The 56,995-nt window shown below is 61.5% G+C and carries 51 protein-coding genes and 1 tRNA gene (2 of these 52 cut by a window edge); 22 read left to right on the top strand and 30 right to left on the bottom strand.

Annotation, left to right across the window (positions count from 1 at the left end):
* Positions 1–3,972: the 3' portion of a hypothetical protein gene (locus B2J77_RS01145; protein ID WP_078477822.1), read on the top strand. The gene continues 1,512 nt to the left of window position 1, outside the view; the window shows 3,972 of its 5,484 coding nt (coding positions 1,513–5,484); its start codon lies beyond the left edge, outside the window; the stop codon is at positions 3,970–3,972.
* A gap of 48 nt (positions 3,973–4,020) precedes the next feature.
* Here the strand turns inward: B2J77_RS01145 and B2J77_RS01140 are convergent, their stop codons facing one another.
* From B2J77_RS01140 to B2J77_RS01105, 8 genes are all read right to left on the bottom strand, one after another.
* Complete coding sequence (locus tag B2J77_RS01140) at positions 4,021–4,236, bottom strand: TOBE domain-containing protein (RefSeq protein WP_003255829.1); 216 nt, start codon at positions 4,234–4,236, stop codon at positions 4,021–4,023.
* A 31-nt stretch (positions 4,237–4,267) separates the two neighbouring features.
* Entirely contained in the window at positions 4,268–5,080 is an 813-nt protein-coding gene (ssuB, locus tag B2J77_RS01135) for an aliphatic sulfonates ABC transporter ATP-binding protein (protein WP_078477821.1), read from the bottom strand.
* Positions 5,077–5,874: an aliphatic sulfonate ABC transporter permease SsuC gene (gene ssuC, locus B2J77_RS01130; RefSeq protein ID WP_058637073.1), complete on the bottom strand. Its 798-nt coding sequence runs from the start codon at positions 5,872–5,874 to the stop codon at positions 5,077–5,079. Before ssuC ends, ssuB begins: the two co-directional genes overlap by 4 nt.
* A 10-nt stretch (positions 5,875–5,884) precedes the next feature.
* Positions 5,885–7,033: an FMNH2-dependent alkanesulfonate monooxygenase gene (ssuD, locus tag B2J77_RS01125; RefSeq protein WP_078477820.1), complete on the bottom strand. Its 1,149-nt coding sequence runs from the start codon at positions 7,031–7,033 to the stop codon at positions 5,885–5,887.
* Positions 7,034–7,090: 57 nt separating this feature from the next.
* Positions 7,091–8,056 (bottom strand): sulfonate ABC transporter substrate-binding protein, encoded by a 966-nt coding sequence (locus B2J77_RS01120; RefSeq protein ID WP_058637071.1) that lies wholly within the window; start codon positions 8,054–8,056, stop codon positions 7,091–7,093.
* Positions 8,057–8,140: 84 nt separating this feature from the next.
* Positions 8,141–8,734 carry an NADPH-dependent FMN reductase gene (gene ssuE, locus B2J77_RS01115; protein ID WP_058637070.1) on the bottom strand — a complete coding sequence of 198 codons (594 nt, stop codon included), beginning with the start codon at positions 8,732–8,734 and terminating at the stop codon, positions 8,141–8,143.
* A gap of 179 nt (positions 8,735–8,913) precedes the next feature.
* Complete coding sequence (locus B2J77_RS01110) at positions 8,914–9,555, bottom strand: peroxiredoxin (RefSeq protein WP_078477819.1); 642 nt, start codon at positions 9,553–9,555, stop codon at positions 8,914–8,916.
* Positions 9,556–9,715: 160 nt separating this feature from the next.
* Positions 9,716–11,050, bottom strand: coding sequence for an OprD family porin (locus B2J77_RS01105; RefSeq protein ID WP_058604713.1), 1,335 nt, complete (start codon positions 11,048–11,050; stop codon positions 9,716–9,718).
* Positions 11,051–11,541: 491 nt separating this feature from the next.
* On the opposite strand from B2J77_RS01105, the gene tauA reads away from it, so the two are divergent.
* The 4 genes from tauA to tauD are packed head-to-tail and all read left to right on the top strand — an operon-like array spanning position 11,542 to position 15,044.
* A complete protein-coding gene (gene tauA, locus B2J77_RS01100; RefSeq protein ID WP_078477818.1) occupies positions 11,542–12,513 on the top strand; it encodes a taurine ABC transporter substrate-binding protein in 972 nt (323 codons plus the stop codon).
* A gap of 27 nt (positions 12,514–12,540) precedes the next feature.
* Complete coding sequence (gene tauB / locus B2J77_RS01095; RefSeq protein ID WP_078477817.1) at positions 12,541–13,326, top strand: taurine ABC transporter ATP-binding subunit; 786 nt, start codon at positions 12,541–12,543, stop codon at positions 13,324–13,326.
* Positions 13,323–14,162, top strand: a complete 840-nt coding sequence (tauC, locus tag B2J77_RS01090) for a taurine ABC transporter permease TauC (RefSeq protein WP_078477816.1) — start codon at positions 13,323–13,325, stop codon at positions 14,160–14,162. Before tauB ends, tauC begins: the two co-directional genes overlap by 4 nt.
* Positions 14,163–14,210: 48 nt before the next feature.
* Positions 14,211–15,044, top strand: a complete 834-nt coding sequence (gene tauD, locus B2J77_RS01085; protein WP_058604709.1) for a taurine dioxygenase — start codon at positions 14,211–14,213, stop codon at positions 15,042–15,044.
* A gap of 80 nt (positions 15,045–15,124) precedes the next feature.
* On the opposite strand, the gene betT is transcribed toward tauD, so the two are convergent.
* Both betT and epsC read right to left on the bottom strand, forming a co-directional pair.
* Positions 15,125–17,086, bottom strand: coding sequence for a choline transporter BetT (gene betT, locus B2J77_RS01080; RefSeq protein WP_178091243.1), 1,962 nt, complete (start codon positions 17,084–17,086; stop codon positions 15,125–15,127).
* 305 nt (positions 17,087–17,391) lie between these two features.
* Entirely contained in the window at positions 17,392–18,324 is a 933-nt protein-coding gene (gene epsC, locus B2J77_RS01075) for a serine O-acetyltransferase EpsC (protein WP_058637063.1), read from the bottom strand.
* 275 nt (positions 18,325–18,599) lie between these two features.
* Between epsC and tcyJ the strand changes: the two genes are divergently transcribed.
* The 9 genes from tcyJ to B2J77_RS01030 all read left to right on the top strand — a co-directional run bounded on the left by tcyJ (position 18,600) and on the right by B2J77_RS01030 (position 27,508).
* On the top strand, positions 18,600–19,394 hold the full coding sequence (tcyJ, locus tag B2J77_RS01070; RefSeq protein ID WP_058604706.1) for a cystine ABC transporter substrate-binding protein: 795 nt from the start codon (positions 18,600–18,602) through the stop codon (positions 19,392–19,394).
* Complete coding sequence (tcyL, locus tag B2J77_RS01065; RefSeq protein WP_023535780.1) at positions 19,391–20,059, top strand: cystine ABC transporter permease; 669 nt, start codon at positions 19,391–19,393, stop codon at positions 20,057–20,059. The genes tcyJ and tcyL overlap by 4 nt, the downstream gene beginning before the upstream one ends.
* A 2-nt stretch (positions 20,060–20,061) precedes the next feature.
* Complete coding sequence (tcyN, locus tag B2J77_RS01060; RefSeq protein WP_058637062.1) at positions 20,062–20,820, top strand: L-cystine ABC transporter ATP-binding protein TcyN; 759 nt, start codon at positions 20,062–20,064, stop codon at positions 20,818–20,820.
* A 285-nt stretch (positions 20,821–21,105) separates the two neighbouring features.
* Positions 21,106–22,347, top strand: a complete 1,242-nt coding sequence (locus B2J77_RS01055; RefSeq protein ID WP_058637061.1) for an SfnB family sulfur acquisition oxidoreductase — start codon at positions 21,106–21,108, stop codon at positions 22,345–22,347.
* 49 nt (positions 22,348–22,396) lie between these two features.
* Positions 22,397–23,578: an SfnB family sulfur acquisition oxidoreductase gene (locus B2J77_RS01050; protein ID WP_078477815.1), complete on the top strand. Its 1,182-nt coding sequence runs from the start codon at positions 22,397–22,399 to the stop codon at positions 23,576–23,578.
* Positions 23,578–24,969: an LLM class flavin-dependent oxidoreductase gene (locus B2J77_RS01045; protein WP_078477814.1), complete on the top strand. Its 1,392-nt coding sequence runs from the start codon at positions 23,578–23,580 to the stop codon at positions 24,967–24,969. The genes B2J77_RS01050 and B2J77_RS01045 overlap by 1 nt, the downstream gene beginning before the upstream one ends.
* The gene (locus B2J77_RS01040) at positions 24,962–25,759 is read left to right on the top strand and encodes a MetQ/NlpA family ABC transporter substrate-binding protein (protein ID WP_078477813.1); all 798 of its coding nucleotides are present in this window, start codon (positions 24,962–24,964) and stop codon (positions 25,757–25,759) included. Before B2J77_RS01045 ends, B2J77_RS01040 begins: the two co-directional genes overlap by 8 nt.
* Positions 25,760–25,764: 5 nt before the next feature.
* On the top strand, positions 25,765–26,874 hold the full coding sequence (locus B2J77_RS01035) for a methionine ABC transporter ATP-binding protein (protein WP_058637057.1): 1,110 nt from the start codon (positions 25,765–25,767) through the stop codon (positions 26,872–26,874).
* Positions 26,864–27,508, top strand: a complete 645-nt coding sequence (locus tag B2J77_RS01030; protein WP_058604699.1) for a methionine ABC transporter permease — start codon at positions 26,864–26,866, stop codon at positions 27,506–27,508. Before B2J77_RS01035 ends, B2J77_RS01030 begins: the two co-directional genes overlap by 11 nt.
* Before the next feature lie 38 nt (positions 27,509–27,546).
* Here the strand turns inward: B2J77_RS01030 and dibA are convergent, their stop codons facing one another.
* Positions 27,547–29,442: a phosphodiesterase DibA gene (gene dibA, locus B2J77_RS01025; protein ID WP_078477812.1), complete on the bottom strand. Its 1,896-nt coding sequence runs from the start codon at positions 29,440–29,442 to the stop codon at positions 27,547–27,549.
* A 208-nt stretch (positions 29,443–29,650) separates the two neighbouring features.
* Here dibA and desA point away from each other — a divergent pair, with 208 nt between their 5' ends.
* Both desA and B2J77_RS01015 read left to right on the top strand, forming a co-directional pair.
* Positions 29,651–30,835: a delta-9 fatty acid desaturase DesA gene (desA, locus tag B2J77_RS01020; protein WP_058637055.1), complete on the top strand. Its 1,185-nt coding sequence runs from the start codon at positions 29,651–29,653 to the stop codon at positions 30,833–30,835.
* Positions 30,836–30,963: 128 nt separating this feature from the next.
* A complete protein-coding gene (locus B2J77_RS01015) occupies positions 30,964–31,950 on the top strand; it encodes a sensor domain-containing diguanylate cyclase (protein ID WP_078479379.1) in 987 nt (328 codons plus the stop codon).
* 78 nt (positions 31,951–32,028) lie between these two features.
* Here B2J77_RS01015 and gabT read toward each other — a convergent pair whose 3' ends face one another.
* Together gabT and gabD are read right to left on the bottom strand one after the other, a co-directional pair.
* The gene (gabT, locus tag B2J77_RS01010) at positions 32,029–33,306 is read right to left on the bottom strand and encodes a 4-aminobutyrate--2-oxoglutarate transaminase (protein WP_078477811.1); all 1,278 of its coding nucleotides are present in this window, start codon (positions 33,304–33,306) and stop codon (positions 32,029–32,031) included.
* 182 nt (positions 33,307–33,488) lie between these two features.
* Positions 33,489–34,931: an NADP-dependent succinate-semialdehyde dehydrogenase gene (gene gabD, locus B2J77_RS01005; RefSeq protein WP_023535744.1), complete on the bottom strand. Its 1,443-nt coding sequence runs from the start codon at positions 34,929–34,931 to the stop codon at positions 33,489–33,491.
* 310 nt (positions 34,932–35,241) lie between these two features.
* Here gabD and B2J77_RS01000 point away from each other — a divergent pair.
* A tRNA-Arg gene (locus B2J77_RS01000) sits at positions 35,242–35,318 on the top strand.
* A gap of 155 nt (positions 35,319–35,473) precedes the next feature.
* Positions 35,474–37,204 carry a dipeptidase gene (locus B2J77_RS00995; RefSeq protein ID WP_078477810.1) on the top strand — a complete coding sequence of 577 codons (1,731 nt, stop codon included), beginning with the start codon at positions 35,474–35,476 and terminating at the stop codon, positions 37,202–37,204.
* A 79-nt stretch (positions 37,205–37,283) separates the two neighbouring features.
* Here the strand turns inward: B2J77_RS00995 and B2J77_RS00990 are convergent, their stop codons facing one another.
* The 8 genes from B2J77_RS00990 to B2J77_RS00955 all read right to left on the bottom strand — a co-directional run bounded on the left by B2J77_RS00990 (position 37,284) and on the right by B2J77_RS00955 (position 45,996).
* Entirely contained in the window at positions 37,284–38,627 is a 1,344-nt protein-coding gene (locus tag B2J77_RS00990) for an aminotransferase class V-fold PLP-dependent enzyme (protein WP_228385160.1), read from the bottom strand.
* A 17-nt stretch (positions 38,628–38,644) separates the two neighbouring features.
* Positions 38,645–39,541 (bottom strand): EamA family transporter, encoded by an 897-nt coding sequence (locus B2J77_RS00985; protein WP_058637053.1) that lies wholly within the window; start codon positions 39,539–39,541, stop codon positions 38,645–38,647.
* Positions 39,542–39,565: 24 nt separating this feature from the next.
* On the bottom strand, positions 39,566–40,792 hold the full coding sequence (locus tag B2J77_RS00980) for an ATP-grasp domain-containing protein (protein WP_058637052.1): 1,227 nt from the start codon (positions 40,790–40,792) through the stop codon (positions 39,566–39,568).
* Positions 40,793–40,823: 31 nt separating this feature from the next.
* A complete protein-coding gene (locus B2J77_RS00975; RefSeq protein ID WP_078477809.1) occupies positions 40,824–42,155 on the bottom strand; it encodes an ATP-grasp domain-containing protein in 1,332 nt (443 codons plus the stop codon).
* Positions 42,156–42,183: 28 nt separating this feature from the next.
* Positions 42,184–43,524: an ATP-grasp domain-containing protein gene (locus B2J77_RS00970; RefSeq protein ID WP_058637089.1), complete on the bottom strand. Its 1,341-nt coding sequence runs from the start codon at positions 43,522–43,524 to the stop codon at positions 42,184–42,186.
* Positions 43,525–43,539: 15 nt separating this feature from the next.
* Positions 43,540–44,292, bottom strand: coding sequence for a hypothetical protein (locus tag B2J77_RS00965; protein WP_058637051.1), 753 nt, complete (start codon positions 44,290–44,292; stop codon positions 43,540–43,542).
* A gap of 69 nt (positions 44,293–44,361) precedes the next feature.
* Positions 44,362–44,658, bottom strand: coding sequence for a 2Fe-2S iron-sulfur cluster-binding protein (locus B2J77_RS00960; RefSeq protein ID WP_058637050.1), 297 nt, complete (start codon positions 44,656–44,658; stop codon positions 44,362–44,364).
* 93 nt (positions 44,659–44,751) lie between these two features.
* A complete protein-coding gene (locus B2J77_RS00955; protein WP_058637049.1) occupies positions 44,752–45,996 on the bottom strand; it encodes an MFS transporter in 1,245 nt (414 codons plus the stop codon).
* A 139-nt stretch (positions 45,997–46,135) separates the two neighbouring features.
* Between B2J77_RS00955 and B2J77_RS00950 the strand changes: the two genes are divergently transcribed.
* Together B2J77_RS00950 and B2J77_RS00945 are read left to right on the top strand one after the other, a co-directional pair.
* Positions 46,136–46,591, top strand: a complete 456-nt coding sequence (locus B2J77_RS00950; protein ID WP_058637048.1) for a winged helix-turn-helix transcriptional regulator — start codon at positions 46,136–46,138, stop codon at positions 46,589–46,591.
* Positions 46,592–46,723: 132 nt separating this feature from the next.
* Positions 46,724–47,161, top strand: coding sequence for a CBS domain-containing protein (locus B2J77_RS00945; protein WP_023535729.1), 438 nt, complete (start codon positions 46,724–46,726; stop codon positions 47,159–47,161).
* Positions 47,162–47,313: 152 nt separating this feature from the next.
* Here the strand turns inward: B2J77_RS00945 and B2J77_RS00940 are convergent, their stop codons facing one another.
* The 3 genes from B2J77_RS00940 to B2J77_RS00930 form a co-directional block, all read right to left on the bottom strand.
* Complete coding sequence (locus B2J77_RS00940) at positions 47,314–47,556, bottom strand: DUF2789 domain-containing protein (protein WP_058637047.1); 243 nt, start codon at positions 47,554–47,556, stop codon at positions 47,314–47,316.
* Positions 47,557–47,770: 214 nt separating this feature from the next.
* A complete protein-coding gene (locus B2J77_RS00935; RefSeq protein WP_058604691.1) occupies positions 47,771–48,403 on the bottom strand; it encodes a LysE family transporter in 633 nt (210 codons plus the stop codon).
* Positions 48,404–48,533: 130 nt separating this feature from the next.
* The gene (locus B2J77_RS00930) at positions 48,534–50,444 is read right to left on the bottom strand and encodes an ATP-binding cassette domain-containing protein (RefSeq protein ID WP_058637046.1); all 1,911 of its coding nucleotides are present in this window, start codon (positions 50,442–50,444) and stop codon (positions 48,534–48,536) included.
* Between the two features lie 50 nt (positions 50,445–50,494).
* Here B2J77_RS00930 and B2J77_RS00925 point away from each other — a divergent pair, with 50 nt between their 5' ends.
* Positions 50,495–50,977 (top strand): TIGR02444 family protein, encoded by a 483-nt coding sequence (locus tag B2J77_RS00925; RefSeq protein ID WP_058637045.1) that lies wholly within the window; start codon positions 50,495–50,497, stop codon positions 50,975–50,977.
* On the opposite strand, the gene B2J77_RS00920 is transcribed toward B2J77_RS00925, so the two are convergent.
* Positions 50,953–51,891, bottom strand: a complete 939-nt coding sequence (locus B2J77_RS00920; RefSeq protein WP_078477808.1) for an AlgP family protein — start codon at positions 51,889–51,891, stop codon at positions 50,953–50,955. The genes B2J77_RS00925 and B2J77_RS00920 overlap by 25 nt on opposite strands.
* Positions 51,892–52,148: 257 nt before the next feature.
* Here B2J77_RS00920 and B2J77_RS00915 point away from each other — a divergent pair, with 257 nt between their 5' ends.
* Entirely contained in the window at positions 52,149–52,787 is a 639-nt protein-coding gene (locus B2J77_RS00915) for an FKBP-type peptidyl-prolyl cis-trans isomerase (RefSeq protein WP_078477807.1), read from the top strand.
* A 7-nt stretch (positions 52,788–52,794) separates the two neighbouring features.
* On the opposite strand, the gene B2J77_RS00910 is transcribed toward B2J77_RS00915, so the two are convergent.
* The 5 genes from B2J77_RS00910 to B2J77_RS00890 form a co-directional block, all read right to left on the bottom strand.
* Positions 52,795–53,265, bottom strand: a complete 471-nt coding sequence (locus B2J77_RS00910) for an Rsd/AlgQ family anti-sigma factor (protein WP_058637042.1) — start codon at positions 53,263–53,265, stop codon at positions 52,795–52,797.
* 211 nt (positions 53,266–53,476) lie between these two features.
* Positions 53,477–53,998: a disulfide bond formation protein B gene (locus B2J77_RS00905; protein WP_058637041.1), complete on the bottom strand. Its 522-nt coding sequence runs from the start codon at positions 53,996–53,998 to the stop codon at positions 53,477–53,479.
* 222 nt (positions 53,999–54,220) lie between these two features.
* On the bottom strand, positions 54,221–55,459 hold the full coding sequence (locus B2J77_RS00900; protein ID WP_058637040.1) for a heme biosynthesis HemY N-terminal domain-containing protein: 1,239 nt from the start codon (positions 55,457–55,459) through the stop codon (positions 54,221–54,223).
* Entirely contained in the window at positions 55,456–56,556 is a 1,101-nt protein-coding gene (locus B2J77_RS00895; RefSeq protein WP_058637039.1) for a uroporphyrinogen-III C-methyltransferase, read from the bottom strand. Before B2J77_RS00895 ends, B2J77_RS00900 begins: the two co-directional genes overlap by 4 nt.
* 31 nt (positions 56,557–56,587) lie before the next feature.
* Positions 56,588–56,995, bottom strand: the 3' portion of a protein-coding gene (locus B2J77_RS00890) for a uroporphyrinogen-III synthase (RefSeq protein WP_058637038.1). Its footprint extends 375 nt past the window's final position; only the last 408 of its 783 coding nucleotides appear in the window; its start codon lies off the right edge, out of view; its stop codon occupies positions 56,588–56,590.

The following is a 56,995-nucleotide window of genomic DNA, read 5'->3' as shown; positions in this document are numbered from 1 at the left end:
AGCGGTTACATAACAGTGCGTGAGCTGCCGGCCGAGACAGGCCAAGCGCATGACCCAAGCCTGTTGCTGTACCGCCCAGGCCAACGTGGCGGGCTGCTGATGTTCGCGGACGAACCGGCACTTGAACGCAGCCTGCTGGCTACCCTCGACGGTGCATGGCCTGATGCACTGCTGGAGGCGGCCCACGCCAGCGATGGCGTGCCGCTGCACGCTAGGCTGAGCAAGACGCCCACCTTTGCATTCGAGCATCCGCCCGTCGATGGGCACTTCATGTTGCACTGCGTTGACGCCATCGCTGCGGCTCTGCCAGCCGACACGTCATGCGAACAAGCGCGTCAGCGGCTGTGCATCAGTGAACATCTCGCCAGGTTGACAGCCTTTGCGCGATTCGCCGAGAAAAACCGCAGCAGCCATTTTCAACAAAACCTGCCCCGATTGAGCCATCTCGATGCACAACAGATCGCCGCAGTGGCTGCCCAGATCGAAACACTGCAAGCGTCACTGCACACATCTGCAAGCCTTCTCGCTTTAAGTCTGCAGCCGCGCGACCAATTTGCCCGCCAACTGCTCAAGGACTACTTGCAAACCGAATTCGGTGTGCAGGATGCCGGGCAGATCACCCTCGACATCGCTGACAGTGTCACCATCAGCAAAGTGGTCACGGGCCAATCGGCCGCCGGTGGTGCCGGAGCGCGGGATGTGCCCATATTCAGCACGGCCCGCAGCGATGTGCCCCTTGAAACATTCATCATGGTGGCGCTCGATGAACATCGCCGCTTGCGCCTGGGCAATGCCACCGTCAAGTTCGAACCTGCCAACCCTTACCTGGCCGCGCGGCTTACGCCGGCGCGCATTGCCGCACTGGTCACCGAACTGGATGCCGCGGGCCGCTTCGAGACACACATCGTTCAAGCCTACCTGGGCTTGGAGCACGAAACGCCCTGGCAGGTCGCTTGGCGTCAGGAAACCCTGCGTGCGCCTTACGAACATCGCTTGAAGCTTCTGCTGCTAAGCCGCCCTGCCAGCCTGGATGCCAGCGGCCAACGCATGCTTGAAACGTTTTACAACGAACAGGTGGCTGCAGGCGCAGCCAGGACCCTTGCCTACCACTCGCTGGAGTTGAAGCCAGGAGTAGCAGCAGATGGTTCGAGCGACAACGTCGCTCTGTCCGGCATCGCGCTGGTGCAGGGCCAGACAAGCCCTGTGTTGCTCTATATGCCGGATGCGCCCAATGGCAAGGTCGTCAGCCAGTACTCAGACAGCGATGCGGCATGCCAAGCGCTGCAAAGCATGGCCTTGGACAAAGCCATGGCCCGCTACCTGGCTGAGCAAACCTTGAGCGGTGATCCGGATGAGCATGAGCGATACATCGACGCCGCACTGAAGTCAGGATTTCACGGGTTTATCGGCATAGGCATTGCGCGTCCCGAATCCTTGCCTACCTATGAAGCTCGTCAAGGCATGGGGGCGCTCATTCGCATCCATCGTAACACCTCTCGCAGCCAGGCCGATGTGGCCCTCGCTGCGCCACAGGTATTTGACCATTACTTCTTCATGGGGCTGCGAATGGTACTGGGGGTATTGCCAGGCGTGGGTACCGGCCTTGCACTTTTCGATGGCTGGCAGGCGGCTACTGCTGCGGTCACTGCTTTCGAACAACGCAACCTGGAAGAAGGCCTGATGCACCTCGTCAGCCTATTGCAGTCGCTCAGCGATGCTGTACTGACCATGGCCCCAACGGGTGCAGCTATTGGCAAGCCTGCTATCACAGCGCGGCTATTGGCCCAGCAACGCCAGCGCCTGCAACCCCTGCGGCAGGTGAGCGGAACACCCCAACCGTCCCACAGTGCCTTCGGCGGCTATGAAACGGACCTGCCCATCGGCCCGATGAAGCGCTCCAGCCTTCCCCAGGGCGCTGGCGTGTTCGAGCATACGGCAACGCGGCAAACATACATCACGCGCAATGCCGCCTGGTACGCGGTTGAATGGGACGCCGCTTACCTGACCTGGAGGCTGAAACCCCACGGTATGCGCAGCTATCGTCAACCTGTACGCCTCAGCGAGCACGGTGTTTGGGAAACGCCTGGCCGCCTCAGTGGCCTGCTGGTGGACAGCGCCCTGCGCGGAGGCGGCGGTGCACTCACCACACTGCTCAATCACGGTGTTGCCTATTGGCGCAGAGCAATGCGCGCCCAGCCCAGGCGCCTTACAGGGCTGGAATTGGCACACGACATCAACGACGAACTCGTACGCTGCCGGTCCCGTTTGGCGCAGAAGCAGGCGGCCTACCGCGCGGCAGTGGAGGCTGTGGCCGAAGGTACGCAGCCCACTGACGGGCAACGAGCTGCCTACGTCAATGCACGCACGCAACTGGCTGAAGAAGTTCAGGGCAACATCGCGTTCAATGAGCAGGCCGTGGCGCGCCTGCGGGAGCAACGTGCCACGCTGGCTCGGGCAGATTACGTACGCTTCAAGACCCTGTGCGAGGAAAACATTGTTGAAATGGCGGTGCTGGACATGCACCTGGTTTCAGCACGCTTTACCTTCGCCACCGACCAGATCAAGCTGGCGTACAGCGCCGTTCAGGCATTAGCTGAATCTACCGTACCCACGTCGGTGGCCAAGCGCCTGACCCAGAATACGTTGGCGGCAAATAGAGAGATGGTGCTGACGCTGATGGAGGCCGAGCGCCTGGCAACCAGCCATCAGGTACGGCGCAGGGCCTTGCAAGGCAATACCCTGAGCACATACATGGCCCGTGCCCAGCAGACCGGCCTGGTGCTGGACCTGAGCAACATCCGCGTGGTCAGGGCGTCGATTCTGTCGGTCACCCTTTTCGAGGCAAGCGCGGTAGAACACCCGCATATGGGGGCCTTCATGACCCACTTCCATGAACAGGGGGTTGCTCTGCGCAGCACGCTGTACAGCCAGGTTCAGCTGCCGCAAGCGCGCCTCAGCCGGGCCCAGGAACGCACGTTCCTCAGCCACGCCAGAAGCCGCTATGTGCGCTACCTGAACCACCTGACGGCATGGGAAGACAACTTCACGGACTTGCTGGCACCAGCAGAAACCTTGTCGTTTCGTCAACTCATGCGGGAGTTGATCGACGAAATCGATGCCAACCTCGCCAAGGCCAGCTCAGCCCGCCCTTCTACCGACCACCCCCCGCAGGGCGCGAGCCGCCCACGCTTGTTCGAGACGGTGGAGGGACCGTTGATCGGTAACGAGTTCGTCGAGCGCGGCCAGGCGCGCATGCGTATCAACCAGCCCAATTCCGAACAGCCGCACACCGTTTACGCCAAAAGCGAAAACGGCAAATGGCAACAGGTAGCAAACGAGCCCCAGATGCCGACGCCCCCCCTCTCCTCGCTGCTTGAAACCGCCAGTGCCCGTCTGGCCGCCATCGATCAGCAACGGGCCAAGCTGCACCAGTATCGGAAACCACAAACTCTCCCGGTAGACCTGGAAGACATCGCCGAAGGCCACGCCCAGCAGCTGCGTTTTCTGGGCGAGAGCATCCGGCGCAAGGCGGGTACTTCGTTAAACGCCAGCCACCTGGCGCTGATCCAGCAACTGGACACCGCTGCAGCAGAGATGCATGCCCTGGGCCGGCAACTGCGCATAGCCCAGAGCAAAGCAAGCAGTAAGCCGACGGTGGCTTACCTGGAATACCTGGTGGAGCAGCAGGAGGTAGAGCTTGGCTGGTCGCGCACGCTGAACCCGAAACGGGACCGCAAAGGCAACCCGGTGGAGTATCTTGAGGAATACCGCATAGTGGATCGGGCCAGCGGGCAGCCGCTGTGGTATGCGCACTTCCACTTCCGGCACAAACCCTCAAGCGGCTTCACTCGACTTGAAGCAGGCCACCTGAAACTGGCCAGCGAACGGGACCTGGGGGAAGGGGCATGGCGCGCGGCCATGACCGAGGCTCAGGCCAACAAACTGTTCGGCAGCCTGCGCCCGGCTGACTGACAAATGCTCCATCACCCGGGCTGCCTGACAGCCCGGGTGCCACTTGCCTTACAGCTTGGCGATGGACACTTCGGTGGATTTAACGAAGGCGATCACTTCGCTGCCAACCTGCAGCTCCAGTTCACGCACCGAGCGGGTAGTGATCACCGAGGTGACGATACCGGAAGCAGTCTGCACGTCGATTTCCGACAATACCGGGCCTTCCAGAATTTCTTTCACAGTGCCTTTGAACTGGTTACGAACGTTGATGGCTTTGATGGTCATGGGGTAATTCCTTCTAAGGGCTTCAGTGGGTTCAGAGCGCCCAGCGCAGTTGCGTGGGCAAAGGGGCTACAGGGTCAGGTTCGGGGGCTGTGCCCGGCGCCGACAGAACACGTTGCAGGACCTCGCTTTCCAGCGCGGCCAGGCGATGGGAGCCACGTGCACGGGGCCGAGGCAGGTCGACGGCAAGGTCCAGGCCCACCTCGCCTTCTTCGATCAGAATCACCCGGTCGGCCACGGCGACCGCCTCGCTCACATCATGCGTCACCAGCAACACGGTGAAGCCATGCTGGCGCCACAGGCGCTCGATCAGTTGCTGCATTTCGATGCGGGTCAGGGCATCCAGCGCGCCGAGCGGCTCATCAAGCAACAGCAGGCGCGGCTGGTGGATAAGCGCACGGGCCAGGGCCACGCGCTGCTTCTGCCCACCGGACAACGCTGCAGGCCATTCATGGGCGCGATCGGCCAGGCCTACCGCTTCCAGTGCCTGCAAGGCACGGGGCTGCCAGTCTCCTTTGAGACCCAGGCCAACGTTATCGATGACCCTTTTCCACGGTAACAGGCGGGCGTCTTGGAACATCAAGCGGGTTTCTTCTCGAGCCTCTTCCAGCGGCGCCGCACCGGCCAGCAGCTGCCCGGCAGTGGGCTGGTCGAGCCCGGCCAGCAAGCGCAGCAGCGTGCTTTTGCCGCAGCCGCTGCGCCCTACGATGGCGACGAACTGGCCAGCCGGGATGTTCAGGTCGAGGCCCTTCAATACTTCGCGAGGGCCAAACGCCTTGCGCAGGCTGCTGGAAGCCAGCGGGATACCGCGCAGCAGGCGTTGTGGCGAGTCGTTCAGAATGGTCATACGGCCTCCTTCCTTGCCACCTGATAGGCCGGGTGCCAGCGCAGCCATATACGTTCAAGGCCGCGGGCGGCCAGGTCTGCAAGCTTGCCCAGCACGGCGTAGAGGACGATGGCCAGCACCACCACATCGGTTTGCAGGAACTCACGGGCGTTCATGGCCAGGTAACCGATGCCGGCATTGGCCGAGATGGTTTCGGCAACGATCAGGGTCAGCCACATGAAGCCCAGGGCAAAGCGCACACCCACCAGAATCGAAGGCAGCGCACCCGGCAGAATCACCTGACGGAACAGGCTGAAACCAGACAAGCCGTAGCTACGGGCCATTTCGACCAGTGCTGGGTCGACGTTGCGGATGCCGTGGTAGGTGTTCAGGTAGATAGGGAACAGCGTGCCCAGCGCTACCAGAAAGATCTTCGCCGACTCATCAATACCGAACCACAGGATCACCAGCGGAATCAGTGCCAGGTGCGGTACGTTACGGATCATCTGCACCGAACTGTCGAGCAGGCGCTCGCCCCAGTTGGACAGCCCCGTGATGAAGCCCAGCACCAGGCCGATGCTGCCACCGATCAGAAAGCCCAGCCCGGCACGCCAGCCGCTGATGGCCAGGTGCGTCCAGATTTCTCCGCTGCGTACCAGGTCGACGCCGGCTGACAGCACGGCGCTGGGCGCTGGCAGAATGCGGGTCGACAGCCAGCCCGCGCTGACCGCCAGTTGCCACGCGGCTAGCAGCAGTACCGGCAGCGCCCAGGGCGCCAAGCGCTCTATCACGGTATTCGAGGTTTTCCGACTCATACAATGCCCCTCATCGCTGGGCCACGGACTTGGGCAGGATGTCGTTGGCAACCATCTCGCCGAACGGGCTCACGTAGCCGCCGCTGGTCGCAGGCTGAGGCCGTTGTACGTCCAGGTGCGGGAACAACAGTTCGGCCACCCGGTATGACTCTTCAAGGTGCGGGTAGCCAGAGAAGATGAAAGTGTCGATGCCCAGGGCGGCATATTCCTTGACCCGCGCGGCGACGGTCGGGCCATCGCCCACCAGCGCAGTGCCTGCACCTCCGCGAACCAAACCTACCCCCGCCCACAGGTTAGGGCTGACTTCAAGCTTGTCGCGGCGGCCATTGTGCAGCGCGGCCATGCGCTGCTGCCCTACCGAGTCGAAACGGGCGAGCGACGCCTGGGCGCGAGCGATGGTGTCGTCGTCCAAATGGGATATGAGTTTTTCAGCCGCGTCCCATGCTTGCGCATTGGTCTCACGCACGATCACATGAAGGCGAATGCCAAACCGCACTTCGCGGCCCTGAGCAGCTGCCTTATCACGCACCTGGGCGATCTTTTCAGCCACCGCGCTGGGCGGCTCGCCCCAGGTCAGGTACAGCTCGACCTGCTCTGCAGCCAGGTCTTGGGCGGCTTCGGAGGAACCACCGAAATACAACGGTGGACGAGGCTGCTGGATGGGTGGGTACAGCAGCTTGGCGCCTTTGACCTGGATGTGTTTACCGTCGTAATCGACTTCTTCGCCTTCAAGCACCTTGCGCCAGATGCGGGTGAATTCGACAGACGCTTCGTAGCGCTCCTGATGATTGAGGTGCAGGCCGTCACCGGCCAGCTCGTCCGGATCGCCACCGGTTACCAGGTTGAACAGCGCCCGGCCATTGGACAGGCGATCGAGCGTGGCGGCCTGCCGCGCGGCGACCGTCGGCGAGATGATTCCAGGGCGCAGGGCCACCAGGAACTTCAGGCGTTCGGTAACAGGGATCAGGGACGCGGCCACCAGCCAGGAATCCTCGCAGGAACGCCCGGTGGGTATCAGCACGCCGCCGAACCCCAGGCGGTCGGCCGCCTGGGCAATCTGCTGCAGGTAACCATGGTCCACCGCCCGGGCGCCTTGCGCGGTGCCCAGGTACTTGCCATCACCGTGCGTGGGGAGGAACCAGAAGATGTTGAGGCTCATTGGAGTTGTCTCCTAAGGGGTAGCTGAGCCGGGGAGCGCCCGGCACGGACAGATCAATCAAGGCGCACTGGCAACCTTGGCCGGGGGTGTCCAGATCACGTCCTTGATGCGCAGCGGCTTGGGTATCAGCTTGAGCGTCTGAAAGGTGTCTGCGATTTTCTGCTGGGCCACCACGACGTCCGACGTCAAGGGCGCTGCGCCGTAGCCTTGGCGCTTGACGGACGTCAGGGTGATGTCCGGCGCGAGCCCGAGCAGCGGGGCGACCTGGTCGGTGACTTCCTGCGGGTTGGCCTGCGACCACTCACCGACCGCACGTACCTGATCGATGACGGTATTGATGACGGCCGGGTGCTGATTCGCATAACTGCGCGTGGCCAGGTAGAACTGATGGTTGTCGACCAGGCCCTGGCCGTCACGCAGGGTGCGGGCTTGCAGCTGCTGCTCGGCGGCGGCCTGGTACGGGTCCCAGATGACCCAGGCATCGACACTGCCACGCTCGAACGCTGCGCGCGCATCGGCCGGGGGCAGGTAGACCGGTTGAATATCGGTGTACTTCAGGCCTGCATCTTCGAGCGCCCGCACAAGCAGGTAATGGACGTTGGAGCCTTTGTTGAGGGCGACCTTCTTGCCCTTGAGTGCCTGCACCGACTGGATCGGCGAGTCCTTGGGCACCAGGATGGCCTCACTGTGGGGCGCGGGTGGCTCGTAGGCCACGTACAGCAAGTCGGCCCCGGCGGCCTGTGCGAATACCGGAGGCGTTTCGCCGGTCACACCGAAATCGACAGACCCGACGTTCAGCCCTTCAAGCAGCTGGGGACCACCGGGAAACTCGGTCCACTGCACCTGCACGCCTTGCTCGGCCAGACGCTTTTCCAACGTGCCCTTGGCCTTGAGCAGCACCAGGGTGCCGTATTTCTGATAACCGATGCGCAGGGTTTCAGCCTGTGCCTGGGTAATGGCGCCGAGGGACACAGCCGCCGCAAACAGGGCGACCAGACCACGACGCAAGAAGATTGTGCGCATGGCGCTCTCCTGTGCGATGGGGTTCGGGTTGCACCTGCTTGCCTCGTTGACGGGCGAGTAAGGTGATACAGCGGGTTTGCCGGGTCAGATGCTCCAGCGAGCACTGATCAGGCGATCATTGAGCACGCCGGGTGCGACCGGGCGCGGGCGCCTGGCCAGGGCCAGGTGGAAGGTTTCCAGCGAGTCGTGCAGCCGTTCTTCAAGGGCAGGCGCCAGCTGGGCCGGCTTACTGCCTTCGGCATAGGCGATCTGGCTGTCATCGGCAAAGATCCCTTGCAGGGTCTCCTGGGCCTTGAGAGCCGACAGTACGGGCTTGAGGGCGTAATCCACGGCCAGCATGTGGGCGATGCTGCCCCCAGTGGCGATGGGCAGCACGACCCGGTTGGCCAGTGCGCGCTCGGGCAGCAGGTCAAGCAGGGTTTTCAGCGCGCCGGCGAACGACGCCTTGTACACCGGTGTGGCAACGATCAGGCCATCGGCCTGGGCCACCAACTGTTGGAAGTGCTGCACGTGTGGGCTTTCGAAGCGGGCATGCAACAGGTCTTCGGCAGGAAAGTCGCGCACCTGCAAGGTGACGACTTCAACGCCACGGTGCTCGAGCCACTGCCGCGAACGTTCGAGCAGCACGCCTGAGCGTGAACGAGGACTTGGGCTACCACCGATTGATACGACCAGCATTGCTGCGCTTCCTTGGGTTACGGTGGAATGACATTAGCAGTTTTCTTATATATCTATAAATCATATTTAATTCTTTGTTTATTCGATTTAGATATTTTCAAGCTAATTTAGGTCAAAAAAAAGGGCCGTCGAAACGGCCCGAAAATCCCTGCTTGGCTAAGCGTTATGCAACACAGTACTTACGCTCGGTTCGGTTGAGGCGTCAGACGCAAATAGGGTTTGACCGCCGTGTAGCCTTTTGGAAATCGTTGCCGGATCTCTTCTTCGTCCTTGAGCGAAGGAACGATCACCACATCGTCACCGTCCTGCCAGTTGCCTGGCGTGGCTACCTTGTGCGAATCGGTCAGTTGCAGCGAGTCGATTACCCGCAAAATCTCGTTGAAGTTTCGCCCGGTACTGGCGGGGTAGGTAATCGTCAGGCGAACCTTCTTGTTCGGGTCGATGACGAACAGTGAGCGTACGGTCAGGGTATCGCTGGCGTTTGGGTGGATCAGGTCGTACAGGTCCGACACCTTGCGGTCGGCATCGGCGAGGATCGGGAAATTGACCACGGTCTGCTGGGTTTCGTTGATGTCTTCGATCCAACGGTGATGCGAGTCCACCGGGTCGACCGACAGTGCGATGGCCTTGACCCCGCGCTTGGCAAATTCATCCTTGAGCTTGGCCGTGAACCCCAATTCGGTGGTGCACACCGGGGTGAAGTCGGCAGGGTGCGAGAACAGCACGCCCCAGCTGTCGCCCAGCCATTGGTGAAAATGGATTTTGCCTTCGCTGGAATCCTGTTCGAAATCCGGGGCGATATCGCCGAGTTTGAGGCTCATGGGATGCAGCTCCTGTGCTGGGGTGCCTGTGGAATGAATGTGCCTGAATTTCATCAACCTTAAAAAGAATAAATAAAGCTTTGTTAATGCTTTTTATGCATAACAAATTTCACTCACAAAAAAGCCTCGCATCAAGCGAGGCTCTTTATGTGGCTACGGCTTACAGGAAGTTGTAAGTGTAGTTCACGATGAAACGGGTCTGGTCCTGATCGGCCACCGAGCTTTCACCGGTGCCGCGGTAAACACCGTGGCGCAGGCTCGCACCCAGGCCTTTGAACGTGCCTTCCTGGATGACGTAGTCGATCCGGGCGTCACGCTCCCACTCGCTGAAGTGGCCATTGCCGCTGGCGTTCTTGCCGTCTTCACCCTTGAGGTAGGAAACCGAGGCCTTCAGGCCCGGTACGCCGAGGCGCGCGAAGTCGTAGGCGTATTGACCGAAGGTAGTGTTCTCACCGGCCTTGGCGAACTGGTTGATCATGCTGTCGGTGAACAGGTAGAAGCTGGCGCCGCCGGCGCCTTCGAGCGAGGAACGCGAACCGTCCTTGCGCACGCTACCCTGGTTCAACCAGACGAAACCGCCGTCGTCGTTGACGCGCTGGTGACCGAGCATGAGCGAGTGACCACCCAGGGTGTAGGTGAACATCGCCGACCAGGTCTTGTTGTCGACCTCGCCAGGTGTCTTGGCAAAGCCGCCGTTGTTGTTGAAGGTGTAGCCCGAGTCGCCGTTGCGGCCGTCGCTGCTGCTGTTGAAGTAGCGCAGGTCAGTCTTGAACGACTGGTCGTCGGCGATCTTGAAGACGTGGGTAGCGCCCAGGAAGTGCTGCTTGTAGAAGTCTTCCAGGTTCGAGTAGTAGTACTGCAGGGTCAGGTCTGGGGTGAGCTTGTAGTCCAGGCCGCCATAGCGGAACTTGTTGCTGTCACGGAAAGCGCCGTTGACCGACAGGCCGGTGCGGTTGCTCGAGGCGCGGCCCATGGCGTGGGTCAGCTGACCGGCGTTGATGGTCAGGTTGTCGATTTCCTTCGACTGGATGGTGCCACCTTCGAAGGTCTGCGGCAGCAGACGGCCATCGTTGGAGACCAGGATCGGCAGGTTCGGCGCCAGGGCACTACCGTAGTGGACTTCAGTCTTGGAGAACTTGGCCTTGGCGTTGGCGCCCAGGCGAGCCCACTGGCTCACGGCAGAGCCGTCGGAGTCGCTCGGGAAGAAGCTGCTGTTGTCAGGGTGTTTGCCACGGCCGCCGTCGAGGTGGATACCCCACAGGGCCTGGGCGTCTACACCGAAACCAACGGTGCCCTGGGTGAAACCGGACAGGTAGTCCAGTTTGAAGCCCTGGCCCGATTCACGGTTGTCGGCGCCACCGTCACGGTTGTCGCCATTGAAGTACATGGTACGCGAGCTGACCGACAGCTTGCTGTCTTCCACGAAACCGGCAGCACCTGCTTGTTGGGCGAGAACACCCAGTGCCACGGCCATGGCCAGGCTGGACTTGTACATGCTTTGCTCCTCTACGTTCTAATTTTTGTGTATCTCAGGCGGCCGGGTCTATTGCCCCGCTCACCATGGATGGGCGATTTAGTCCTAAAGCGTGACCCTTTAGTCAATCATTTCTAAACGTTTCGCGACTTTGGTCTAAGGCGCCAACCTGGGCTACAGGATAATGACAATCCTATAAATCCAAAATGACTGTTTTGTGAATCGGTAAGACTTTTAAGGAATATGTAAGGAACCATTACTGCATTTTGTTGTAGCAAATGGGTTTCTCATAACCCCCGGCTATTTGCAATCGTTTGCTCATAACCTCATTCCAATTGGATCTATAGGGAGGCTGAGCCTAGCAGCGTCGGCTGACTTTGCCATTGCGCGTGATCAATCATCGACCAAGGGTGCCAAATGAGCGCTAAGCTAATTCTTAAAAGTTATTTATTTTTAATTTTTTAGATCAATTAGCCTTATCTCACGCATCCCTTGCCCGATGAGAGCTCACCATGAACCCGCACCGCACCCTGCGAATTCTCAGTACCCTGGCGCTTGCTGGCGCCAGCTGGATAGCCCAGGCGTCAGACTTGACGGTGGCCTATCAAACAACGGTCGATCCTGCCAAGGTGGCTCAAATCGATGGCGACTATGAGGCGGCGACCAAAGCCAGCATCGACTGGCGCAAGTTCGACAACGGTGCCGATGTAATCACCGCCGTTGCCAGTGGGGATGTGCAGATCGGCTACCTGGGCTCCAGCCCATTGGCAGCCGCCGCAACCCGCAAGCTGCCGATCGAGACGTTTCTGATCGCCACGCAGATCGGGGCTGGCGAAGCCCTGGTGGTGCGCGACGCGATCAAGACCCCTCAGGATCTGGAGGGCAAGAAAGTCGCCGTACCCTTCGTGTCGACCGGGCACTACAGCCTGCTGGCAGCGCTCAAGCACTGGAACATCGATCCTGCCAAGGTGCAGATCATCAACCTGGCACCGCCAGCGATCATCGCGGCATGGAAACGTGGCGACATCGACGCGACCTATGTGTGGGACCCTGCGCTGGGCGTGGCAAAGGAAAGCGGCAAGGTGCTGATCACCTCGGGCGAGTTGGCCAAGGTAGGGGCCCCCACCTTCGACGCCTGGATCGTGCGCAAAGACTTCGCCTCCAAGCACCCCGACGTGGTCAGGGCTTTCGCGCAGGTCACCCTAGAGGCGTATGCAGATTACCGAAAGGATCCGCAAGCCTGGTTGGCGAACCAGGACAACGTCGCCAAGTTGGCCAAGCTGTCCGGCGCCAAGCCTTCGGACATCCCGGTGTTGCTGCAAGGCAACGTCTACCCGCTGGCCGCAGACCAGGCCAGCGCCCTGGGCACGCCTACTACCCAGGCCCTGACCGACACGGCCACGTTCCTCAAGCAACAAGGCAAGGTCGAGGCCGTACTGCCGGACTACAGCCCTTACGTCAGTGCCCAGTACCTCCCCCACTGAATTTGCAGACAACCACAGGAGCCTGACATGGCCTTGCTTGAACTGGAGCGCATCAGCGCACAGTACCCGGGTGCCGCGAGCCCGGTGCTGGCCAACATCACGCTGAGCCTAGGGCCGCGGCAATTGCTGGTGGCGCTCGGGCCCTCAGGCAGTGGCAAGACCTCGCTGCTGAACCTGGTCGCAGGATTCGTCAGTCCCAGCGCGGGACGCATCACGCTCGACGGCGTTCCTGTGCAGGGGCCAGGTGCCGAGCGTGGCGTGGTCTTTCAGGACGATGCCCTGCTGCCCTGGCAGAACGTGCTGGGCAATGTCGCCTTTGGCCTGGAACTGGCCGGTGTGCCACGCGCGGCACGTGAAGCCAAGGCACGCGAGATGCTTGCCCTGGTCGACCTTGCGGATTTCGCCGAGCGGCGCATATGGCAGCTTTCAGGCGGCCAAAAGCAGCGCGTGGGCCTGGCCCGTGCATTGGCAGCCGACCCTGGCGTACTGCTGATGGATGAACCGTTCGGTGCCCTGGATGCGTTCACCCGCGAGCACATGCAGACGCTGCTGCTGGATATCTGGCAGCGCACCGACAAACCCGTATTGCTGATCACTCATGACATTGAGGAGGCCGTGTTTCTCGCCACTGAACTGGTGTTGCTCGCACCCAACCCAGGGCGCATCGTCGAGCGGCTTGAGTTGGACTTCGGCCAGCGTTACGCCAACGGCGAGTCGGCGCGGGCGATCAAGTCCGACCCGCGCTTCATCGAGGCTCGCGAGCATGTGCTGGCCCGGGTCTTTTCCCACCGTCAATCCCCGGAGCGCGCATGAGCAGCCTTGATATGCCAGCGGCCAGTGAGCCCACTGTTCAATCAGCACCTGCCGCCCGCCGGGCTCGTCTGCTGCCCACCCGCTGGATCAGCGCATTGACCCTGGCCAGCCTGGTGTTGACCTGGTGGCTGGTCACGGCCGCCGGGTGGGTCGAGCCCCTGTTTCTGCCCTCACCTGCTGACATCATGGCCAAAGCCTGGGTCTTGCTTACCCAGGGCTACATGGACGCCAGCCTGTGGCAGCACCTTGGCGCCAGCCTCGGGCGTATCGGCACGGCATTGCTGGCTGCGGTGTTCACGGCCATTCCGGTGGGTATCGCCATTGGGTATAGCCGGGTGGCACGGGGCATTTTCGACCCGTTGATCGAGTTCTACCGGCCCATCCCCCCGCTCGCCTACTTGCCGCTGATCGTCATCTGGTGCGGGATCGGCGAGTTGTCGAAGGTGCTGCTGATCTACCTGGCGATCTTCGCGCCCATCGCCATCGCCACTGCCACGGGTGTGCGCACCACCGACCCTGCCAAGCTGCGCGCCGCGCAATCGCTAGGCGCGACCAGGGTCCAGCTGATTCGCCACGTGATTTTGCCAAGCGCGCTGCCCGACATTCTGACGGGCATTCGGATTGGCCTGGGCGTCGGTTGGTCGACGCTGGTGGCGGCCGAACTGATCGCCGCCACCAGCGGCCTTGGCTTCATGGTGCAGTCGGCCGCGCAGTTTCTGGTCACCGATGTGGTGGTGCTGGGCATCCTGCTGATCGCGCTGATCGCTTTCGCGCTGGAGATGAGCCTGCGCGCGCTGCAACGCCGACTGGTGCCCTGGCACGGGCAAAGCCACTGACCCCTACCGCTCGTGCGCCCGTCAGGGCGCCTGCCTGAAGAGACCGACATGAGCCTGACCATTACCCCACTCAGCCCGGCGCTGGGCGCACAGATCAGCGGCGTGGACCTTGCCCGCGACATCAGCGACGAGGTGCGCGATGCCATCGAGCACGCGTTGCTTCGCCACCAGGTGCTGTTCTTCCGCGACCAGCCCATCGCCCCCGTCCAGCAGGCGCGTTTTGCCGCCCGCTTTGGCGACCTGCATATCCACCCCATCTACCCCAACGTACCCGGCACGCCCCAGGTGCTGGTGCTCGATACTGCGGTCACCGACGTCCGTGACAACGCCGTCTGGCACACCGACGTGACCTTCCTACCGACACCGGCCCTGGGCGCAGTGCTCAGTGCCAAGCAGTTGCCGGCCTATGGCGGCGATACCCTGTGGGCCAGTGGCATTGCAGCCTTCGAGGGATTGTCAGCGCCACTGCAGGCGATGCTGGTCGGGCTGACGGCGACCCACGACTTCACCAAGTCATTTCCGCTGGAGCGCTTTGGCACCACGCCACAGGAGCTGGCGCGCTGGGAGCAGACCCGGCGCGAGAACCCGCCGCTGTCGCATCCGGTGGTGCGCACGCACCCGGTGAGTGGGCGCAAGGCACTGTTCGTCAACGAGGGGTTTACCACACGCATCAATGAGCTGAGCGAGCTGGAAAGCGAAGCGCTGCTCAAGCTGCTCTTCGCCCACGCCACCCGGCCGGAGTTCACGATCCGCTGGCGCTGGCAGGAAAACGACGTGGCGTTCTGGGACAACCGCGTCACCCAGCACTACGCGGTGGATGACTACCGGCCAAGCCGGCGGGTGATGCACAGGGCAACGATCCTGGGCGATGCGCCCTATTAACGAGAGGGATGGCCGATGCCCCAGCCCTGAAAGGTCGAACCTGGTGGTTCGCCTTTTCAGGGCTGGTCTGGCGCGGAGGGTCAGCGCACCAGGTGCAGGAACTGCATGTGCCGTTCGTACTGGTCGAGGATGTCGTTGATGATCTGCTCCTTGCTGTAGCCCACCAGGTCGTAATTCTGGCTGCCTTCGCTGAGGTAGACCTCCGCCCGGTAATAGCGGCGGTTCTTCAACTCATGGGCACCCAGGCCACCACGGGCGAACGAGGGCGTGAAGTAACCGCGCATCTGCACCTGGTAGATGAACGGCTGCTCATCGCCATGGCCGACTTTCAAGCTGACGTTGTCATGGCTCGGGTCGTCCTGGGTGATCAGCACCAGCCCTTTCTGCTCGAACACCTCACGCACATCGGCGATGGCCGGGCGCACCACATCGTCCATGAACCGGTACACCTCGTCCCGCGAAGGGAAATGCACGGCCTGGCTCAGGCGCTGGCGCCAACCCCCACGGCCTCGGCGCGACTGGGCGAAGGGAGCCAGCGAATGCATCTGCGCGATCTGGCGCTGCGACTCCAGGTAGAAGGCCTTGTGCAGCCCCCACATCATGCACAACAGGATCAGCGAGAAGGGCAACGAGGTGAGCACCACCGCCGACTTCAGCGAATCGATGCTGCCGGCGAACAGCAAGGCACTGGTCACCAGCGCCGTCATGGCACCCCAGAAGATGCGCAGCCAGTTCGGGCCGTCCTCGTCGGCATCGCCGCCGGTGGCCGACAGCGTGGACAGCACCACGGTACCGGAGTCTGCCGACGTCACGAAGAACACGAAGCTGACGAACACCGTCATGGCGATTACCGCCTTGCTCCACGGGTAGGTCTCCAGCAGCAGGTACAGGCTCATCGATGGGTTGTCCAACGCGGCCTGGCCCAATGCGGTCATGCCGTGATTGATGACCTGGTCCAGTGCGCTGTTGCCGAAGATCGACATCCACGCCAGGGTGAAGCCAAGCGGAATCAGCAGCACACCGAAGACGAACTCGCGAATGGTCCGCCCACGGGAGATGCGCGCGATGAACAAGCCCACGAATGGCGCCCATGCGATCCACCAGGCCCAATAGAACACCGTCCAGCCGCCCAGCCACTCACGGTTATCGCCATAGGCATAGACATCGAAGCTCTTGCGCGGCAAGGCGCCCAAATAGTCGCCCAGGTTCTGGATAAGGGTGTTGAACAGGTGCTGGGTGGGGCCTGCGAACAGCACGAAGAGCAAAAGCGCACAGGCCAGGAACAGGTTGATGTCGCTCATCACCCGTACGCCTTTTTCCACACCGGCTACTGCCACGGCCACCGCCGCGCCCATCATCAGCGTGATCAGCACCACCTGCACCCACTGGCTGTGGCTGATGCCGAACAGGTAATCCAGGCCGGCATTGAGGTGCAGCACGCCAAAGCCCATGTCGGCCCCCAGGCCGAACACCGTGGCGATGATGCCGAAGCCGTCGACCGCATAGCCGATAGGCCCGTTGATGCGCTTGCCGATTAACGGATAGAGCGCAGAGCGCAAGGCCAGCGGCAGATTGTGCCGGTAGGCGAAATAGGCCAGCGCCATGCCGACGAAGGCAAAGACGCCCCAACCATGCAGGCCCCAATGCAGGAACAGGATCTGCATTGCCTGCCGGCCCGCCTCAACCGTGCCCCCTTCACCCTGGGGTGGTTGCAACATGTGGGTAAGCGGTTCGGAGACGCAGAAGAAGAACAGCGTGATGCTTATCCCCGCAGCAAACAGCATGCCCGCCCACGACAGGTAGCTGAATTCGGGTTCGTCGTGGTCGGCACCGAGCTTGATCTTGCCGTAGCCCGATACGGCGGTGACCACCACGAAGACCAGGTACAGCGTCATTGCCAGCATGTAGTACCAGCCTACCGTGTTGGCAGCCCAGTTCTGCGCCGCCAGCAACCACTGGCCCGCACTTTGCGGATTGGTAATGACCACAAGGCCGAAGATAAGAATGAAACTTGCCGCGAAATAGAACACCGGAGGGTTCATGCGGATCTTGCCAGGGGCAAGCGAAGGGGTCGGTGCACTCATCGCGTGTGCACCTCGTCAAAGGACGAAAGACGCATAATTAACGGGTTCAGCAAAGGAATCCTCCTGATGAACACCGGCAGCGGACCAGCGTTTTTTTAATTGAACAAGCGTTCAAGTTAAACATGGTTTGAGCCTCATTGCGAATTGAAGCGCCGATTGGTAATGCCCTGGAAGCACCCTTTGGCCAGCCTGACTTGCCCTGGCGCTACCCCGGCTGAAGGTGCATGTAACGGTCTGGTGCCTGCCCAAGGCACCGCCTAGGATCACTGTTTGTCCTGGCAATCGAGCTGCAGGTTGGCCTGGGTGATGTTGCTGTGCGGCGGTACGCTACGCGTCAACCACACGTTGCCACCGATGGTGGAACCCTGCCCGATGGTGATACGCCCCAACACGGTGGCGCCGGCATAGATCACCACGTCGTCCTCGACGATCGGGTGACGGGCCAAGCCCTTGTGCAACGTGCCGGACTCATCGCTCGGGAAGCGCTTGGCGCCAAGGGTCACCGCCTGATAAATCCGCACGCGCTCGCCGATGATCGCAGTTTCGCCGATGACCACGCCGGTACCGTGGTCGATGAAGAAGCTTGGGCCGATCTGAGCCCCGGGATGAATATCGATACCCGTCGCCGAATGCGCCAGCTCCGAACTGATCCGTGCCAACAATGGCAGCCCGGCCGTGTACAGGTGATGGGCCAGACGGTGGTGGATGATCGCCAGGATGCCGGGATAGCACAGCAACACCTCATCGACACTGCGCGCCGCCGGATCGCCGTGATAGGCCGCCAGCACGTCGGTATCGAGCAGCACACGCATGCCTGGCAGCGCCGCGGCAAAGCCCTGGATCAGCTTCAGGGCATGGGCATCGACACCCGCCAGGTCCTCCTTGCCTTGCCGGGCGGCGTAGCGCAGTTCCAGGCGTGCCTGCACCAACAACGCATTGAGCGCGGCGTCCAGGGTATGGCCGACATAAAAATCCTCGCTCTCCTCGCGCAGGTCCACCGGACCGAGACGCATGGGGAACAACGCGCCGCAGAGCTGTTCGAGGATCTGTCGTACCGCTTCGCGCGAGGGCAGCTCCCGGCCACCTTGCTCGCCGCTGCTGCGGCCATTGCGGGTGCGCCATTGCTCACGGGCACCGCGCAAGCCGGCCACGATCCCATGCAGTTGCCAGTGCCCGGAGGCGGGTTGTTCGCTCACGGTGTGTTCTCCTGCCTTTTAGGCTATCTGTTCTATTGTCGATGCCGTCATTCTACGGGCAAGCCCGTGGACCAGGCCCTCATCTCTACCTCTTTACACTGCATCGCAAGGCAAGGGCGATGACAGCCATGCCGGCCTCGCCTACCCTCAAGATCAATGGACAATTTCCAAACGCATAAATAGGCAAGGTGCGATAATTTTTGACTATTTCCTGCGTTGCGCATCCAACCCTATAGTCGCCATCACTTCATTCACAACACGCTCGGGGCTCAGACATGTCGAAGTTCGCCAAACCGCTACTCAATGCCAGCCTGGCCCTGTTGCTGGGCACGGGCCTGCTTGGCCAGGCCTTTGCCGGCGAAGAGTTGAAGACCATCCAGGAAAAAGGCGTGATCAGCGTCGGCCTCGAAGGCACCTACCCGCCGTTCAGCTTCCAGGATGAAAACGGCAAGCTGACCGGCTTCGAAGTCGAGCTGTCCGAATTGCTGGCCAAGGAACTGGGCGTGAAGGCCAAGATCCAGCCGACCAAATGGGACGGTATCCTGGCTGCGCTGGAGTCCAAGCGGCTGGACATCGTCGTCAACCAGGTCACCATCTCCGAAGAGCGCAAGAAGAAATACGATTTCTCCGAACCCTACACCGTCTCGGGTATCCAGGCGCTGGTGCTGAAGAAGAAGGCTGACCAGCTCGGCATCAAGGGCGCTCAGGACCTGGCAGGCAAGAAAGTCGGTGTAGGCTTGGGTACCAACTACGAGCAATGGGTCAAGCAGGATGTGCCCAAGGCCGAAGTGCGGACCTATGAGGACGACCCCAGCAAGTTTGCAGACCTGCGCAATGGCCGCATCGATGCCATCCTGATCGACCGCCTGGCTGCGCTTGAATACGCCCAGAAAGCCAAGGACACACAACTGGCGGGCGATGCCTTCTCGCGACTGGAGAGCGGGGTTGCCATGCGCAAGGGCGAACCTGAACTGCTGGCCGCCATCAACACGGCCATCGACAAGCTCAAGGCGGACGGGACCCTGGCCAAGCTGTCCGAAAAGTACTTCGGTGCTGACGTCACCCGATGATCGCTGAAAGCCTGCAACTGGTCGCCGACTCCGCACCCTTCCTGCTCAAGGGTGCGGGTTACACCGTGCTGCTCAGCGTAGGGGGCATGTTTTTCGGATTGGTGCTGGGCTTTGCCCTGGCGTTGATGCGTTTGTCCAAAGTGCTGCCGCTCAACTGGCTGGCACGGATATACGTATCGTTCTTCCGAGGCACGCCCCTGCTGGTGCAGCTGTTCGTCATCTACTTCGGCATGCCCCAGATCGGCATCGAGCTCGACCCGATCCCCGCCTCGCTGATCGGGCTGTCATTGAACATGGCCGCCTACATCTGCGAGATCCTGCGCGCCGCGATCTCTTCGATCGACCGTGGGCAGTGGGAAGCAGCGGCCAGCATCGGCATGACCCGCGTACAAGCCATGCGCCGGGCGATACTGCCCCAGGCGCTGCGCACCGCGTTGCCGCCGTTGGGTAACAGCTTCATCTCGCTGGTCAAGGACACCGCGCTGGCCGCCACCATCCAGGTGCCGGAACTGTTCCGTCAGGCCCAGCTGATCACAGCACGTACGTTCGAGGTGTTCACCATGTACGTGGCAGTGGCCGTGGTCTACTGGGTGCTGTGCAGCATCCTGGCCTACTTCCAGAACCGCATGGAAGCGCGGGTCAACCAACATGACCAGGAGCACTGAGCATGATCGAAGTCAAAGGCCTGACCAAACGCTTCAAGGGCCAGACCGTGCTCGATGGCATCGATGTGACGGTGCAGCCGGGTGAAGTGGTAGCGATAATCGGCCCCAGCGGGTCGGGCAAGACCACCTTCCTGCGGTGCTTGAACCTGCTGGAAACGCCCGATGCCGGGCAAATCAAGATCGGCGCCATCAGCATCGACGCCAACCGCCCCCTCGGCCCGCAACACAGCGCCATACGTCGCCTGCGCCAACAAGCTGGGTTTGTGTTCCAGAACTTCAACCTGTTTCCCCACCGCACGGCCTTGGAGAACGTCATCGAAGGGCCGGTGATCGTCAAGAAAACACCGCGCGACCAAGCGGTGGACCTTGGCCGGCGTCTATTGGCCAAGGTGGGCCTGGCAGGCAAGGAAGACGCCTATCCACGTCGCCTGTCCGGGGGCCAGCAGCAACGGGTGGCCATTGCCCGTGCCCTGGCCATGGAGCCGGAGGTGATTCTGTTCGATGAACCCACCTCGGCGCTGGACCCGGAACTGGTAGGCGAAGTCCTGGCGACCATTCGCAGCCTGGCGGAAGAAAAACGCACCATGATCATCGTTACCCATGAAATGAGCTTCGCTCGCGACGTGGCTAACCGGGTCATCTTCTTCGACAAGGGTGTGGTAGTGGAGCAAGGTGAGGCCAAGGCGTTGTTCGCGGCCCCGCAACAGGAGCGAACGCGGCAATTCCTGCGCAAGTTTCTGGGCACGGCTGCTTCTGAGTAAGCCTGCAAAGCCAGCCCGCGCTGTAGTAGCCCGTACGTCACTCAGCTCACGCCTGAATGCATGTCGCCTGGGGGCAGGCGACGCGCTTCTATATATATTCCAAAGCGTTAGTTCATAAATATTTTATAAACCCTTACGGTATATACACCGGACCACCGGACCAGCATACGTCTGTCGCGATCAGCTGTAGCGGCATAACCCACATGTGAGGTCAGCAATGGTCAGGATCACCATCACCCCAGTGCAGAACGCCAGGGCATTGAGTGCAGTCAAGGAGCGGCACTGATGTCCAGCCAAGCCCTTATTGCCTCCCGCAGCGTGCTCGACAGTGCACCGCCCTTGCTGCCAGCCAAGGTTCTGCACAGCGATGCCCAAGCGCTGCAAGCTGCACGTGAAGTCGCCGCTGTCGCGCGCGAACAGGCTGCCCGTCGGGATCAGCAACGCGAACTGCCCTGGGCCGAAATCGAATTGTTTACCCGCAGTGGCCTGGGGAGCATCAGCGTTCCGAAGGCCTACGGCGGCCCTGATGTGTCGTTCGAAACCGTGGCCGAAGTGTTCCGCCTGATCAGCGCTGCCGATCCTGCGCTGGGGCAGATCCCGCAGAACCAGTTCGGCATGCTGCAACTGCTGCGCCTGACAGCCACGCCGGCGCAACAGGCAGTGCTGTTTCGCAGCGTGCTGGACGGCTGGCGAATCGGCAATGCAGGCCCTGAGCGCGGAACCAAGGACACCCTCACCCTCAAGGCACGGATCAACCGCGCAGGTGACGGCTATCGCATCAGTGGCGAGAAGTTCTACTCCACCGGCGCGTTGTTCGCCCACTGGGTGGCGGTCAAGGCGCTGGACGAGGAAGGTCGCCAGCGCCTGGCCTTCGTGCGCCGCGGCACCCCCGGGTTACGCATCGTCGACGATTGGTCGGGGTTTGGTCAGCGCACTACGGCCAGCGGAACAGTACTGCTCGATGACGTTCCGGTAGAGGCAGACCTGGTTATCGACAACTGGCGTCAGCGGGAGGTACCCAATACCCAGGGCGCCGCCTCGCAGCTCATCCAGGCGGCCATCGACGCCGGCATTGCCGAGGCCGCCATCGATGATGCCATTGCTTTCGTGCGCACAAAGTCGCGCCCATGGGTCGAAGCCCAGGTAGAGCGCGCCAGCGACGACCTCTATGTCATCGCCGACATCGGCCGCCTGAAGCTTGAACTGCATGCCGCCGAGGCGCTGCTGCGCCGGGCCGGGCAGGTGCTGGACGAGGTCAACGCAGCGCCGGTGGATGCCGAGTCGGCTGCCCGTGCGTCGATTGCGGTGGCCGAGGCCAAGGTACTGACCACCGAGATTGCCCTGCAGGCCAGCGAGAAACTGTTCGAACTGGCTGGCAGCCGCGCGACCCTGGCCGAGTTCAACCTCGACCGCCACTGGCGTAACGCCCGCGTGCACACCCTGCACGACCCGGTGCGCTGGAAATACCACGCAGTTGGCGCGTACCACCTCAACGGCACCCTGCCCGCGCGGCACTCCTGGATCTGATGGGTAGCCTGCAGGACCGCTGCGCGGTCCGGGGCACCGGAGACACACCATGACCACACGCATCATTACCAGCGACGGCGAAGCCTTGGCCGTTGCCTTGGACATCGCCCGCCAGCTACGCCCCGACAGCGCGGTGCGCGACCGTGAGCGGCGTCTGCCACACCCTGAGCTGGCGCTGATCACACGCTCGGGCCTATGGGGTATCAGCGTACCCAAGGCCTACGGCGGGGCGGGCGTATCCAAAGTCACCCTGGCCAAGGTCATCGCCATCATCGCGCAGGCCGACGGCTCGCTCGGGCAGATTCCGCAAAACCATTTTTATGCCTTGGAAGTGCTGCGGGTAAACGGCACGCCCGAACAGCAGCAGCGTCTGTACGCCGAAGTGCTGGCAGGCCGGCGGTTCGGCAATGCCCTGGCAGAACTGGGCACCAAGACAGCCAATGAGCGCACCACACGCCTGAGCCGCGAAGGCGATGGCTTTCGCATCAATGGTCGCAAGTTCTACGCCACTGGCGCGCTATACGCCCAGCGCATACCCACCTCGGTGGTCGATGACCAAGGCGTCCAGCACCTGGCATTCGTGCCTGCCGACAGCCCCGGCCTGCAGGTGATCGACGACTGGAGTGGCTTCGGCCAGCGCACCACCGGCAGCGGTTCGGTGGTGTTCGATAACGTCCCCGTCAGCGCACAGGACGTCGTGCCGTTCCAGAGCGTGTTCGATCGCCCCACCCCGGTAGGCCCGCTGGCGCAGATTCTTCATGCCGCCATCGATACCGGCATCGCCCGGGCAGCCTATGAGGACGCCTTGCATTTCGTGCGGACCCGCAGCCGGCCATGGGTGGACTCAGGCGTGGACCAGGCGAGCGACGATCCGTTGACCGTCAAGAGCTTCGGGCAGCTGGCTATCCGCTTGCACGCTGCCGAAGCCTTGCTCGAACGCGCAGGCCACTACCTGGACAGCGCGCGTGACGACAGCACGGCCGAAACCGTAGCCGCGGCCTCCATTGCCGTAGCAGAGGCACGGGCCATCAGCACGGAAATAGCCCTGTCCGCCGGCACCACGTTGTTCGAGCTCAGTGGCAGTCAGGCCACGCTGGCCGAACACAATCTCGACCGCCACTGGCGCAACGCCCGGGTACACACATTGCACGACCCGGTGCGCTGGAAATACCACGCCATCGGCAACTACTACCTCAACGAGCAAAACCCACCGCGCCGGGGGACCATCTGATGGCCCGGCAGATCCTGCTCAATGCCTTCAATATGAACTGCGTGGGGCATATCAACCATGGCCTGTGGACGCACCCGCGCGATACGTCGACCCAGTACAAGACCCTCAAATACTGGACCGATTTGGCGCGTCTGCTGGAACGGGGCCTGTTCGACGGTCTGTTCATCGCCGACATCGTCGGCACCTACGATGTCTACGGCCAGTCGCTGGACGTAACGTTAAAGGAATCCATCCAGTTGCCGGTCAACGACCCTCTGCTGCTGGTGTCTGCCATGGCCGCCGTCACCCGCAATCTCGGTTTCGGCCTCACGGCCAACCTCACGTATGAAGCACCTTATCTGTTTGCACGCCGTCTCTCGACCCTGGATCACCTGAGCAATGGCCGAGTCGGCTGGAACATCGTCACTGGGTATCTGGACAGCGCTGCGCGCGCCATGGGCCTGACCCAGCAGCCTGAGCATGACCGTCGCTACGACCAGGCCGATGAATACCTCAAGGTGCTGTACCAACTGCTTGAGGGAAGCTGGGCCGACGATGCCGTGCTGGCTGACCGCGGACAACGCATCTACGCGCGCCCCGACAAAGTGCGCAAGGTCCATCACCACGGAGAGTTCTACGATGTCGAAGGCTATCATCTGTGCGAGCCGTCGCCACAACGTACGCCGGTACTGTTCCAGGCTGGCAGCTCGCCGCGCGGCCTGACGTTTGCGGGCAACCATGCCGAGTGCGTGTTCATCAGCGGCCAGGACAAGGCTTCAACCCGCGCCCAGGTGGACAAGGTGCGCGCCGCTGCCAGGGCTGCGGGTCGCGACCCAATGGCAGTCAAGGTTTTCATGGGCATTACGGTGATCGTGGCGCCCACCGAGCGACAAGCCCTGGCCAAGCACGCCGAATACCTGCGCCATGCCAGCCCCGAAGCCGGCGTCGCGCACTTTGCCGCCTCCACCGGCATCGACTTTGCGGCCTTCGATCTGGACGAGCCGATTGCCTTTACCCAAGGCAACGCCATCCAGTCGGCCACCCGCCAACTGCAGGAAAACGCCTGGACCCGACGCCGCCTGCTGCAACAGCACGCCTTGGGCGGTCGCTACGTCACCTTGGTCGGCGACCCCGAGCAGGTGGCTGATGAGCTGATCGCATGGGCCGACGAAACCGGCCTGGACGGCTTCAACCTGACCCGCACCGTCACACCGGAAAGCTTTGAGGACTTCATCGACCTGGTGATTCCGCCGCTACAGGCGCGCGGCCGCTACAAGACCGCCTACGCCGGCGGCACGCTGCGCGAAAAGCTGTTCGCAACCGACCATCCCTACTTGCCAGCCGATCACCCTGGCTCGACCTACCGCTTTGCGCCTGCCCCCGCCTCGACTGGAGCCTTGCACCATGCTTGAAAAACTATTTCGTCCCGTTGCGGCCGTCGCGATTGCCTTGGGCTTCTCCAGCGCAGCCCTGGCCGATGAGCCGCTTAAGGTCGGCACCACCTCAGCCTTCGCCATCCCGCTGGAAGCCGCCGTCGAAGAGGCGCACAAGCAAGGGCTCGAGGTGAAGCTGATCGAATTCAGCGACTGGATAGCCCCCAATGTCAGCCTCAACAGTGGCGACATCGACGTGAACTACTTCCAGCACATTCCCTTTCTGGAAAACGCCAAGGCTGCTGCCGGTTTCGATCTGGTGCCCTACGCCCCAGGCATCATCAACAACGTGGGCCTGTATTCCAAGCGTTATAAAAGCTTCGTCGACCTGCCCGAAGGTGCCAGCGTCGCCATCGCCAACGACCCGATCAACAGCGGACGCGGCCTGCAATTGCTGGCCAAGGCTGGCTTGATCACGCTCAAACCGGGTGTGGGCTACAAGGCCACCGAACAGGACATCACGGCCAACCCGAAAAAGCTCAGGATCATTCAGGTCGAAGCGGTCCAGCTGGTACGGGCGTATGACGACGCGGACCTGGTGCAGGGCTACCCCGCCTACATTCGGCTGGCCAACAGTTTTGACGCCACCTCGGCCCTGCTTTTCGATGGCCTGGAGAACAAGGAATACGTGATTCAGTTCGTCATTCGCCCACAAAGCAAGGATGACCCTCGCCTGGCCAAGTTCGTCGACATTTACCAGCACTCGCCCGCTGTACGTGCGGCCTTGGACAAGGCTCATGGCACGCTCTACCAGGCCGGTTGGGAGTGACAGCGATGAGCCAGTCCACTGCACGGCGAGCACTCGAGTCCTCTGCACCACCCCGTCAGGCTGAACACTTGGACCTGCGCCCTGACGTCAACCACGCCCATGTGCGGTTCATCGGGCTGGGCAAGACGTATCCAGGCCAGAGCCAGCCAGCCCTGCAAGGCATCGACCTGAACATCCGGCGCGGTGAAATCTTCGGCATCATCGGCCGCAGCGGGGCGGGTAAGTCGTCGCTACTGCGCGCCATCAACCGGTTGGAACAGCCTACGCAAGGCCGAGTGCTGATCGAGCAGGCGGACATTGCCAGCTACGACGAGGACGCACTGGTGGGGTTGCGCCGAAGCATCGGCATGATTTTCCAGCACTTCAACCTGATGTCAGCCAAGACCGTATGGCAGAACGTCGAGCTACCCCTGAAGGTGGCCGGCGTCGCCAAAGCGCAGCGCCAGCACAAGGTGCGCGAGCTGCTGCAACTGGTTGGCCTCGAGGACAAGCATCACGTTTACCCTGCGCAGTTGTCGGGCGGCCAGAAGCAGCGCGTGGGCATTGCCCGCGCTCTGGTACATGACCCAAGTATCCTGCTGTGCGACGAAGCGACCTCGGCGCTGGACCCGGAGACTACCGCCTCAATCCTGCAACTGCTACGCGACATCAACCAACGCCTGGGCCTGACCATCGTGCTGATCACCCATGAAATGGCCGTGGTGCGCGACACCTGCCATCGGGTTGCGGTACTGGAGCGTGGCCAATTGGTCGAGCAGGGCGAGGTCTGGCAGGTGTTCGGCGCGGCGCGGCACGCCACCACGCGCACGTTGCTGGCGCCCCTGCAACCGACCTTGCCAGAGGCCTTGACCGCGAACATCAAGGCTGCGCCATCGAGCCCCGACAGCGCCATCGTGCTGAAGCTGACAGCCTTCGGCGAGCCCGATCTGTCGGCATTGTTCGCCGAGTTGGGCGGACGCGTGCGGTTGCTGCAGGGGGGTGTGCAATCCATCGGCGCGCATACCCTGGCGCAACTGATCGTGTCGGTGCAGCACTCGCCCCATGACGCCAACCGCCTCCTGGAACGCAGTCGGCGCTGGGCCGAAGATGTGGAGGTGCTGGGCCATGTGGGTTGATCGTCTGCTGGAGGGTTTGCTCGACACGCTGCTGATGGTGGGCGTTTCTTCGCTGATCGCCTTGCTGGTGGGCGTACCGATGGCCGTCATGCTGGTGACCAGCGACAAGGGGGGCATCTATGCGGCGCCGCTGCTCAACCGGGTGCTGGGCGCGTTCGTCAACCTGTTTCGCTCGGTGCCGTTTCTGATCCTGATGGTTGCCCTGATCCCCTTCACGCGGTGGGTGGTCGGCACAACCTATGGCGTCTGGGCGGCCATCGTGCCCCTTACCATCGCGGCCACGCCCTTTTTCGCCCGCATCGCCGAAGTCAGCCTGCGAGAGGTCGACCACGGCCTGGTGGAGGCGGCGCAGGCCATGGGGTGCCGACGCTGGCACATCGTCTGGCACGTGCTGCTGCCAGAAGCCCTGCCAGGCATCGTCGGCGGCTTCACCATCACCTTGGTGACGCTGATCAATTCATCCGCCATGGCGGGCGCCATCGGTGCCGGAGGGTTGGGGGACATCGCCTACCGCTATGGATACCAGCGCTTCGACAGCCAAATCATGTTGACGGTGATCGCCATGCTGGTGGCCCTGGTGGCACTGATCCAGCTGGGTGGCGATCGGCTGGCCCGAGGGTTGAACAAGCGATGAGCGAAGGCGAAGGGCTGGCGCCAAGCCAGCCCTTGGCCTCATTCCCAGCGCAGGTCCTTTGCGGCGACCGGCCGGCCGAACCAGTAGCCCTGCCCCAGCTGGCACTGCTCCTGCAACAGGAAGCTGGCCTGCTCCTGCTGCTCGATGCCTTCGGCGTGCACTTGCATGCCCATGCTGCGGGCCAGGGCGATGATCACACGCACGATGGCGACATCATCCTCATCGCACGGCAGCCCGGTCACGAAGCCCTGGTCGATCTTGAGCTTTTGCACGGGCATGCGCTTGAGACGTAGCAGCGAGGAATACCCAGTGCCGAAATCATCGATGGCCAGGGTTACCCCCAGCTCGCGCAGACGGTGAAGCTGCTCCAAGGCCACTTCCGGATCATCCATCACCGCACTTTCCGTGACCTCCAGCTCAAGCAGCGCTGGCGCCAGGCCTGTTTCATGCAGCACATCGGCCACCTGCCGGTACAACTCATGCTGGCCAAACAGCCGGCTCGAGATGTTCACGGCCACGAATGCCAGTGGGCGGCCTTCCTGCTGCCAGCGCACCATCTGCAGGCACGCCTGGCGTAGCACCCAGGCATCGATTTCGGCAATCAGACCGGTGCGTTCGGCAATCGGAATGAATTCGCCCGGTGCCACCAGGCCCCGCTGGGGATGCTGCCAGCGGACCAGCGCCTCGACCCCCACCTGGCTGCCCGAGGCCAGGTCGTGCACTGGTTGGTAGAACGCGCGTAGCTCATCCTGCTCGAGGGCGCGGCGCAATTCCCCGGCCGTTTCCACGCGCAACTGGGCGTGCGCGGTCAGCTCCTCGGTATACAGGGCGTAGCAGGCGCGACCGTTGGTCTTGGCCTTGTACAGCGCCGAATCGGCATTGCGCAGCAACTGCTCGGCACTCAGAGCGTCGCTTGGGAACAGGCTGATGCCTGCGCTGACGCTGATGAACAAGCGATGGCCCTCGAACAGGAAGGGCTCGCGCATGCGTTCGATGATGCGCTGGGCCAGCTTTGCCGCCTGCCCCAGGTCCTGGCAGTGCTCGGCCAGGACGCCGAACTCGTCGCCGCCCAGGCGCGCCAGGGTGACCCCGCTGCTCACCACTTCGCCCAGGCGGGCGCCCACCAACTTAAGCAACTGATCGCCGATCGTATGACCCAGCCCGTCGTTGATGCTTTGGAAATGATCGAGGTCCAGAAGCAGCAGCGCACAACCGCGCTTCTTGGCCTGGGCCGCAGCCAACGCCTGTTGGACCCGGTCGGTGAACAACAAGCGATTGGGCAGGTCGGTCAGGGGATCATGGTGGGCCAGGTAGGCCAGCTCCTGCTCCGAATGCTTGATGGCGCTGATGTCACTGAATACCGCCACGTAATGGCTCAGTTCGCCTTCGTCGTCACGAATGGCGCGAATGGTTTGCCATTGAGGATAGATTTCACCGCTTTTGCGGCGGTTCCAGATCTCGCCGCTCCACTCCCCAGTCTCGGTCAGGGCCGCGTAGATCTGCTGGTAGAACGCGGCACCATGGTGCCCCGACTTGAACTTGCTCGGGCGCTGGCCGATGACCTCATCCTGCTGATAGCCGGTGATGCGCATGAACGCGCGGTTGACGTGCACGATCACCCCCTGCCGGTCGGTCACAAGGACCCCTTCCAGGGTGCAGTCGAACACCGCGGCGGCCATGCGCAGGCGCTCACGGTCTTCGCCGCGCAGGCGCGCACCGGCACCGATGAAGTTCAACAGCCGCACACGCGAGACGTAGATCAGCAAGGCGCTGAGCAACACCCAGACCACGACGTTGATCTGGCGCCCCACCGTCAGGGCCAGGGGGTCTTCAGTCATGCTGTGCAGCACCACCTCGGCCAGCACCAGCCAGAGGATCGAGAGCACCACATAGAGCGCAGCCATGCGCAAGGCGTCGCGAACGGAAACAGACATGTCGGGTGGAATTGCCCATGGAAAGTGTTGGGGGATTATAAAGCTTCTGCTGCCCGACGTGCGGTTGCCGCTTTGCAAAGGCCTCGCGCCAAGGCATGCCGCGCACCGCCGCCCCGCTGAAACATCGCGTGGTCAGCTTTGACTGGTTTTATTTCCCGACCCAGGGATAATCGCACCTTTCCCCTGAATTTCGAGGGTATCTCTACCTATGTGGTACAACGGCCTGCTCGACTTGTCGGCCTGGCAACTGGTCGGCATCACTTTGTTGATGACCCATGTGACCATTGTCAGCGTCACGGTCTACCTGCATCGCTATTCCGCGCATCGCGCGCTGGAGCTCAATTCCGGGCTCAAGCATTTCTTCCGCTTCTGGCTGTGGCTCACCACGGCGCAGAACACCCGTGAATGGACCGCTGTTCATCGCAAGCACCACGCCAAGTGCGAAACCCCGGACGACCCGCACAGCCCAGTCTACAAGGGCTTGAGCACGGTGCTTCGTAAAGGGGCCGAGCTCTACCGCGAAGAGGCGCGCAACCCTGAGACCCTGCGCATCTACGGCAAGAACTGCCCGGACGACTGGGTCGAACGCAACCTCTACTCCCGCTACAAGCTGGGCGGTATCGTGCTGATGGCGCTCATCGACCTGCTGCTGTTCGGTACCGCCGGCATCACGATCTGGGCCGTGCAGATGATGTGGATTCCCTTCTGGGCAGCCGGGGTAGTCAATGGCCTGGGCCATGCCGTGGGCTATCGCAATTTCGAATGCCGCGACGCTGCCACCAACCTGGTGCCTTGGGGCATCGTCATTGGCGGCGAAGAGCTGCACAACAATCACCACACCTACCCCAACTCGGCCAAACTTTCGGTCAGGCGCTGGGAATTCGACATGGGCTGGGCGTGGATTCGCCTGTTCTGCCTGCTGCGGCTGGCCAAGGTCCAGCGCGTGGCCCCCATCGCCCACCGCGTTGCCGGCAAGGCCAGCCTGGACATGGACACTGCCATGGCCATTCTGAACAACCGCTTCCAGATCATGGCCCAGTACCGCAAGCTTGTGATCGGCCCGCTGGTCAAACAGGAACTGGACCGCGTCGATGCCTCGGTCAGCCACCATTTCCGACGCGCCAAGCGCCTGCTGTCCCGCGAGACCAGCTTGCTGGAGGATCGCCACCATGTCCGTATCGAGTCCATGCTGGCGCACAGCCAGGCATTGAAGACCATTTACGAGAAACGCCTGGCCCTGCAGCAGATCTGGGCGCGGACCAGCGCCAACGGCCACGACATGCTTGCCGCCATGAAGGATTGGGTGCATGAGGCCGAGACCAGTGGCATCCACGCCCTACGCGACTTTGCGTCACAGTTGAAAACCTATTCCCTGCGCCCGACCGCTGCCTGACCTCCGTTGATCGATACGCCCCGTTCTGGGGCGTAAGCTCAGGAACTTCACTGCTCTGTTTCGACTCGAACTGCCCACATCGGCCGGAAGGTGGCCGCACCTTTACCCGTCGAGCGCGCTCTGTGCACATGGCCAAGAACAATCCCAAGATTCTGCCCGGTACTCCTCCCCCCGACGCTGCTCAAACCCTGCTGGCACTGATGCATGCCCAAAGCGAAGTCGCCCGCCTCAGCGAACGTGAGCAGTTGTTCAGTTCGCTGCTCGAAAGTGTCAACGCCGTACTGTGGGCCTTCGATTGGGAAACGCGGCAAGTGCTCTACGTAAGCCCTGCATTCGAGCGCATCTTCGGTCGCCCTGTCTGCCGGGTCATGGCCGACTTCAACGTATGGCGCGACAGCATCTATCCGGATGATCTTGAATTTGCCGAACAGAGCCTGGCTCAGGTACTGTCCACAGGCTCCGTGGAACACCGCGAATACCGCATTCTCAATGACGATGGCGAACTGCGCTGGTTAAGCGACAAGTGCTACGTCAGCCAGCAGCCAGGTAACGATCGGGTAACCATCGTTGGCATTGCCGAAGACATCACCGACAAGAAACGACTGGAGGGCGAGCTTCAGCGCCTGGCCACTACCGATGTCCTGACCCAGAGCAGTAACCGTCGCCACTTCTTCGAATGCGCCAAGCAGGCGTTTGACAAGGCACGCGAAGACGGTACACCGCTGACGTTCCTGCTTCTGGACATCGACGATTTCAAGAACATCAATGACAGCTATGGCCACCAGGAAGGCGACCAGGTGCTGCAGCGTATCGCCCACAGCGGCAGGACCGTACTGCGCCGAGGTGATCTGTTCGGCCGGATCGGGGGTGAAGAGTTTGCCGCGGTGTTCCCGGGCTGTAAGGCCAAAGTGGCAGAACAGATCGCCGAACGTTTGCAGCGGGAGGTTCAGCGGCTGAGCTTCGGCCAGGAGGGCCAGACCTACAGCGTGACGGTGAGTCAGGGTCTGACGGGTTTATTGGATGACGATGACACCCTGAACAGCTTGTATGCCCGCGCCGACGCAGCCATGTATCAAGCCAAGCGCCAAGGCAAGAACCAGATCGTTCAGGGGTGAGCATCGCCGCCGCCTGCCGTCTGTATATTGCTGACATGAAAAAACCCGCCGAAGCGGGTTTTTTTAAAGCCAGCTACATCAAGCGAGTTCAGCGAAGCACTCTTCGATGATGACCAGGCCCTTGTCCAGCAGGGCGTCTTCGGCGGTCAGCGGCACCAGAATACGCAGGACGTTGCCGTAGGTACCGCAGGACAGCAGGATCAGGCCCTTGTCGCGTGCCTTGGCAACGACCTGGGCGACAGCTGCAGCGTTAGGGGTATGAGTGCCTTTCTCGAAGACTTCGACGGCAATCATCGAACCCAGGCCACGCACGTCACCGATGATCGGGTGCTTCTGCTGGATTTCACGCAGGCCGGCAGTCAGGCGCTCGCCCACGGCCTTGCTGCGGTCCAGCAGGTTTTCTTCTTCGAATACATCGATGACGGCCAGGGCCGCAGCACAGGCGATTGGCGAACCGGCATAAGTGCCGCCCAGGCCGCCCGGTGCAATGGCGTCCATGTATTCAGCCTTGCCGCACACACCGGCCAGCGGGAAGCCGCCAGCGATGGACTTGGCGAAGGTCGTCAGGTCAGGCGCAACGCCCATCTGCTCCATGGCGAAGAAGGTGCCAGTACGGCCTGCACCGGTCTGCACTTCGTCGGCAATCAGCAGGATACCGTGCTGGTCACACAGGGCACGCAGACGCTTCATCAGCTCTTTAGGCGCTGGCAGGAAGCCGCCCTCGCCTTGTACGGGCTCGAGGATGATAGCGGCGATGTCACGTGGCTCGGCATCGTTCTTGAAGATGCGCTCGACCGAAGCGATGGCATCGTCAACGCTGACGCCATGCAGCTCGCTCGGGAACAGTGCACGGAAGACGCCACCTGGCATCAGGCCCATGCCTGCGGAGTACGGCACGACTTTACCGGTCAGGCCCAGTGTCATCATGGTACGGCCGTGGTAGCCGCCGGTGAAGGCGATCACGCCAGCGCGGCCGGTCGCGGCACGGGCGATCTTGACGGCGTTCTCGACCGCTTCGGAGCCGGTGGATACCAACAGGGTCTTCTTGTCGAAGTCACCTGGCACCAGCTTGTTGATCTTTTCGCACAGCTCTACGTAGGGCTCATAGGCCAGCACCTGGAAGCAGGTGTGGCTGACCTTGGTGAGCTGCTCTTGCACCGCTGCAACCACTTTTGGGTGCAGGTGCCCGGTGTTCAGCACGGCGATACCGCCAGCGAAGTCGATCAGTTCGCGGCCTTCGACGTCGATGACGGTGGAGTTCTTGGCCGATTCAACGAAAATCGGGTGGATCTGACCGACGCCACGTGGAACGGCGGCGACACGGCGTTGCATCAAGGATTCGTTGGTCTTGCTCATAATGCCCTCATTGCGCCGTTGAACATGGCGCTTTTATTCGGGGGTAGCTGGGGTTGCCCGCAGTCAGTATTCGTTGATCGACTGCCGCGAGCGCCCTGGCCACCAGGTGCTGCAATGTAAAAAAGGCCAGCGGAACGTCGCTCTCGCGCCCCGCTGGCAGAGGTAAAGCCTTTACCGTGCGATCAGACGCTGATGCACAGGTATTTGATTTCGAGGTAATCCTCGATACCGTACTTGGAGCCTTCGCGGCCCAGGCCAGAAGCCTTGATACCGCCGAATGGCGCCACTTCGTTGGAAATCAGGCCGGTGTTGATGCCTACCATGCCGTATTCCAGCGCTTCGGCGACACGGAACACACGGCTCATGTCGCGGGCGTAGAAGTAGGAGGCCAGGCCAAACTCGGTGTCGTTAGACATGGCGATGACTTCAGCTTCGTCTTTGAAGCGGAACAGCGGCGCCAGCGGGCCGAAGGTTTCTTCCTTGGCAACGGCAGCGGTCTTGGGCACGTCGACCAGAATGGTCGGCTCGAAGAAGTTACCTTCGATCAGCTTGCCGCCGGACAGGACCTTGGCGCCTTTGCTCACTGCGTCTTCGATGTGCTCCTGCACCTTGGCCACGGCCTTGCCGTCGATTAGCGGGCCAGTGGTGGTGCCGTCTTCCAGGCCGTTACCGATCTTGAGCTTGGCGACAGCGGCGGCCAGCTTCTGCGCGAACGCGTCATAGACGCCGTCCTGCACGTAGATACGGTTGGCACAGACGCATGTCTGGCCGTTGTTGCGGTACTTGGAGATGATCGCGCCTTCGACTGCCTTATCCAGATCGGCGTCGTCGAACACGATGAACGGGGCGTTGCCACCCAGTTCCAGGGATACTTTCTTGATGTCCTTGGCGCATTCCTGCATCAGCTGGCGACCGATTTCGGTGGAGCCAGTGAAGGAGAGTTTGCGCACCAAGGCGTTGCCGGTCAGCTCGCCGCCGACTTCGCCAGCACTGCCGGTGACCACGCTCAGCACGCCCGCCGGAATACCGGCACGGTTGGCCAGTTCGACCAGGGCCAGCGCGGAGTACGGCGTCTGCGAGGCAGGCTTGAGCACCATGGTGCAGCCAGCGGCCAAGGCCGGGCCGGCTTTACGGGTGATCATGGCAGCCGGGAAGTTCCACGGGGTGATGGCCGCAGTGACGCCAATCGGCTGCTTGATGACGATCAGGCGCTTGTCAGGCTGGTGGCCCGGGATGGTGTCGCCATAGACGCGCTTGGCTTCTTCGGCGAACCACTCGATGAAGGAGGCGGCATAGGCGATTTCGCCTTTGGCTTCAGCCAGCGGCTTGCCTTGTTCGGTGGTCATCAGGCGAGCGAGGTCGTCCTGATTTTCGATCATCAGTTCGAACCAGCGACGCAGCTTGGTCGAGCGCTCCTTGGCGGTCAGGGCACGCCAGGCCGGCAGGGCCTTGTCGGCTGCCTCGATGGCGCGGCGGGTTTCCGCAGTACCCATCTTCGGCACGGTACCAATGACTTCGCCCGTGGCAGGGTTGGTCACATTGATAGTCTGGCCGCTGTCCGCATCCAGCCATTCACCGTTGATGAAGGCTTGCTGGCGGAACAACTGAGCGTCTTTGAGCTGCATGTCGGCTTCCCGAATTGTTGATTGTTGAAAGCGCCCAGCGCAGGGCTCCGAGCGTTTGAAATCTCAAACGAATGCTAAGCGTCTGCTGGGGTGTTGGACAATAGGCTGTTCGAAAAAAAGAACGAGCGGTTGAACACCTTTATTGGAAACGGCTCACTGGCAGGGTGTGATGCAGCCTGTCGGACCAGGGCGAGCACGAACCGGAATAGTAGCCGTACCTAGTGGAGGCGAAACACGGCAGCAGGTAAAAAGGGCTACAGATCAAGGCGATGGACGCCGACGAACGAGATAGGTATCATGCGTGCGCGTTGCACTCGTAGCTCAGCTGGATAGAGTACTGCCCTCCGAAGGCAGGGGTCGTGGGTTCGAATCCCGCCGAGTGCGCCATACATGAAAAGCCCCAGGCCAACGCCTGGGGCTTTTTCGTTTGTGCGCCATGTCACACGCCTGGTACTGCCGTACCACAGGTCATTGGTGTTAGCGTGAGGGCCTTCCCGCACGACGGGGCCTCATCAATGACTGGCGAAGGAATGCGTACACTCATGCACCTGAAAAAGCTCACCTCTGTTTCCCTGCTGGCGGCCAGCATCGGCTTGTTCACATTGCCTGCCCAGGCCAACCTCACCCAGCAGCAGTCTGCGGCGATCGTCAAGGCGTTCGACGGCAGCGATCCGCATGACTTCAAGCAGTTTCTCGGCAAGCTCAAAGGCAGCGACCTGAACCAGGCCGATGGCCTGGGCGCCACCCTGGACACTTACCTGGCCGGCAAGCCGTTGGACGCCGAGCAGCAGAACGAGATCAATCGCCTGCTCGGGCTCTACACCCGCATCAAGTACGGCAAGGCCGCCACCCAGACGCTGCGCGAATTGGTGGCCATTCCCACGGTCACCGTCGAGGGCACACCTCAGCATGAAAACCCCGAGTTCCTGAAGATCGCCGACAAGATCAAGGCACTGGCCGACGGCTTTGGCCTGGCTTTTCGCAACGTCGACAACCGTGTCTACGAAATCTCCCTGGGAAGCGGCAAGGAAGTGGTCGGTATCCATGCCCATGCCGACGTGGTTCCTGTCACACCGGAAAACTGGAAGCTTGCCGACGGCACGCGCCTGGACCCGTTCAAGGTGACCCTGGTCGGTGATCGCATGTACGGCCGCGGTACCGAGGACGACAAGAATGGCATCGTCGTAGCGCTGTATGCCCTGAAGGTCGCCAAGGATGAAAACCTGCCCCTGGCGCGGCAATTCAAACTGCTGATCGACACCACCGAAGAAACCAGCGGCGATGCCATCCCGTACTACTTCGAGCGCAACCCCACGCCTGACTACAACCTCGCCCTGGATGGCGGCTACCCGGTAGTCATCGCGGAAAAAGGCTACGGCACCATAATGGCGAATTTTGCCAAGCGTGCGGCCAGCGGCCAGGGGGCCGAAATCGTCAACCTCACCGGTGGGCTTGCTACCAATCAGATTCCGTCCACCTCGGTAGCGACCTTGCTCACCGACGACGCCAGCGCACTGGCGCAGCGACTGAACACGGCCGGTGCCGAGTACGTGAAGCAAAACGGTGGCGACTTCAGCATCGCTGCCAAACCCGACGGCAAGCAGGTGGTGCTCACCGTAACCGGTATGTCAGCTCATTCCTCAGAACCCGAATCGGGCGTGAACCCTGTCGCGCGCATGCTGGACTTCATCAATGGCGTGGGCAAAACGGTGCCATTGAAGCAGAACCAGTTCACCGATGCTGCCCGCTATGCGGCGGACAACTGGGGCCTGGACTACCTGGGCAAGAAGCTGGGCATCGCCTATGACGATGCGTTCATGGGGCCGCTTACCGCCTCGCCAACCTTCGTCGGTGTGGATGACAAAGGCTTGAAGCTGGCGATCAACCTGCGCATCCCCAAGGGCAAGGCGGTCGCACCGATCAAGGATGAAATCGCCGACAAGCTCGGCAAATGGTCGCAGCAAAGCCATATCACTCCAGCCTATGACTACAGCCTGGATGAGCCGATGTACCGCAACCCTGAAGGCGAGTGGGTCAAGGCACTGCTGGCCGTGGCCAGCGAAAACCTGGGCATGGAGCACACCTTCGGTACGTCCGCCGGGGCCACCTCGGTGCATGACCTGCCCAACGGCGTGCAGTTTGGTCTGGCAATGCCCGGCGTGAAGTACACCGGGCATAACGACAACGAGTTCAAGACCGTGGACCAGTTCATGCTGGACCTGCAGGTGGTCAGCGAAATGGTGGCGCGGATCGGGCAGATGCCGAAGCTCTGAGCCCCGCCTCTGCCTTTGGCATCGCTACCCGGCCTAGAGGGCCGGGTAGCGCGTCCGGTGAACCCTGCACAGCCCTGAATCACGTCAGGCTGTGCATCACCTGCAGGGTCTTCTCAATGTCCTGGGGGGTGTTGGTGATCCCGGCAGAGAAGCGAACCGAGGTGTGACGGTAGGGCGTTGCGCTGGCAATGATGTTCTGCGCTTTCAACTTCGCCACCACGTCCTTGGGCGCCTGACCTTTGACGTCGCAGCACACGATACCCGCTGAAAACTGCGCGCTCTGGGGCGTGAGCAATGAAACGTTGGGCAGTTTGGCCAGCCCTTCCTTGAGCTGGCCATTGAGTTCGGCGACACGCTCGGCAATGCGCGTGCGGCCAATTTGCTCGATGAATCGGAACGCCTCGATCATCGCCCACTGATGCTCGAACGCCTGGAACCCCCCGGGGCTTACCCAGGCCGCTTGCGTATCACCCTGCGGCGCACGTTCCTGGCGCCAGGCATTGGCAGGCTCGGCCGCCATGATGGTGGGGATGGTCGGCATGACGTGGCGCCATTGCCCCTCGCGTCCCCACACCAGACCGGTGCCGTGGGGGCCGAGTATCCACTTGTGCGTACCGGCACTGAAGAAATCGCATCCCAGGCTGGCGACCTGCGCCTCGGAGCAGCCGAAACCATGCACCCCGTCAATTACGTACAGGATTCTCTGCGCCTCGTCACGGCCGTTGTTGAGCCGGACCACCAGGTCGCCGATCTCCTTGACCGGCAATCGCACGCCGGTGCCGGAGTGAACCCAGGTCATTGCCAGAATGCGGGTCGAAGGGCGAATGGCGGCTTCGATACGCGCCACGATGGCATCGACGCTGACGTCCTGCGGCCCTTGGTAGAGATCGATGCGCCTGATGCTGCCACCCCATTTGACCACGGCCAGGCGCATCGCTTCGTCGTGGGTGTACCACTCATGGTGGGTGGTGAGGATTTCCTGATCGGGATTGAGCTTGATGCCGTTGTAGATCATTGCCAGGCCCTGGGTCGTGCTGGTGGTCAGGGCAATGTCCTCTGCGCGCCCACCCGTATAGGCGGCTGCCGTTTCGCAGACCTTGCGCCAGACCATGTCTTCGGGTTTGGCGAACATGTGGTCTTCAAGGTAGGTATAGGGGTTCTGGTCGAAGGCCTCCCGGTGCCGCGCCATGGCATCGCGCACCGGCTTGGGGTTGGATGCCAGGAAGAAGTTGGAGATATGCACATACCGGGGCGACAGCTGAAACTGCGACCGTACCGATGCCCAGTCGGCGGGATCGAATGCCGGGGCTTCCGGTTCAGGCACCGGAGCGGCGCCTGCGTTGGACAAGCTGGCGATCATGCTGCCGCCAACCAGGGTGGCGCCCACAGCGCCCCCCATGAATCCACGTCTTCCCAAACTCATTTCGACTTCCTATCGATTCACAGTGAAGTTCGCGCGGTGCGCGCGGACAAAGCATTGAAGAGGCGCTGGCCATACAGGCCCACAGCCAGGCCCAGCACGATCAGGATAACGGCCAGCACCTTGCTGGTGGGCACGCTCTCGTTGAACACCAGTACCGAGCCGAGCATGCCGAAAATCGGCACCAGCAGCGAAAGCGGTGCGACGGTTGATACCGGGTACGTCTTGAGCAGCGAATTCCAGATCCAGTAGGCAAACAAGGTGTTGGGGTAGACCTGGAAGAGAATCGACAGAATGGCCGTGCTGTCCACCTGATGGACCAGCGCGGTGTAGCCGGCACTGCCGTTGACCGCGTAGTCGAGCACGAACAACGGGATCGGTGCAAAAGCGCTGGACCACACCAGGAACGCGAACACGTCCTTGGTCCTGGCCTTCTTGTTGATGACGTTGGCGACACTCCATGCGCCAGCGCCAAGGAGTACCAGCAGTACACCAGGCAACGTCACCGAGCCGTCGCTGATCGTAATGATGCACAGCAGCCCCGCAAAGGCGACCAGCATGCCCAGCACCTGAAAGCGCGTCAGTGCTTCCTTGAAGACCACCCCGCCCAGCAGGATGGTGAAGAATGCACTGAACTGCAGCACCAGCGAAGCAATGCCGGCAGACAGCCCAGCCTTGATCCCGAGGTTGACCACACCCCATAAGCCGATGCCGAACACCAGGCCATAACCAATGATGTAGCGCCAGGCCACATCAGGTTTGCGGATGAAGAAAATCGCCGGCAGCGCGCACAGGCTGAAACGAATCCCGGCGAGGATCAGGGGATCGACAGTGGCCAGCCCCAGTTTGATGACAGAGAAATTGATGCCCCAGATGGCCGTGATCAGAACGGCCAGCACTACATGCTGTGGTTTCATTGGCAGGCTGCCTTGAAGAAGAAGTTAAGCAACGGAGGTCAGGTGCCGGGCCAGTGATACCCGGGAGAACAAATCGCCTATCCAGTCGCGGGTACGCTCGGGGTCGGCAGTCTTGACGATGCCCGCCAGCGGCGCTTCGAATGCCGAGTAGGTCACGTGCCCAGGCAATGGTGCACCCGGTTCGAGTTCGTTCCACTGCACGATACAAGGGCTGCTGCGCAGTTCACCTGCGCCCTCGAGCCCATGGAACGTGCGCTGCGGGTGAGTGTGCCCAGGGAACACGAACCATCCGTAGCCCAAGTCCGCCTGCCGGCCGCTCAGTGTCGAAAAGTCTAGTTCGCCCTCGACATAGATACGCAGTTCCAGCGAAGGCAAATGGATCCCTGTGGCCATCTCATAGGTCGCCACCACGTCAGCCCCGCCGACCCGATTACCCACTTCGAGGAACACCGGCCCGTTGGCGTCCATGATGGCTTCCAGGTGAAAAGCGCCCTGGGTGATCTGCACCGCGTTCAGCGCCTGCCCCACCCACTCCCGTGTGGATGCACAGCTGTCCACATGCCAGGAGCCCAGCGGCGCGCCCTGCTCCATGTAGGCCAGGCAGGTGCCTACATATTCACTGGCCTGCATCGTGACGATTCGACCGTCGAGCACCAAGCCGTCGAAATGGCGAATCGGGCCTGCAATGTACTCCTCGACCTGAAAATCATCGATGTGCAACGACTGTTCATGGATCTTGCGCCGGATTTCGGGGTGGGCCTGAGATGACACATGTACGCTGACGTCCGCGCTCGAAGCACCGCTATGGGGTTTGAAGACCGTTTTGCCCGCCCAAGGCACCTGGCCCTGCGCCTCCAGATAACAGGCCAGCGACATGAACCGCGGTATGCGCAAGCCATGAGCCTGCACCGCCTCCTTCATCAGTAGCTTGTTGCGCGCCAGGGTCACGGTCTGCACTGACGCCCCTTCAACGCCCAGTGCTTCTCTCAAGCGCGCAGCATCGAGCAACTCGTATTCGGACATCGAAATGATGCGATCAAAGTGCTGGGGGCTATCAGACAACCATGCCAATGCTTCCTCGCTGGCACTGGCGGTACCTGCTCGTACCACCCGCTCGCACTGCAAATCGGCAGGCAGCGTGTCGATTGCAGCTTGCTTACCGAAATAGGTGACTTCGTGCAGCACATGATCAATGCCACGGTGGTATTCGATTCGGGGGTAAGGCACACGGTGGAGGATCAGAATCTTCATATTATTGTTCTCGAAGCGTGGAGGGCGTCGCTCAGCAAGCGGCCTTGAGCAGGGGTTCGGCAGCCAGGCTGCGCGCCATGACTTGCAGCCATCGTTCGCGCAGCGCACTCACCAGATCACGGATATCGGCCTGGGTATCGTGCAGCGCGACGCAGGCCTGCGCCACGAAGTCGCTATTGTCGCGGGGCGTTGCATGGACGAGACGGCGCGCACGGGTCACCCAAGCGCATTCGAGCAAGACGACGGCGTCCTGCGCGATGCCCAGCTGCTGGGCTGCGCAGGCGATCGTTTCCACCACCAGGGCATGAACATCGCCCAGTTGGGCCACCTCGACGGTCATGTCCTGGGGCACGCCGAACATGAGGGTGGCTGCGCTACAGGTCGGTTCTGGCAGCTCCTTGGGTATGGCTGCCGAAAATACCGAGTCGATCCAGGCTGCATACAAGTCAAGCCCGTGGACGGCCTGAGCCAGCGTCCAGATCTTCATGCCTGCAGGACGCCGATTGGGCTCGACCACCGCCGTGTTGCAGTCTTTTTCGCTGAGCTTGATCTCATTGTGGAACGGCCCGATGCGCTGGCCAACCAATCGGTTGACCTGCTCGCCCACCACACGGATGGCCATGCGCTCCTGATGGTCGAGCCGGGCCGGCAGGATCTGCGCCACTTCCACAGGGTAGCGCCCGGTGGCGCTGACTTTCTCGGTGATGAACCACAACTCGCCCAATCCGTCGTACGAGAATTCACGGTCAAAGGGTATCAAGGCTTCGGCCAGCACGCCGTTCGCCAGGTACGGCTCCACCTCGGCAAACGCCTGGTCGCAGTCTGCGCCCGGGGCGACCAGGACCACGCCGCGGTTATTGCCCTCGGTCGTGGGCTTGATGACGAAGCCGCGTGTCTGACGCTGGGCGAAGTTCTGGACGTCTTCAAGGCACCTGATGCGCTCGAAATCCGGCACCATCACGCCGAGTTGGGTGAGCATCGGCCCGATGCGCTGCTCGCTGATCCGATAAGCCAGCTTATCAAACGCACCCAAGGCAAGGCGGGCGTCGTCAACAGGCAAACCCAGGCGTTCGAGCAGCGCAGCGCCACTGGCTACGGCATTGTCGGAAAACACGATCCCAGCACTCACACGCGTGGCATCGTCGCCTAGCTGCTCAAGCACGCGCTGGATGAAGTCCGGTGCCAACGGGTCTGCGTCGATCAGCCGATCGCTGATGCGCAGATCGTGCGCCTGGGGAGCACTGCGAACCAACCAGGTTTCGGCATTCCAGCGCTCACGGGCATGGTTGCGCATGTGTTGAACGTCGCCAATACGGCTCAAGTTGTAATCCACAACCAGCAAAACGGGTCTTTGCAAGGACATGTCAGTTGTCTCCGGTGCGTGGCGGGCGTCAGAAGCCTTCGGTTTCGTACTGGATATCGAGCGCATCTGCGCTGATACGAGACAAGCGCTTGAGTTCAGCGGGGTGCTCTGTGCGCGGGAATGTCCACAGCAACTGACCGAGGAACACTTCACGGGCATGGGCAGGAATCACATCGCCTGCCTTGAGCAGGATGTGTGTGACGCTAGGCGCCGGTGCGGCCGTAGCCAGCTCGACGCAACGCAAGGTGCCGGGTTTGGCGAAATAGACGCGAAAGAACGTGGCCGTCGTCTGTGCGGTGGTGCCATCAGCGTGCCAGCCGAGCCTGTCCAGACGATGTGCGAAGGCCTCGCGCAGAGGCCCATCGTCCTGGCTTGCGAATAGCAGGTCCAGCCACAGCGACAGCATGCTGTGCCCGTCAGCGACCGCTTCTACGCTATGAGAAATCAGACTGCCGCCAACCCGTGGATTGACTTCGATCAGGTCCCAATGCTCGTCCGTGAACCTGGCTTCGATATGGTAGCAGCCCCATTTCAACGCCAGACAGCCAAGCACTTGATTCAGCCATGCCAGGCCGGCTGCAATCTGTGCCTGATCGAGGCTGGCCGGCGGTGTGGTGCAGCTGTCTTCCAATACCGTTTCGGCGGTCTCTGTGACTTCGTATTTTTCATGGATGGCCACGACGTGGACCTGACCATCGAGCAATAGGGTCTCGAAGCTGAATTCTTTACCGGGTATGTAATCCTCGGCCATGAACTCAAGCCCTTCGTTGAAGGCAGAGGCATACACGGTGTCGCTTGCCGAAGCCTCTCTCAGGGCTTCCAACGTGTCCCAACGGGTGTCCGGATGCATTGGGAAGGCGGCATAGGAAGCAATGCCGTGGATCGGCTTGATGAAGTAGTGGCGGCCGTCCAGCTGCAAGGCCTGCAGGACCGGTGCCGACAGTGCATGCGCCTGGACGTGTGAAAGCCCGGCCGCCGCCAGTTGGTTACGCACCGCGAGCTTGTTGCGCAGGGCAAGCGCTTGCTCAGGGGCAATGTCGTAGGTGCCAAGCGACAGGTTGGCCTGCGCCATCAGGTGCCGATACCCCTCCCACACGCTGATGCAACAGGTGACCTGTTCGCCTGCTTCATGCAGCCGCTGGAGGGTTTGGGTAACCTCGTCGCTGCGCAATTGGTGAGCGTCGCCGACATAGAGCCGGTCTGCCCAGGACTCGATTTGCTGCAAACGAGCGGGTACATGTTCAGGAAGCGGCAATGAAGAAAGCACGAAGCAGCGAAGCTGACGACGATGCAGCTCTAACTTCAAGTCTTCCAGAAAGGAAAAGCCGCAATGGCTCAGGATCAGCACACCAGGTCGCGTCGTCTTCATTGCCTGCACCATGGCTTAGGCTACCTTGGCTTGCGGGCTGGCCAGCGTGTCCAGGTACAACTCGTTGAAGTACATGGCCAGCACTTTCTGATGCTCGGCCAGGTAGCGTTTGAGCGCAGCGATGTCCTGCTCACCCTTGATCAAGAAGCGCAACGCCGCCCATACCTCGCCTGGGTGGTCATCGTTGATGTCGGTGTGGGAGTGGGAAATCTGACCTGCGATCTTGGATTCGCCGACCGAGCCCTTGAGCGCTTCGAGCTTGCGCGGCTCAAGCTTGACGTTGACGTACTCGACCAGGTACGAGTAGGCGATGACGCCCAGGGGACCTTCATGGTCGAGCAGGTAGGAGAAGAAGCCTGCCAACAGCTTGGTGGACAAGTAGGGCTCAGTGGCAAGGAATTCTTCGCGGCTGACGCCTACACGCTGAAGATCCTGGATGAACAGGTCGTCATGCAGCATTTCTTCCTGCTCGTAGTGGGCCCAGATCTGCGCAGCTTCCGGGCTGACTTTCGCCACCTCGACCAATGCCTTGGCCTCGGCAACGCGCAGCAGGCGGATACGCCACGCCGTTTCGATCAGGTGACGCTTGTAGTAGGCGCTGTTGACATCCTTGCCTTCCAGGTGCGCGGCTTGCGGCACCGTCTTGTACCACTGCTCGACCTGTTCATCGATGATGCTGTCGATTTCCCCACGCAGGTTGACCGATGCAGCAGCATTGAGGAACGGTGTGCGATCGCCATAGCCCACATTCTTTACACGGTTCAGCATATTCGAGCCTCTTTTTGGGTTCTGATACAAGACGCCACTCATCATGAGTCGACGTGAACAACGCACTGCCTAGCCAATGACATCAATGGCCAATTCACCTCTGATCAGGCACTGGCAGGCCAGACGGTAGTCCGCCCCGCTATAGCCCAACAGTTCTATGAATGCTGTTTCCTCATCGTTGCGTGGATTCAACGCGTCCAGCCCTTTCTTGACTTTGATCAGGCACGCCCCGCAGGCCCCGACACGGCAACCCAGCGGGATGACATTCTTGCCACCGGCCTCCCATTCGATGTCCGTAAGGGGTGAATTGGAAGGCAGTTCAAAGTCGACGCCGTGGGAGGAAACGGTCAGTTTGTGCAGCGCCATACGTGCCTCGGGTCAGTTGAAGTTGCGGTGTCGCGCGCACGGCATCAGGTGGCTGTGTCGAAACAATGAGCACACCTGTTGAAGCGCAAGTACTTATCGGTCGTTGAAGTTCAACCACAGCCAGTAGATCAAGGCGACGGCACTGATCGATGCGCCCAGCAGGCACACGGCGACCCAACCCGCCTGGGCGTAGGTGTAGGTCGCCGCGATGGCACCGAGCCCGCTGCCCAGCGAGTAGAAGCACATGTAGGCGCCAACGAGCCTGCTTTGCGCATCCGGCCGTGCAGCAAAGATCAGGCTCTGGTTGGTGACGTGCACGGCCTGCACGGCGAAGTCGAGCATCACCACGCCCAGGACCATTGCCAGCAGCGAGCTGTGGACAAACGCCGTCGGGAGCCAGGACAGGGTCAACACGGCCAGCGCAATGCCTGTGGTGCGATTGCCCAGGCCACGGTCTGCCAGTCGCCCGGCCCTCGCTGCGGCGAGGGCCCCTGCTACGCCGGCAAGGCCAAACAGCCCGATTTGGGTATGCGAAAGCGCAAGGTCTGGCTCACTGAGCGGCAGGACCATGGAAGTCCAGAGCACGCTGAAGGCTGCGAAGATGAGCAACGCGAAGACCCCACGCACGCGCAGGGTACGTTCGCTTAGAAACAGCTGCAGCACCGAACGCAGCAGGGCAAAGTAGCCGCCGCTGACCGAAGCCCGTGGAGGTGCGGGCAGCGTGCGCCACAACACCAAGGCCATCCCCGCCATCAGCACGGCCGACACGAAATACACGCTGCGCCACCCGGCCAGATCGGCCATTGCGCCAGACACGAAACGTGCAAGCAGAATCCCCAGGACCACGCCACTGGTCACCGTCCCCACGGCCTGGCCACGTTGCTCGGGGCTTGCCAGTGCCGCAGCGTAGGCCACCACCACTTGCACCAGCACGGCCATCAATCCCACCAGGACCATCGCACCCAGCAGCACGGCCCAGGCCTGCGCCAGCCCTACGGCACAGAGGGCCAAGGCGCTGAGGAGCATTTGGCAAAGGATGAGTTTTTTCCGGTTGACCAAGTCGCCCAGCGGCACGATGAACAGCAAACCGACCGCATAACCTGCCTGGGTGGCCGTGACGACGATGCCGATGGTGCTGGCAGGCACCGCCAAGCTGCTGGCCATGGACTCGAGCAGCGGCTGGGCGAAGTAGACATTCGCCACGGCCATTGCGCAGGTAATGGCAAAGAGGAAGGTCTGAGAGGAGCTGAGTGTGGTACTACGCGGTGTGTCGTAGCCATTGGCAGATGCTTCGGCTGTCGCCGCGCGCTTGACCGGGCTGTCTGGCCTGTACGGCATGCACTTCCATCCTTGGAATCGGTTTTAAAAGAAAACCACTTGCAGCGATTTTTAACAAAACAGGTTTTTAAATGCAACTACTGGCCATGAACGTTTTCTCATATGGTTAGCGCTTTTCAACATCTGCTCATGGACAAACATGGCCAAACAGGAACAGCTAGCGCGCAGTGAATGCCCAGTGGCGCGCACCCTTGAAGCAATTGGGGACCGATGGGTATTGATGATCATCCGCGAAGCGTTTGACGACGTACGGCGGTTCAGTGATTTTCAGAAGCGACTGGGTGTCGCCAAGAACATCCTCACCGTAAAGCTCAAGGCAATGGTCGAATTGGGCGTGTTCGAGATACGGCCTGCTTCGGATGGGAGCGCTTACAAGGAGTATGTGCTGACCGAGATGGGGCGGGCCGCCTTCCCCATTGTCATCAGCATGCGCCAGTGGGGAGAGCGTTTCCTGTACGGTTCAGGCGAGTGCCATTCGATCATGCTGGATAACGTGACGGACGAGCCCATCGAGACGATCATCGTTCGATCCCGTGCAGGCCGGCAGTTAAGCCCCGAGGACTGTCACCGACGACTGATCACCCGAGAGGGTTGAGGCAAACGCCCTCTGCATGCTCATGACGTTTTTCAATCACCTCGATGCCGTTTCCTGCATTGCCGGACGACGTCGGGTGGTCAATGCTTGCATGACCATCGCCAGTGTTTCCCTCCACCCGCAGAGGCCGCCATGAAAAACGTCGAACAAATCCTCAAGAGCAAGTCCGAACACCAGACCGTGTATACCATCGGCCCGGACGACTCAGTGCTCGACGCCCTCAGACTGTTGGCCGAGATGAACATCGGCGCATTGCCTGTCGTTGAAGGCAACGAGGTGGTAGGTATCGTCAGTGAACGCGATTATGCGCGCAAGCTGGTGCTCAAGGGACGCTCGTCGGCCGCCACGCCGGTGCGCGATATCATGAGCGCACCGGTGGTCACCGTGGAGCCGAAGCACAACCTTGAATACTGCATGAACCTGATGACCAACCGGCATTTGCGCCATCTACCGGTGGTGAGCAACGGTGAGCTGTTGGGGCTGTTGTCGATTGGCGACCTGGTCAAGGAGACCATTGCGGAGCAGGCAGGGCTGATCTTGCAGCTCGAGCAGTACATCCGCGGTGAGTGAAACGCTTGGAAACGCGTTTGCCCGCACGCGCCACAGGTAAGGCTGGCCGTCAGCCGAGTCCAGAACGGTCCACACCCTATCCCGCTTGAATGGCGGTAACGGCGCATTGACTGGGGCGACTCACGGCCACTTACTCTTTCGCTGCGGGTAACTTATTTCTTGGCCGGATGAAGTGCTTCGTTCAACTGGTCGATCATGGGAATCCAGTCGGCATCGGCAGTGTAGCTTTCCTTGAGAAAAGCACGCTGGCCTTCACTCCAGAACGGTGCATCGACCAACTTCACATCATCGTCGAGCGGCGAATGGGTGGTGATGAAGCGCTCGATCTCGACCGGATCGTCGTCCAGTCCAAGCTGCTTGAACAATTCGGAAAAGTGGTGAGTCGGTTTGTCCATGATTCCTCCGCAGTGCCGGCATGCGCTTCGGTGTAAGCGCCAGTCCTGTTTAAGAGCTTGCGCTCAAGGGTGGGCATCAGCGCCCCAGGCAGGATGACTGCAATCATCGTGCCTGGGGAATAGACAGCGCGCCAAAGCAGAAGACTCGATAAATCCCACTAATGCCCTGAGCAGATGGCTGTGAGCCAAAAGGCGCAGCCCCCCTGCCCTGGATCTACAGCGGCGCGCGGCGCAAGGTGGCCAGGAACGTGGCCGCACCGATGAACAGCCCGGCAAAGGTACGGTTGAGGCGCTTTTGCTGCCTGGGTGTGCGCAGCACCCGCAGCACGCGGGCTGCAAGCCCGGTATAGCCCGCCATCACCAGCATGTCGACGGCAACCATGGTCGCGGCGATGGCGATGTACTGTGGCAGCAAAGGCGCATGGGGATTGATGAACTGCGGCAGCACCGCCAGCATGAAAACCAGGGCCTTGGGGTTGCTGACGTTCACCAGAAAACCTCGGAACACCAGGCTCAGCGGTTTGCCGATGGGTCGTATACCGGATTCATCGCTCATGTCCATGGGCAAGGCGCGCCATTGCTTATAGGCCAGGTATACCAAGTAGGCGACGCCGAACCATTTGATTACATGGAAGGCGGTGGCCGAGGCAGCCAGGATGGCTCCGACACCTGCAGCAATGATTGCGATCTGCATCACCAGGCCAATCTGCAAGCCCAGCGCATTCCAGTAACCGCGCCAGAACCCGTACTGCAGCCCGCTGGACATCGAGGCGATAGCGCCCGCGCCGGGAGACAGACTGATTACCCAGCAGGCGGCAAAAAAGCCCAACCACACTTCCATCGACATCCCACACCTCGCTCATGCACATGTTTCAAAACATTAAGCTAAGGTGCCGATGAAAAAATGACCAGCGCAATTTGAACGATTCTGCAGCTCTGCTTCCGGGAGGCCGGTAGCAAAGCTCGCAGAGCGCGCGTCAGCTGAGCGCTTCGAGTTCGGCCTGCATGGCTTCAAGCGTTTCCAATGCCTGCATCCAAGCGTCTTCGAGGTCACCTTCACGTTGCTTCAGCGCAGTTTGCCGGGCCAGCAATTCACGCAGCTCTTCCTTGCGCGCCGCTTCGTAGAGACCACCATCACCCAACGCAGCCTCGATCTCGGCCAACTGTGCATGCACCTGGTTGAGTTCAGCTTCAAGCTTGTCAGCGGTCTTCTTGTGTGGCGCCAATTGTTGGCGCAATGCTGCCGCAGCTTGGCGCATGGCCTTCTTGTCGGTCTTGTCGGGGTTGGTTACCGCGCTACTGACCGGCGCGTTGCGCTGACGATAGTCCACGAGCCAGCGGCTATAGTCATCGAGGTCCCCGTCGAAGGGTTCGACCTTGCCATCGGCGACCAGCAAGAAGTCATCAGTGGTGCTTTTGAGCAGGTGCCGGTCGTGGGACACCACTACCACTGCCCCTGCAAACTCCTGCAAGGCCATGGTCAGGGCCAGCCGCATTTCCAGGTCCAGGTGGTTGGTGGGTTCGTCAAGCAGCAGCAGGTTCGGCCGCTCCCAGGCGATGAGCGACAGCGCAAGCCGTGCCTTTTCGCCACCTGAGAAATTCACGACCGGCTCGTCTACGCGGTCGCCATGAAAATCGAAACCACCGAGGAAATCGCGCAGCGTTTGCTCGCGCTCGGTTGGGGCAATGCGCTGCAGGTGCAGCAAGGGGCTGGCCTTGTCGTCCAACGAGTCGAGCTGATGCTGGGCAAAATAGCCGACGGCGAGGTTTTCACCTCGCACCAGGCGCCCGGACAGCGGCTCAAGCTCACCGGCAAGATTCTTGATCAAGGTGGACTTGCCTGCGCCGTTGGGGCCTAGCAGGCCAATGCGTGCACCTGGCACCAGCTGCAGCTTCACCTTCTCGAGGATGGCCTTGTCGCCGTAACCCAGTCGCCCTTCGGACAAGCTCAACAGGGGGCTGGAGATTTTCTGCGACTCGCGGAACACGAAATCGAACGGCGAATCCACGTGAGCAGCTGACAGCTCCTCCATGCGCTCCAGGGCCTTTATGCGGCTCTGTGCCTGACGCGCCTTGGTGGCCTGGGCCTTGAAGCGCGCAATGTATTTTTCCATGTGCGCGCGCTGCGCCTGCTGCTTCTCGTAGGCCTGCTGCTGTTGGGCCAGGCGTTCGGCACGGGTGCGCTCGAAGGCACTGTAGCCGCCCTTGTAAAGGTTAAGCTTGCGTTGTTCGACATGCAGCACGTGATCGACCACGGCATCAAGGAAATCCCTGTCATGGGAGATCAACAACAGCGTGCCCGGGTAGCCCTTGAGCCAGTCTTCCAGCCAGAGGATGGCGTCCAGATCCAAGTGGTTGGTCGGCTCGTCGAGCAATAACAGGTCGGAGGGGCACATCAATGCCTGGGCCAAGTTCAGGCGCATCCGCCACCCACCGGAGAAGTCGCCGACGCGGCGGTCCATCTGCTCGTTGGTAAAGCCCAGCCCCGCCAGCAGCTTGCGCGCTCGCGCATCGGCGGTATAACCGTCAGCACTGTCCAACTCACTATGCAGCCGGGCCAGTGCCGTACCGTCATGGGCCTGTTCGGCCTCTGCCAACGCAGCCTGCACCCTGCGCAATCGCACATCGCCGTCGAGCACATAGTCCACGGCCACCCGGTCAAGGGTATCGACCTCCTGGCGCATGTGTGCGATCCGCCAGTCTGCCGGCAGGTGGCAATCACCGCCATCGGGCGACAACTCACCGCGCAGCAAGGCGAACAAGCTGGATTTGCCGGCACCGTTGGCACCGATGAGGCCGGCCTTGTGACCGGTGTGCAGGGTCATCTCGGCGCCATCTAGCAAGCGCTGAGGACCACGCTGTAAAGTGAGGTTGGATAGTCTGATCATGATGGTCGCGGAGTCTACCAGCTTCCTCGGCCCATAGCGCGAGTGGAACCATGCAAAGCGACTTGTGGGATCACGCCCTGAGCCTGTACGCCAGGCCCGGTGTGGAAGCGGCTTGCCTCGACCTGCAACGGCAAGGAGGCGATGTATGCCTGCTACTGTGCGCCACCTGGCTGCAGGCCAGGTCAATCGAGGTGCAGCAACTGCGCATCGAGGCATTGCAGGGCTGTGCAGGGCCCTGGCAACGGGATGTGGTATCGCCCTTACGAAGCCTGCGCGAACAATGGCGAGAATCAGCCAAAGAGGATCAACCGTTGGCTGAACTTCGAGAGCAACTCAAAAAGCTGGAGCTTTCGGCCGAAAGAGCGCTGTTGGAGCGCTTGCAAGCCTGTGCATCACAGTGGCCCGCTGGCAGACCTGGACAAACGGGCGACTGGCTGGCTGGGCTTGTGCCGAGCCAGCTGCAAGATCACCGCGCGCTTGAACAATTGCGCGCGGCGGCACTGGCGCATCAGGCGTCGGTGGACGACGACTGAGCAGCACTTACATCGGATACTGGTGTGGCAGGGCTCACCGAGTTGCCGGACGATGGGGCTCTTTCTTCCGCAGCTGTTGCCGGCTTGGCACTCGCGGAGCGGCTGCTGGCAGTGCGAGTCGCCGTTCTGGTAGCGGTGCCACGGGTCGAGGGTTTGGCAGGTGCGGGCTTGCTTGTGGCTTTTGCACCCGCAGCGCCTGATGCAGACTTGGATGCAGACTTAGCCGCCTGGGGACGGGCTGCGTTAGGTTCGGTCGCGGAAGACTTGGCCGCCGTTGCTTTGGCAGGGGACTTGGCCGCGGCCGGCTTCGCGGCAGCCTTGGCCGCGGTAGGCTTCGAGGTCGAGCTTGCAGCGGGTTTGGTTGCCACGGATTTAGCGTCGGCGGCCTTGGCCGCAGGCTTGGTCGCTGCGGTTCGCGCGGCTGGTTTGGCCTTGCCGGTAGCGTGGGTGGACGATTTGGCGGCTGTGGTCTTGGCAGCAGGCTTGGTAGCGGCTGGGGCGGCAGCCTGGGCTGCACGTTGGTCGAGGGCCTTGGTGGCAGCTTCACGCACCTTGCCAACACCCTGGGCCAGTTTCAGGCTGTCCTGAGCATCGCGCTTTAGCTGCTGGATGTAGCCGCGAGTCTGGGTCTGACGGTCCTTGAGCGAGTCGAGCAGCGCTTCGAGCTCGGCAACTGCCTTCTTGGCCTTGTTTTGCGACTTGGCTTTGCCCGCCGTTGCTGCGTCCTGCAACTTCAAGCGACCGTTATGCAGTTTTTCCTGGGCCTTGCCGCGCTGCTTTTCCAACTTGGCCAACAGCTTCTCTGCATCAGCCAGCGCTTGCGAGCAGGCCTCTTCCAAATGTTCAAGCAAGCTACCCGAAAGTTGCTGAAGCAGGTGTAACGGCGTGCTGACTGGCTTTTTCTTGGCCGACATGACTTACCTCCTGACTGATGAGAGTGCGACTCATACTATGCTTCCGCTGCGCAGGCCGCTAGGGCATCTTGACCGCAATATCCATACACTGTTGCATATCAACGTCTGAGTACATTGCGCATCGCAAACACTGCAATCAACAACTCATCGCCGACGCTAACTGCCGTTGCTGAATGCATCATGTGCCCGGCACCGGGCGAGCCCGCACCGCCCTGGACACTGGCATACTTCGCCACCCACCGCCGTAGGAATTGGTCATGCTTCGATCCATTGTTCTAGGTTTTTGCCTACTGCCGATGTTGGCCGTGGCCAACACCGATGATCAGGACCTCGCCTACAGCCTGGGCGCCAGCCTGGGTGAACGGCTGCGACACGAAATGCCAGGGCTACAGCTCGATGCGCTCATTGAGGGCTTGCGCCAGTCGTACCAGCAACAGCCCTTGAAGTTGAGCCAGGCCCGCATGCAGGCGCTGCTCGAACAGCACCAACCGCAGCAGCAAGACGCTGTGCCCCAGGCGCCTGAAGCCGCAGAGGTACGTTTCATGGCCAATGAGCAGGCGCGTGCTGGTGTGCGTGAGTTGATGCAAGGCGTGCTGTACAGCGAGCTACAAGCAGGCAATGGCCCGCAGCCCAAGGCAGGCGCCAAAGTACTGGTGAATTACGTGGGGCGGTTGCCCAGCGGGGACGTGTTCGACCAAAGCCGTGAACCGCAGTGGTTCAGCCTCGACTCGGTTATCGAGGGCTGGCAGGTGGCGCTGCCGCAGATGCGGGTGGGGGCAAAATGGCGACTGGTGATTCCGTCTGCACTGGCCTATGGCGCCGACGGCGCGGGTGATTTGATCGCACCCTACACGCCGCTGGTTTTTGAAATCCAATTGCTGCAAACCAAGGACTGAATGACCCTCAGACGGGCGTCAGCCCTTCTCCCTTGTGCGCGTTGTGCAGCACTTCAATCAGACAGTCTTCAAGCTCGAAGCGCTCATGCAACAAGCTGCCAAGCTTGCCGAGCTTCTCGGCGAAGCGCTCGGTGTCCCTGCATTCAGCCTTGACGCAGTGATCGTTGAAGGCCAGTGCAATCTGGGTAATGTCATCGATGCGTGGGTTGATCTCGCCTGCAAGGTCAAGGGCTCGGGTGTCCCCAAATGCCTCGGCCTCAATGACCAGTTGTTCACAGATTCCGAAGTGCCACGTCGAGACGTAGTCCACAAGCAGCGCACAGAAGTCGCCGTTGGTGTCCTTGTCTGCAAAAGCAAGCTTGGCATCGCGTAAAGCACGATAGGCATGAACCAGTTGCTCGCGCTCGCTCAGCCAACGGTCGATCAGCGCGTTGACCCCGCCCCAGCGTTCCTGTGCATTCTGACAACTATCGAGCATGGCGATCTCTTCCCCTGTGGGCAGATGCCGCTGCTCCTCGCGTAGCGCTGCTATGGCACGAGTTTGAATCAGCAGGACAGCATCAAACCTTGGATTTTCGGTATGCGTGCTCGGAGATTATTCCCACGCAAGCTGCCCTTCAAGGTATGCAGGGTAATAACTTCGTACAAGTGTTTAATAAACCGCTTTAAGACCACCGGTCTACGGCAGTTCAGCGTTGCTCGAGGTCATGGATGATCAAGGCATGCAGGCGACTTGCAAGTAGATGGCCAAGCGCCAACGCAGCCAGGAGCACAAAGGCCATCAGGCTCCATTCGGGTAGCGTCAAGTCCATGAAGCTCCAGGTAAGGGCATTGCAATCAGGGGCCCCGGAAAACAGTTGCCGGGCAAGCTCGTTCCAGTACTGCCCGGCGTTGCGGTCGATGGCGACGGGGCACACCAGATCATCGACAACCACCCCCTGCAACCAGACTTGCCTTGCGGCTACTGCAGCGCCACCCAGAGCAAAGCCAAGCGCTAGCTGGGCATAGCGGCGTTGGCCTTCAAGTGTCGGCCCATGCAGCACCGCGCTTAGACACACCAGGACATACCCTGCCAGCAGCACCCGTTGCGTCAGGCACAGTAGGCACGGTAAAAGCCCAAGCGCATCCTGCAGCTCGAATGCAGTGACCAGGGCAGTGAGCGCCACCAGGCAGGCAGGGAAGAAGAAAGTACGCAGGCGGGCCGGCAGCATGGGCAGTGGGGATCCCGGTATCGGTGGTCGTGGCTTGAAACGGTAGAGGAAACACATCCTTTGTTTCAAGGCACAACAGTCGAGACAATTCCCAGCGTTGCCTAGGAAATATCCAACTGCCGTGTAAGACGCACCGTAAGAAAATACGTCAGGATTTCTCCACCCCAAACCGAAAGATTACCTGCCCATGAAGCCCGCGGCTTCCCGCGGGCCAGGGTCAGGTCAAGCGCGAACCGTCTCCGGCAAAGGCAGCGCCAGCAAACGCTCATCGAGCAAACCAAGCCCTTCCTGGAAAAGCTGGTTGCTGCGTTCGGTTTCGCCAAGGCCAGCGAGCAGACGCGCCAGCTCGGCGCAGGCTTCGGGGTTGCGCTCCATGCGCAAGCTGCTTTCCAGGTAGTCACGGGCCTTGCCCCACAACCGATTCTGCAAGCTGAGTCGACCCAGCGTCAGCAGCAGACTGGCATCCTGGGGATGGTCCTTGAGCCAAGCTTCGGCGGTCTGCAGCTGGCGCGCGGGATCCTCACCGCGCACCAGACCGTACAGCCGGGCAAGATGGCTTTCGTAGCTGCGCTTGAGCGCCGTACGCAACACCTGCTCGGCCTCGTCCTGGGCGCCGAGCTGGCGCAGTTGTTCGGCATAGGCCAGGACCAGTTGCGGCTCCTGACGCTGGGCGGAGGTCAATTGCTGCCAGGCACGCTCCAAGGCTTGGCGAGCCGTTTGCGCATCTTCGCCCCGGTTCTGTGCCAGGCTCAGGTTTTGCCCCCAGGCACGACGTTCGAGCGTGGCAAGCTCGGTAGCGGGCAGCACCTTGTTCTTGCGCAGGTCCGGCATCAGGCGAATGAGCGCAGGCCAGTCGCCGCGCTCGAGCTGCAAGCGTTGCAACAAACGCAGTACCTGAGTGTTGTGCGGATGACGCTCCTGCATGGCCAGCAACGTCTGAAGCGCCCCGTCGTTGTCGCCACGGTCCATTTGCAGTTGGGCATGGGTCAGGGCTACGGCAAGCTCCGCCTGAGGTTGCCGCTCCAGCGCACGCTCCAGCAGACCGTCGCTTTCCTCGACACGGCCCTGCTCGTTGGCGGCCTTGGCGGCGCCAAGGTAATACATCAGCGGTTGGCGTTCAGCCTCTGCGGCCCTGTGCAGATGACGCTGGGCGCTGGCCCAGCGCCCTTCTGCCAAGTCCAGCTGGCCCTGTTCGATGGCAACGCGGTTACGCCGGCTGCGGTTGCGCCGGGACCAGGGGTTGACCGCCCCGCCAGAGGCCAGGACCAGGCCGACCAGAAAACGCAACACCAGCAGCGCCAGGATGACGGCCAGCAGCCCCAACAGCGCGGCCCAAAGCCCGGACTGGTAACGGAAGCTGCCATAGGAAATCATCACGTAGCCGCTGTGCTTGGCAACGGCTACGCCGAGGGCCGCCGCCACCACAATGGCCAATACCGCCAACAGGTAGACACGCTTCATGGCTTGTCTCCCTTGTCCTCGGCAGGCAGATGCCGGCGCTGGATATAGGCCTGAACGGAGGCAAGACTTTCACTGAGATCAGGGGTCACGACCGAAACGGGTTGCTTGGCCAGTGCGTTGAGGCTGTCGAGCATGGCTTTGCTTTGCGGGTTGTCGGCGTTGAAGTTGGCCAGCAGCACGCTGCGTGCATCATCCAATGCCTGGGCATAGACCTTCGCATCACCGTTGAGCGCTGCCCATTGCGCCTGCTCCAGCGTAAGGCTCAGCGCCAGGCGCAGCTGGTTGAGCTGCTGACCGGCGAGCAACGGTTTCACATTCTCGTCGGCATTGAATTCAATCTGGAAATACTTGGATATTTCCGACCACCATTTGGCCAGGCGACTGGCGCTATCGCCGTCACTGGTCAGCGCACCCATGGCATTGGCGTCATTGTCGAATTCGGGCGACTGGGCGCTCAGTTGCTGGACGAGCTCACGCTGAGCCGCCAATTTCAGGAACAGGCCGGTGCGGTCAGGTTGCTGGGTATTGTTGAGGGTGGCGAGGCTGCGGGCCAGTTGCTCGCGCGCGGCGAAGGCGCCAGGGTCGCTTTGCTCGCGCAAAATCTCGTCCGCGCCTTCGACCAGTGCCTTGGCGCTGGTGATGTCCTGCAAGGCCGACAGCCTCAGGGTCGCCAGACGCAACAGGTGTTCGGCTTCGGCCAGGCGCCATTCCTTGCGGCTTTCACCAAGTACGGTCTCAAGCCGCTGACTCAGACGCTGTTGATCGCCTTGGAGCTGCGCCACCAGGCGACGGCGGTCTTCAAGCTCACTGGCTGCCGGCAGACCTGCCAACTGCGCGCTGATTTTCTGTTCGCGCTGCTGAAGTGCCTCGGCACGCTGGTTCAGCGCCTCCAGGTGCTGGCCCTGATCGAACTCGCTGCCTTGCAGTTGGTGCACTTGCCAAGCGCCCCAACCACCGATAGCGATGCCGGCAGCGCCCAACAACAGGGCCAGCGCGGCCAAGCCATTGCCGGAGCGCTTGGCGGGCACTGGGGTGACAGGCTCCGTCGGCGCCTGTGCCGATGTTTGATCCTTGTTGGACAAGACAGTCTCGCTCACGTATCCATCCTTTGCATGGGGGCGCGCCGCCTTAGAGCTTGGCGCCTGGGTCGGCAGGTGCAGCGCTGCGCTGCACGGCTGCCAGCAAGGCCGTGGCGCTGGCGCCACGGCAATCCACAACGTGTTGGGCACCTGCGGCCCGGGCCTGTTCGGCGACCCGCGGGCTCGGTACGAACACCGGCAAGCGTGCCAGCTGCGGCCATTGGCTACCAGCCAGTTGCTGCAAGTGTTCGAAACCCTGTCCACTGCTGACCACCAGGCCATTAAGGCGTTCCGCTTCGATGCGATGCAACAGGTAGCCTGCAGGGTAGGGCGGCAGGTTGCGGCGATACAGTTCCAGATAATCGACGGTAGCACCTAGCTGAGCAAGACGCTCTGCCAGCAGTTCGCGACCTCCGACACCCCGCACGATCAAGATGCGCGGCGCTGGGTTCGCCAG

Source organism: Pseudomonas parafulva, from assembly GCF_002021815.1.
GTDB lineage: Bacteria > Pseudomonadota > Gammaproteobacteria > Pseudomonadales > Pseudomonadaceae > Aquipseudomonas > Aquipseudomonas parafulva_B.
The sequence above is the reverse complement of the archived record's forward strand: the minus strand, read 5'-3'. Positions and strand labels throughout refer to the sequence as shown.

Excerpts from the sequence above, each read along its gene's own strand:
- B2J77_RS01140 (WP_003255829.1), bottom strand. The coding sequence starts at position 4,236 with ATGACCATCAAAGCCATCAACGTTCGTAACCAGTTCAAAGGCACTGTG.
- ssuB (WP_078477821.1), bottom strand. The coding sequence starts at position 5,080 with ATGACCATTCTGAACGACTCGCCACAACGCCTGCTGCGCGGTATCCCG.
- ssuC (WP_058637073.1), bottom strand. The coding sequence starts at position 5,874 with ATGAGTCGGAAAACCTCGAATACCGTGATAGAGCGCTTGGCGCCCTGG.
- ssuD (WP_078477820.1), bottom strand. The coding sequence starts at position 7,033 with ATGAGCCTCAACATCTTCTGGTTCCTCCCCACGCACGGTGATGGCAAG.
- B2J77_RS01120 (WP_058637071.1), bottom strand. The coding sequence starts at position 8,056 with ATGCGCACAATCTTCTTGCGTCGTGGTCTGGTCGCCCTGTTTGCGGCG.
- ssuE (WP_058637070.1), bottom strand. The coding sequence starts at position 8,734 with ATGCTGGTCGTATCAATCGGTGGTAGCCCAAGTCCTCGTTCACGCTCA.
- B2J77_RS01110 (WP_078477819.1), bottom strand. The coding sequence starts at position 9,555 with ATGAGCCTCAAACTCGGCGATATCGCCCCGGATTTCGAACAGGATTCC.
- B2J77_RS01105 (WP_058604713.1), bottom strand. The coding sequence starts at position 11,050 with ATGTACAAGTCCAGCCTGGCCATGGCCGTGGCACTGGGTGTTCTCGCC.
- tauA (WP_078477818.1), top strand. The coding sequence starts at position 11,542 with ATGAACCCGCACCGCACCCTGCGAATTCTCAGTACCCTGGCGCTTGCT.
- tauB (WP_078477817.1), top strand. The coding sequence starts at position 12,541 with ATGGCCTTGCTTGAACTGGAGCGCATCAGCGCACAGTACCCGGGTGCC.
- tauC (WP_078477816.1), top strand. The coding sequence starts at position 13,323 with ATGAGCAGCCTTGATATGCCAGCGGCCAGTGAGCCCACTGTTCAATCA.
- tauD (WP_058604709.1), top strand. The coding sequence starts at position 14,211 with ATGAGCCTGACCATTACCCCACTCAGCCCGGCGCTGGGCGCACAGATC.
- betT (WP_178091243.1), bottom strand. The coding sequence starts at position 17,086 with ATGAACCCTCCGGTGTTCTATTTCGCGGCAAGTTTCATTCTTATCTTC.
- tcyJ (WP_058604706.1), top strand. The coding sequence starts at position 18,600 with ATGTCGAAGTTCGCCAAACCGCTACTCAATGCCAGCCTGGCCCTGTTG.
- tcyL (WP_023535780.1), top strand. The coding sequence starts at position 19,391 with ATGATCGCTGAAAGCCTGCAACTGGTCGCCGACTCCGCACCCTTCCTG.
- tcyN (WP_058637062.1), top strand. The coding sequence starts at position 20,062 with ATGATCGAAGTCAAAGGCCTGACCAAACGCTTCAAGGGCCAGACCGTG.
- B2J77_RS01055 (WP_058637061.1), top strand. The coding sequence starts at position 21,106 with ATGTCCAGCCAAGCCCTTATTGCCTCCCGCAGCGTGCTCGACAGTGCA.
- B2J77_RS01050 (WP_078477815.1), top strand. The coding sequence starts at position 22,397 with ATGACCACACGCATCATTACCAGCGACGGCGAAGCCTTGGCCGTTGCC.
- B2J77_RS01045 (WP_078477814.1), top strand. The coding sequence starts at position 23,578 with ATGGCCCGGCAGATCCTGCTCAATGCCTTCAATATGAACTGCGTGGGG.
- B2J77_RS01040 (WP_078477813.1), top strand. The coding sequence starts at position 24,962 with ATGCTTGAAAAACTATTTCGTCCCGTTGCGGCCGTCGCGATTGCCTTG.
- B2J77_RS01035 (WP_058637057.1), top strand. The coding sequence starts at position 25,765 with ATGAGCCAGTCCACTGCACGGCGAGCACTCGAGTCCTCTGCACCACCC.
- B2J77_RS01030 (WP_058604699.1), top strand. The coding sequence starts at position 26,864 with ATGTGGGTTGATCGTCTGCTGGAGGGTTTGCTCGACACGCTGCTGATG.
- dibA (WP_078477812.1), bottom strand. The coding sequence starts at position 29,442 with ATGTCTGTTTCCGTTCGCGACGCCTTGCGCATGGCTGCGCTCTATGTG.
- desA (WP_058637055.1), top strand. The coding sequence starts at position 29,651 with ATGTGGTACAACGGCCTGCTCGACTTGTCGGCCTGGCAACTGGTCGGC.
- B2J77_RS01015 (WP_078479379.1), top strand. The coding sequence starts at position 30,964 with ATGGCCAAGAACAATCCCAAGATTCTGCCCGGTACTCCTCCCCCCGAC.
- gabT (WP_078477811.1), bottom strand. The coding sequence starts at position 33,306 with ATGAGCAAGACCAACGAATCCTTGATGCAACGCCGTGTCGCCGCCGTT.
- gabD (WP_023535744.1), bottom strand. The coding sequence starts at position 34,931 with ATGCAGCTCAAAGACGCTCAGTTGTTCCGCCAGCAAGCCTTCATCAAC.
- B2J77_RS00995 (WP_078477810.1), top strand. The coding sequence starts at position 35,474 with ATGCACCTGAAAAAGCTCACCTCTGTTTCCCTGCTGGCGGCCAGCATC.
- B2J77_RS00990 (WP_228385160.1), bottom strand. The coding sequence starts at position 38,627 with ATGAGTTTGGGAAGACGTGGATTCATGGGGGGCGCTGTGGGCGCCACC.
- B2J77_RS00985 (WP_058637053.1), bottom strand. The coding sequence starts at position 39,541 with ATGAAACCACAGCATGTAGTGCTGGCCGTTCTGATCACGGCCATCTGG.
- B2J77_RS00980 (WP_058637052.1), bottom strand. The coding sequence starts at position 40,792 with ATGAAGATTCTGATCCTCCACCGTGTGCCTTACCCCCGAATCGAATAC.
- B2J77_RS00975 (WP_078477809.1), bottom strand. The coding sequence starts at position 42,155 with ATGTCCTTGCAAAGACCCGTTTTGCTGGTTGTGGATTACAACTTGAGC.
- B2J77_RS00970 (WP_058637089.1), bottom strand. The coding sequence starts at position 43,524 with ATGAAGACGACGCGACCTGGTGTGCTGATCCTGAGCCATTGCGGCTTT.
- B2J77_RS00965 (WP_058637051.1), bottom strand. The coding sequence starts at position 44,292 with ATGCTGAACCGTGTAAAGAATGTGGGCTATGGCGATCGCACACCGTTC.
- B2J77_RS00960 (WP_058637050.1), bottom strand. The coding sequence starts at position 44,658 with ATGGCGCTGCACAAACTGACCGTTTCCTCCCACGGCGTCGACTTTGAA.
- B2J77_RS00955 (WP_058637049.1), bottom strand. The coding sequence starts at position 45,996 with ATGCCGTACAGGCCAGACAGCCCGGTCAAGCGCGCGGCGACAGCCGAA.
- B2J77_RS00950 (WP_058637048.1), top strand. The coding sequence starts at position 46,136 with ATGGCCAAACAGGAACAGCTAGCGCGCAGTGAATGCCCAGTGGCGCGC.
- B2J77_RS00945 (WP_023535729.1), top strand. The coding sequence starts at position 46,724 with ATGAAAAACGTCGAACAAATCCTCAAGAGCAAGTCCGAACACCAGACC.
- B2J77_RS00940 (WP_058637047.1), bottom strand. The coding sequence starts at position 47,556 with ATGGACAAACCGACTCACCACTTTTCCGAATTGTTCAAGCAGCTTGGA.
- B2J77_RS00935 (WP_058604691.1), bottom strand. The coding sequence starts at position 48,403 with ATGTCGATGGAAGTGTGGTTGGGCTTTTTTGCCGCCTGCTGGGTAATC.
- B2J77_RS00930 (WP_058637046.1), bottom strand. The coding sequence starts at position 50,444 with ATGATCAGACTATCCAACCTCACTTTACAGCGTGGTCCTCAGCGCTTG.
- B2J77_RS00925 (WP_058637045.1), top strand. The coding sequence starts at position 50,495 with ATGCAAAGCGACTTGTGGGATCACGCCCTGAGCCTGTACGCCAGGCCC.
- B2J77_RS00920 (WP_078477808.1), bottom strand. The coding sequence starts at position 51,891 with ATGTCGGCCAAGAAAAAGCCAGTCAGCACGCCGTTACACCTGCTTCAG.
- B2J77_RS00915 (WP_078477807.1), top strand. The coding sequence starts at position 52,149 with ATGCTTCGATCCATTGTTCTAGGTTTTTGCCTACTGCCGATGTTGGCC.
- B2J77_RS00910 (WP_058637042.1), bottom strand. The coding sequence starts at position 53,265 with ATGCTCGATAGTTGTCAGAATGCACAGGAACGCTGGGGCGGGGTCAAC.
- B2J77_RS00905 (WP_058637041.1), bottom strand. The coding sequence starts at position 53,998 with ATGCTGCCGGCCCGCCTGCGTACTTTCTTCTTCCCTGCCTGCCTGGTG.
- B2J77_RS00900 (WP_058637040.1), bottom strand. The coding sequence starts at position 55,459 with ATGAAGCGTGTCTACCTGTTGGCGGTATTGGCCATTGTGGTGGCGGCG.